The sequence below is a fragment of the Streptomyces tibetensis genome (assembly GCF_040647715.1).
Lineage (GTDB): Bacteria > Actinomycetota > Actinomycetes > Streptomycetales > Streptomycetaceae > Streptomyces > Streptomyces tibetensis_A.
On the sequence record NZ_JBEZCR010000006.1, the window covers coordinates 57,672 to 114,215 of the forward strand.

The window sequence follows — 56,544 nt, forward strand, 5'->3', positions numbered from 1 at the left end:
CGGCGTCCGACACCAGACCGGGGATCATCAGGAGCAGGCCGCCCAGCATCATCAGGCCGTTGCCCTCGCTGTTGGACCGGCCCGCTTCGGGCATCACACCGCTCTGCTGCTGTTGCAGCGCCTCGGAGAGCTTGCGGAAGGCCCGCCGTCCGGCCCGCTTGATGACGACGGAGCCGAGAACGAGACCCGCCAGCAGAACGAGGAAGACCACCAGCCCGCTGGTAGCCCCCGCGACCAGGGTGAGCAGCCAGATCTCCAGCACCAGCCATGCGGCGACGCCCAGCGGCAGGAACGTACGCAGCCGGGAGCGCTTGGGCCGGGCAGGGGGCAGCGGGGTCTGAGCGCCAGTCGTCATGCGTCCAGTGTGCCTGGCCCCGGTTCAGCACGGGATAAGGCTGCCATCAGCTCTTTCTGTGAACCGCCGCCCCTGAGGCGGTCTGCCGCTACGGCTTGGCGGGCTTGCCGCCGCGGCCCATGACCTTGCCGACCCGCTCCCCCACGCCCCACGCCGTGACGCGCCACAGCGCCTCGACGAGGATGTCGCGGCTCATCTTGGAGTCGCCCAGTTCACGCTCGACGAACGTGATGGGTACCTCGATCACGTGGTAGCCGGCCTTGACCGCGCGGCGGGCGAGGTCGACCTGGAAGCAGTACCCCTGGGAGGCGACCTCGTCGAGGCCGAGGCCCTCCAGGGTCTCTCGGCGGAAGGCACGGTAGCCGCCGGTGATGTCGCGCAGCGGCAGATCGAGCGCCAGCCGGGAGTAGAGGCTGCCGCCCCGGGAGATCACCTCGCGGGACTTCGGCCAGTTCACCACCCGGCCGCCCGGCACCCAGCGCGAGCCCAGCACCAGGTCGGCGCTCTTGAGGGCGGTGAGCAGGCGGGGCAGTTCCTCGGGCTGGTGGGAGCCGTCGGCGTCCATCTCGATCAGCACGCCGTAGTCGCGCTCCAGGCCCCAGCGAAAGCCCGCGAGGTAGGCGGCGCCGAGGCCCTCCTTGCCCTTGCGGTGCAGCACGTGGACGTGGTCGTCCTCGACGGTCAGCTCGTCGGCGAGCTTGCCCGTGCCGTCCGGGCTGTTGTCGTCGGCCACGAGTACGTGCGCCTCGGGGACGGCCTCGCGTACCCGGCCGACGATGCTCTTGATGTTCTCCGCCTCGTTGTAGGTCGGGATGATCACCAAGGCCGTGCCGAGCGGGCCGAACTTCCTCTCCCGGGCTTCTGCCGCGAGGGTTCCGTCGCCGTCGTTCACTACTGCCCCTTCATGTTCATACGCAGGGGTCCACCATAGTGGGCCCGGCCTGCGATGACGTGACAGGACGTTCGAATCGTGGTGTCGAATCCGAAAGACGAGGGTAAGTGCGCGCCTCCGGGTGCGCGTGTGCGGCGGATGGGGGCCCGGCGCCCTTCGGGCCGACCTGGGATCCGCTGGCTGCGGATCGACCGAAAGCCGTTGTCTACTGAGCGCGCGGGCCCCACCCGGGTCACACCTCCCCGACCGGCCGGAACGTTCCCTCGGCGCTGCACCGGCCTGAGCCTGGCTCCCAGTGACGGTGCCCCGGTGCGGCACACCGTCCCTGACCCGGCGGCGCCGCGGCGAGTGCTCGGACGTTCCCGGTCGGGCGTCCGGTGGTGGACTCGGCCGAACCTACCGGCCCCCTGCGGCCGCCTGTCAACAGCCGCTTGACCTGCGGATCTCCTGGCAAAGCCCTGGTCAGCGCCGAGGATACGCAGGTCGCGCGCCAGGGGCTCGGCGCACGACTTCCTGCTCGCCACCCCCGTAGATCACTCGCCCGGCCGTACGAAGACCGTGCGCCCGCCCACCACGGTGCGCAGGCAGACGGGCAGGTCGTGGCCCGGAGTGAGGTCGGGAAGACCCGGGGTGCCGGAGCGGGGGTCCGTCGACCAGCGGGCGACGCGGTCGTCCGGGGCCTGGACGACGAGTTCGCCGGTGCGCCAGACGGCGTAGTCGGCGGGGGCACCCGGGACCAGAACGCCCGCGTCGTCCCGTCCCACGGCCCGCCAGCCGCCGCGCGTGTGGGCCGTGAACGCGGCGCGCACCGAGACGCGGTGCTCCGGCGTGCGGTGGAAGGCGGCGGCCCGGACCGTGCCCCACGGGTCGAGCGGGGTCACCGGGCTGTCGGAGCCGAAGGCGAGCGGGACACCGGCGCGCAGCAGGGCCGCGAAGGGGTTCAGGCCTCGGGCCCGCTCCGCGCCCAGCCGCCGCGCGTACATGCCCTCCTCGCCGCCCCACAGGGCGTCGAACGCGGGCTGCACGGATGCCGTGAGGCCCAGCTCGGCGAAGGCGGCGACACTCTCCGGCGTGAGCATCTCGGCGTGCTCGACGCGGTGCCGGGCGGCCCGGATCCGCCCGAGCCCGAGCTTCTCCGCGGCGGCGCGCACCCCGTCCACCACGGCGTCCACGGCCGCGTCGCCGATGGCGTGGAAACCGGCCTGCAGGCCCGCCTCGGTACAGGCCACGACGTGCGCCGCGACCGCGTCGGCGTCCAGGTAGGCGATGCCGGTGTGGGCGGCGTCGGCGTACGGCCGGTGCAGACAGGCCGTGTGCGAGCCGAGGGCGCCGTCGACGAACAGGTCTCCCGCGGCTCCGGCCGCGCCCAGCTCCCGTGCCTTGGCGACGTCCTGCTCGGCCCAGTAGCCGACGACCCGAGGCCCTGGTTCCTCGCCCGCGAGGCGCAGCAGGCCGGTGAGGTCGTCCTCGGAGGAGATCTCCGGCCCGGCGCACTCGTGGAGCGTGCCGATCCCGAGCGAGACGGCGTGCGCGAGCGCGGCGCGCTGGGCGTCGCCGCGCTGCTGCGGCGTGACGGCGGCGAACGCGGCGGCGCGTACGGCGTGATGGGCGTCGGCGGTGAGCGGTCCGTCCACCCGGCCGGCATCGGGGACCAGGTCGAGCAGGGCCGAGGTGACGACCGCCGAGTGGACGTCGATCCGGCTGAGGTAGAGGGGCCGGTGCCCGGTGGCCTCGTCGAGTTCGGCGCGCGTCGGGGGCCTGCCCCCGGGCCAGCGGGCGGCGTCCCAGCCGTGCCCGAGCAGCACCCGGTCGTCCGGACGGGCGGCGGCGAAGTCCCGTACGAGGGCCAGGGCCGCTTCGAGGGAGGGTGCGCCGGACAGATCGAGCCCGGTGAGGGCGAGTCCCGTCGCGGTGGTGTGCACATGCGCATCGGTGAACGCGGGGGTGACCAGTGCCCCGTCGAGGTCGACCACCTCGTCGACCCCGTCGGCGAAGGCGTCGGCGGCCCCCTCGGACCCCACCCAGGCGACCTGCCCGTGCTCCACGACCATCGCGGTGGCGAAGGGGTCGGCGGGGCTGTGGACCTCACCACGACGGAGAAGAACGGTCTTGGGCGGGGCGGTGGACTCACTCATGGAGGACAGTCTCACAGGGGCGGGGGCGACCGCCCGCAGCAGGGGCGCGGGGAACTGCGCGATCAACCCCGCACGGCCCGCACCCGGCGACCGGCGGTCAGATCCGCGGCGGCCGTGCCTCGCACGGCGGTCAGATCCGCGGCGGCCGTGCCTCGCACGGCGTTCAGATCCGCGGCGGCCGTGCCTCGTACGGCGTGGACAGCACGACCGTCGTCCGCGTCGACACCCCCGCCAGCGACCGCACCCGCGCCAGCAGCTCCTCCAGCTCGTGCGGCGTCGCCACCCGCACCTTCAGGATGTAGTTCTCGTCGCCCGCGACACTGTGGCAGGCCTCGATCTCGGGCACGCCTGCCAGCCGGTCCGCGATGTCGTCCGGGGCGCTGGGATCGAACGGTTTCACCGAGATGAACGCCGTCATGGGCAACCCGACGGCCTCCGGGTCGACGACCGCGGCATAACCCCGGATGACGCCCCGCTGCTCCAGCCGCCGCACCCGCTGGTGCACGGCCGACGTGGACAGCCCCGTGGCCTTGCCCAGGTCGGTGTAGCTCATCCGCCCGTCCTTGACGAGCAGCTGCACGATCTGTCGGTCCAGCTCCTCCATGGCGCAAGAACCTACAGGGCGGTTGATCTCCTCCGATACCTGAGCACCCCAGGTCATGCCCGGTTCGTGATGTGTCCGGAAGCCGCGGGTCAGCCGTCCGGGGGACAAACGCACCGCAGTGGACACCCGTGCGGGGTATGTGACGAACGCCACAGGGATCGAACGGCCTCCGTAATGTTCTCGTGATTACCGCCCAGGGGGGACGGGAAGTGCTTGCTGTGGTCGAGGCCGCAGTGCCTGATACGGCCCAGCCCGAGGGGGAGAACCCAATGCAGAGTCTTAAGCGCCCTGGTCGCACCGCACCCAAGCGGCAGCTCGTCGTCGAGCCCGAGCCGGAGGGTGTCGAACGCGACGCCTTCGACGACGAACTCGACGCCTACGACACGTTCGAGATGTTCCGGGTCGTCTGCCCGGACTGCGCGCAGCCCATCGCCCTGCTGGCGGACGAGGAGGTTCTGCCGGAGCACGCGCTGTGCGCCTCGCCGTGGAACCCCTTCGGACTGACGGTCTGCGCCGGAACCGGCCGCAGGGCCACGGACGCCCGCCCCGCGGACGAGTCCGTGGAACCGCAGGAGCAGGACACCGCCCTGCTGTTGACGCTCCCTCAGGGCCTCGACTGGCGGACCCAGCCCTTCTCGCACGTCGGCGGCCCGGGCTCGCGCCCGATCAGGGTCCCGGTCATGCGTCGCGCGGCCTGAGCGCGGGCCTTCCGCCCGCCGCTTCCGTTACGCAACTGCCCCGCGCCACGGCTTCGGCAGAAGGCCGTGGTGCGGGTTCGGTGCGCCCGGACACGCGGCGCGGAGGCCGAGGACGGCGCCGCGCCGGCCGGCTCGAGACGACCGGCGTGCGCGGGACCCGGACGCCACTGAACGCACGCTCGATTCCACACCCCGGTGACCTGGCCCGGCTGTGCCGCGTTGCCCTGGTATGACCCCCATCTCCTCAGCGACCGGGCGTCAGCGCCTCCTGTACGTCCCGCCACCCGCGGAATCGGTTCGGCCGGCTCCGCCCCGCTATCAGGACCCGCCGATCTACCGCGACCTGATGCGGACCTGGGCCGAGGGCGGCCGCACCCTGCCGGGTCGGCACGACCCGGAGTGGATGCGGCTCGCGACCCCCTGGCGGGGCCTCGACCAGTTCAGCGTCCCTCTGGACCCACGAGATGGCGGGCGATGACCATCCGCTGGATCTGGTTGGTGCCCTCCACGATCTGCAGCACCTTGGCCTCGCGCATGTAGCGCTCGGCCGGGAAGTCGGCGGTGTAGCCGTAGCCGCCGAGGATCTGCACGGCGTCGGTGGTGACCCGCATCGCCGTGTCGGTGCAGTGCAGCTTGGCCATGGCGGCCTGCTTCGCGAACGGCCGGCCGGCGTCCTTCAGCCGTGCCGCCGCGAGGTAGAGCGCGCGGCCGGCCTCGATCTGCGTCGCCATGTCGGCGAGCATGAAGCGCAGCCCCTGGAAGTCGGCGATCGACTTGCCGAACTGGCGCCTCTCGGCCGCGTAGGACACCGCCTCGTCCAGCGCGGCCTGCGCCACGCCGATCGCACACGCCGAGATGCCGAGCCGCCCCGAGTCGAGCGAGGACAGGGCGATCGCGAAACCCTGCCCCTCCTCGCCGATGCGGCGGTCGTCCCCGACACGGACACCGTCGAAGTGGACCTGCGCGGTGGGCGAGCCCTTCATGCCCATCTTCTTCTCGGGCACGGCGGCGCTCAGGCCCTTGGCGTCGCCCGGCACCAGGAAGGCCGTGATCCCGCGCGGGCCCTCCTCGCCGGTGCGGGCCATGACGGTGTAGAAGTCGGCGATCCCGCCGTGGGTGATCCAGGCCTTCGTGCCGGTGATCACCCAGTCGTCGCCGTCCCGCACGGCCCTGGTGCGCAGGGCCGCCGCATCCGATCCGGAGTGCGGCTCGGAGAGGCAGTAGGCGCCGAGCAGGCCGCCGCCGAGCATCGCCGGCAAATGCTCGACCTGCTGCTCCTTGGTGCCGTAGGCGGCGAGGGCGTAGGAGGCCAGGGAGTGCACGCTGACGCCGAGACCGACGGTGAGGCGGGCGGCGGCCAGCTCCTCCAGGACCTGGAGGTACACCTCGTAGGGCTGGTCGCCACCGCCGTACTCGGAGTCGTACGGCAGGCCGAGCAGTCCGGAGCGGGAGAGCAGCGTGAACAGCTCGCGCGGGAAGCGGCCGGCGTCCTCCTCCTCGGCCGCCTTCGGGGTGATCTCCTGCTGCGCGATGTCGCGCACGAGCGAGATCAGGTCCCGGGCCTCCTCCGTGGGCAGTTGTCGGTCCACCGGCTGCGGGGCGCGGTCGGGCATGGCGACGCTCTCCTCCCTGTCGGGCACTGGCGGGCGGACCCATGGGTGGGGGCGGCGCCGCCGGGTCGTTCTGGTGCCTTGCCGATGCTTGCAGTCCCGGGTCTCGGAAGCTGCTGACCAGCGGCTGTGCGCTGTGAGTATGCCCGATCGGAGGCATCGAGTCACCAGTTAACGACCGCTTACTGCAAGAAATGGCCGAGCGCGTCGGGGCCGGCGAAATTGGTCCGCACCATTGACCCAACTGGTCTAGTCCTCCTACTGTTTCGCTCCACCGATTCACCGCGTTCATGCCAATCGGCGCGCGTTCCCTCTCCCCACGAGGAGACACCGCATGCACACCCCCCACCCTTCCCGCTTCCGGGCCATCGTGTCCGCGGCCTGTTGTGCCGTCCTCGGCGCCGGTCTGCTCGCCGCGGGCACCTCCGCCACCGCGGCGGCCTCGGCTCAGGAGGCCGCCGCCGGCGCGAAGCCCGCTCCCAGGGCCGGCTCCAAGGTCGTCGGGTACTTCACCGAATGGGGCACCTACGACCGCAAGTACTACGTCAAGAACATCGAGACGTCCGGATCGGGCAGCAGGCTCACCCACATCAACTACGCCTTCGGCAACGTCACCGGTGGCAAGTGCGCCATGGGCGACGGCTACGCCGCCACCGACCGGGCCTACACCGCCGCCGAGTCCGTCGACGGCAAGGCCGACACCTGGGACCAGCCGCTGCGCGGCAACTTCAACCAGCTGCGCAAGCTCAAGCAGAAGCACCCGAACCTCAAGGTCCTGTGGTCCTTCGGCGGCTGGACCTGGTCGGGCGGCTTCGGCGAGGCCGCGAAGAACCCGGCCGCCTTCGCCCAGTCCTGCTACGACCTCGTCGAGAACTCCAAGTGGGCCGACGTCTTCGACGGCATCGACATCGACTGGGAGTACCCGAACACCTGCGGCGCCACCTGCGACACCAGCGGCAAGGCGGCCTTCCGCAACCTGATGCAGGCGCTGCGTGCCAAGTTCGGCTCCAGGAACCTGGTCACCGCGGCGATCACCGCCGACGCCACCCCGGGCGGCAAGATCGACGCGGCCGACTACGCGGGCGCCGCCCAGTACGTCGACTGGTACAACCCGATGACCTACGACTTCTTCGGCGCCTGGGACTCCGCCGGTCCCACGGCCCCGCACTCGCCGCTGACCTCGTACTCCGGCATCCCGAAGGCCGGCTACCACTCCTCGGCGACCATCGCGAAGCTCAAGGGCCTCGGCATCCCCGCCTCGAAGCTGCTGCTCGGCATCGGCTTCTACGGCCGCGGCTGGACCGGTGTCACCCAGGCGGCTCCCGGCGGCAGCGCCACCGGCCCGGCGGCCGGCACCTACGAGCAGGGCATCGAGGACTACAAGGTGCTCAAGGCCACGTGCCCGGCGACGGGGACCGTGGCCGGCACGGCGTACGCCAAGTGCGGCAGCAACTGGTGGAGTTACGACACCCCGGCGACCATCGGCACCAAGATGAACTACAAGGACCAGCAGGGTCTGGGCGGCACGTTCTTCTGGGAGCTGAGCGGCGACACGGCGAACGGGGAGCTGATCAAGGCGATCAGGTAGGGCACGGTCACAGGGGCGGGGGGCCCGCGGCGGCCCTCCGCCCCTCGCTCACACGCCCCGGCGGGCGGGCTGCGGGGGCCGGGTGAGCGGGGTCGAGTTCCTCGATCGCGCGCAGGGCCCCGCCGAGGGTCTTCACCAGCAGCTCGCCCATGGTGCCGCGGGGCAGTTCGGGACGGTCGATCCATTCGAGCGTGGCGCCTTCGACGCTGCACACCCAGGACAGCAGGCCCATCCGCGCCAGCGGGGTGATGTCGGCGCGGCCGTACGCACCCTCGGCGATGGTGCTCACGACGGCCTCGCGCACTCCGTCGCGGATGGCGTGCACCTCCGTGTCGAAGCCGACGCCGCCGCTCACGATCGTGCGGTACGCGGCCTGGTTGTGCTCGGCGTAGCGCAGATAGCTGTCGATGGTGCGCTGGACCCGGTCCACCGGGGGCAGTTCCGGGCCGCTCGCCGCGAGGGTGAGCAGTTCACTCACCGAGTCCTGGACGATGGCCAGGTAGTAGCCGCGCTTGGACTGGAAGTAGTAGTAGATCAGCCCCTTGGCGACGTGCGCCTGCCGGGCGATGTCGTCCATCGACAGGGCGTCGTACGACGTGTCGGCGAACAACCTCCGCCCGATGGCGATGAGTTCGGCACGGCGCGCCATCGAGCGCTCGGTGCCGCGGGCCCTGGGGCGCGCGGCAGGCTGGGGGCTGATATTCAATTTCGACCCTGGTCTCAACGGGCGGGGTGGGACCTCCGCAGTATGGCAGGCCTCACCACCGCGTCGTGGGTCAGGTCACAGCAGCCCGAGCCGGGTCACGAGCATCGCGACGACCACGACGAGGGCCCAGCCCATGAGGTGCTCGACGATCTTCGGTCCGTCGTCCCGGGGGCCGCCGGTGCGGGCGCGGTGGACGGTGGCTGACTGTGCGGTCATGGTTTCTCGCTGGGTCGGTGGTGCGGACGGAATCCCCCCGCCGGTTCCGTCCACCTTGCCACCTGAGGTCGCTTTTGCGGCCGTAAGGTCGGTCACACCCGCACGCCCACGGCTGCCAGCGCCGTGCGCTGGGCCGCGTTCGGGCGGGCCGGGAAGTACAGGTAACAGACGCCACCGGTGCCCGAGACGACCTTGCCCGAGGCGTTGTACCGCTTGGTGCGGAGCCAGATGCTCTCCCACTCGCGCCGCTTGTAGACGCGCCGCACAGCCTCGTTGGTCGCCGAGAAGGGATCGTTGGCGATCACGTCACCGTCGGTGGTGAAGCCGACGACGGTCATCAGGTGCCCCGCGGTGCCGTACCCGGCGCCGGTCAGCTCCTCCTTCAGGAACGACTGGGACGTTATGGCCGGGATGCCCGCGGCGATCAGCGTCTCCAGGTCGGTGAGCGAGCCGAGCCGGGTGACCACGCCCTGGAGGTCCTTGAACGTGGCCGCATAGGCGGCGTTGAACGGCCAGTTGCCGCAGCCCGCGTACTGGTAGTCGTAGGTGGAACGGGCCGCGTGGCACACCTGCGGGTCGTCGTACGCGGGATCGACCCAGGCCAGTTGCGCGGCGGTGAGCCGGCCGCCCCAGTACTCGATGATCATCTGGGACGAGGTCGGGCTGCACCACGCTTCGCCGCCGTTGTCGTACTCCGGATACCGACCCTTGTGGATCTCCTGCGAGTAGCGCGGGACGGTCAGCTCCTTCGCGAGTCCGGGTGCGGATGCCGGGACGGTGAAGCGGTCGGGCACGTCGGAGCCCATGGCCCCGAGCCGCCACACGGTCGGGGTGGCCTTGGTGCCGGGCTTGCGGTGCAGGGTCAGGCGCAGCCGGTAGGAGGCCAGGCGCAGGCCGGTCGACGGGTCGTCGATCGCCAGCGTGTCGGTCCAGACCGTGCTCTTGGTGTCCTTCTGGCCGTCGACCGAGGTGCGGCGGATGTCCCGGTCACCGGCGGCCCAGCGGCCCATCACGTACCAGGGCGTGCTGGAGCCGTCGGTGTAGGCGGCCTTGATCTCGGCCTGGATCCAGGTGCCGGCCGGGGTGTGCGCGTTCCAGGAGACGATCGCCTCGGTCGCGGGGACGGCGAGCCGGTGGACGGGGGACGTCCAGGTGGCGTATTCCCAGGCGGCGGTGGTGCCGGTGTGCGGGTCCTGGTAGTCGACCGCCCCGGTGGGCTTCGCGATGACCACGCCCGGGCGGGCGCCCGCCACGGCCCTGGTGCCCTTCGCCGTGCCACCGGACCAGTCGCCGTACGAGACCCAGAACCTGTTGTCGACGGTACGGGCCGGGACCGCCCGGGCGGGGTCTGCGGTGTGGGACGTCATGAGGGCCTCGGGGTCGGCGGCCGCCGGGCCCGCGCTCGCGGTGACGGCGGCGGCGACCGCGGCGGCCAGGACGGTTCGGCGGGACGGCTGTTCGGCTCTGCGCATGGCGGGGCCCCCGGATGTCGGAGTCGGGCAGGTGCGGAGCAGGTCCGTGCACGGCGGCTCGCATCCGTGCGTGCGCCACATATGAGCACAGGCAGCCGTGTCCTGCCAGCACTTCGACGCGCGCCACGCCCACCAATATTGGCGTCGACCAGTGGCGTCCGCCGCACCCCCCGTCGTTAGAGTGCTGAGCGAGATGAATCCGTCCTTCCGCCCGGCACCGGGCCCCGCCGTCCGCGATCTGGCCGCCCGGATCCGCGGCCTCCCCCCTGCTTGCGGCCCGGTCCGGCTCGTGGGGGTAGACGGGCACGCCGGATCCGGGAAGAGCACGTTCGCCGAGGAGTTGGCCACCGCGCTGGACGGTGCGCCGGTGCTGCGCATCGACGACGTCGCCAGCCACGACGCGCTGTTCGACTGGACCGGCCGCCTGCTGGACCAGGTGATCACACCGCTCAGCCGGGGCAGGACCGCGCACTACGCCCCCTATGACTGGCGAGCCCGCCGCTTCGGCTCCCCGCGCGCCCTGCCGCCCGCGCCGGTGATCCTCCTCGAGGGTGTCGGCGCGGGGCGCCGTGCGCTGCGCCCGCACCTGGCCCTGCTGCTGTGGATGGAGCTGACGCGCGAGGAGTCCTGGGCGCGGGGTCGGTCCCGGGACGGGGAGGAGCAACGGGAGTTCTGGGACGGCTGGGCCCCCGCCGAGCGCCGGCATTTCGCCGCCGACCCCTCGCGGCCGTTCGCCGACCTTCTGGTACGGCAGCGGGAGAAGGGATACGAGGTGCTCACGGGACCTGCCGATGCCGTTGGACCGGACCAGCCCCTCACGCACGGTGACGGACCGCCCGCTGTGTGCTGAACTTGTGAAAGGGCTTGCGGGACAACTTGCCGGAGTGCTCCAACTCGGCTTGACCGCTGGCCCGTACAGGTCTTACGTTCTCAATGTGCGGCATCGGAGCCGCCCACAGACGCGAAGCCCCCGGTTGTTCCCCCGTGATCGGGGGCTTCGTTCTGTCTCCTTCCGGATGCCCGCCCGCCGCGCGACGCCGAGCGGTCACCCTGGGTCACCGCGCACGCGTCCGCCACCTCCGCTCCCACCTCGCCGAACGGGCCGTGCGGCACCCTACGGGCGCGCCGCCCCCGCAGGTACGATGCCCTCGTCGCGACCTACGGACGGTTGCTTCGCGCGCGGTGCAACTCCGGTCCGTGGCACAGCGGTTCGAGAGCAGGGCAGCCGGCTGGGGGACGGCTCGTTGGCCTACCGACGGGGGCACGGTTCGTGGGGGACGTGATGGACTTCGGCACGCAGGGCCCACAGGCCCCGGCCGACCTCGCCTGGCTGCGAGGCGTGGACGCCTACACCATGGGTGCCTATCCGCAGGCGGAGGAGGAGTTCCGGGCCGCCGTGCGGATGGACTCCGGGATGGCCGACGCCTGGCTCGGGCTGCACGCGCTGCGCGTCGACACGACGACCGCGCTGCTGCGGATGTTCCGGCACCGGGACCGTTTCGGCGAGCAGCGCTCCCGCTACCGCCGCACGCTCAACTCCTGGTACTGGCTGGGCTGGTGGGTTCAGCCCGTGCTGGAGAGCCCCCGCGACCTGCTGCTCGCGCACGCCTCCCACTGGCTGGACGGCCGCCACGTCCCCGAGCTGGACCGCGCGCTCGCCGGGCTGCCGCCCGTGGACACCGACCACCAGGTCCGCTTCCTGCACTCCTGCCGCGCCTATCTGGTCAAGGACTGGGAGCAGCTGGTCCGCCACACCGATCCCCTGCTCGACGATGCGATGCTCGGCATCGAGGCGGGCCTGTTCGGCGGTATGGCCCGGGTGCGGCTGGAGATGTACGGCCAGGCCGAACCCCTGCTGTCCACCGCGCTGATGCGCTGCCGCAGCGAGCAGCCCCAGCGCAAGGAGCTGCGCTACTGGCTGGCCCGGGCCCACGAGGGCACCGGACGCAGTGCCGCGGCCCTGCCCCTGTACCGTGCCGTGCACCGCGTCGACCCGGCGTTCATGGACACCTCCGCCCGGCTCGCCGCCATCGCCGAGGGCGACGGGTACGACGAGGCCGCGGACCTCGCGGCGATCACCCTCACCGGTGCGGGCCAGGACGCCGTGGACGGCCCCGACGGGTTCGACCCGCTCTTCGGTCTCGAGGGGCGTGATCTGCGACTGCCCGACCCCGAGCCGCCGATCGCCCCTCTGCCGCCGGTGACCGGCCCGCCGGTCCGCGAACGGATGGGCCCCGCTCCCTCCCTCCCCGCCGGACCCACCGACCCGGCGTTACTGGAGGAGGCGCTCGCCGAGCTCGAACGCATGGTGGGCCTGGAGCCGGTGAAGCGCCAGGTCAAGGCGTTGTCGGCGCAGTTGAACATGGCCCGGCTGCGAGCCGGTCAGGGACTCCCGGTCCAGCCGCCGAAACGCCACTTCGTCTTCTCCGGCCCCTCCGGCACCGGCAAGACCACCGTCGCCCGCATCCTGGGCCGCGTCTTCTACGCCCTCGGGCTGCTCGGCGGCGACCATCTCGTGGAGGCCCAGCGGGCCGACCTGGTCGGCGAGTACCTCGGGCAGACGGCCGTGAAGGCGAACGAACTGATCGACTCGGCCCTCGGGGGCGTCCTCTTCGTCGACGAGGCCTACGCGCTGTCCAACTCGGGCTACGGCAAGGGGGACGCGTACGGCGACGAGGCCCTGCAAGTGCTGCTGAAGCGCGCGGAGGACAACCGGGACCACCTGGTGGTGATCCTGGCCGGCTACCCGGAGGGCATGGACCGCCTGCTCGCCGCGAACCCCGGGCTGTCGTCCCGTTTCACCACCCGCGTCGACTTCCCCTCGTACCGGCCGCTCGAACTCACCGAGATCGGCAAGGTGCTCGCGGCCGAGAACGGTGACCTCTGGGACGAGGAGGCCCTGGACGAGCTGCGGTCCATCGCCGGGCACGTGGTGGACCAGGGGTGGATCGACGAACTGGGCAACGGGCGGTTCCTGCGGACGCTGTACGAGAAGAGCTGCGCGTACCGGGATCTGCGGTTGTCGGTGTATCCCGGGGTGCTGGGCCGGGAGGATCTGGCGACGCTGCGGCTGCCGGATCTGATGCAGGCGTACGGGGAGGTCCTGTCGGGGCGGGGACCGCAGGATCCGTCAGCCATGTGAGTCCCTCGGCCGCGGGCCGGCGGGTGCGGCTCGACCGGCCTTCCCCGCCCCCGCCCAGGGGCGCGGGGAACTGCGCGACCAGCCTCCACGCGCCCGCAGCCGAGGTGCTAGGTCGCCAGCACCTCTTCACCGGACCTCGGCTCGGTCAGCCTCACCTCGCGCACCTCCCGGTGCGCGGGATCCCGCACCTCCCCCACCAGCAGCTCCAGCACGTCCTCCAGGGCCACCAGCCCGAGCACCTTGCCGGACGCGTCGGCGACCTGGGCCAGGTGCGTCGCCGCGCGCCGCATCACCGTGAGGGCGTCGTCGAGCGGCAGCTCGGGCCGCAGGGTCGTCATGTGGCGCCACAGGTGCTGCGGAACGGCCCGGTCCGAGTCCTCCAGGTCGAGGACGTCCTTGACGTGCAGGTAGCCCATGAAGGCACCGGTGTCCGCGGCCACCGGGAACCGGGAGTAGCCGGTGCGCGCGGTGAGTTCGACGATCCGCCCGGGGGTGACCGACGGGCTGACCGTCACCAGCGACTCCCGCTTGAGCAGGACGTCCGTCACCGGGCGGGAGCCCAGCTCCAGTGCGTCCTCCAGGCTCTCGGCCTCCTCGGGGTCGAGCAGGCCCGCCTGGCCGGCGTCCTCCACCAGCCGGTTGAGCTGCTCGCTGGTGAAGACGGCCTCCACCTCGTCCTTGGGTTCGACGTGGAAGAGCCGCAGGATGCCCTGCGCGACCGCGCCGAGGGCGGCGGTGATGGGCTTGCAGAAGCGCGCGAACCAGACCAGACCGGGGCTGAGCCACAGCGCGACCTTCTCGGGGGCCGCCATCGCCAGGTTCTTCGGGACCATCTCGCCGATGACGAGGTGGAAGAAGACCACTGCGGCGAGGGCGATGACGTAGGTCAGCGGATGGATCATGCCGTGCGGCAGGTGGATCCACTCGAAGACCGGCTCGAGCAGGTGCGCGACCGTCGGTTCGGCGACCGCGCCCAGGGTCAGCGAGCAGATGGTGATGCCGAACTGGGCCGCCGCCATCATCTGCGGCAGCCGCTCCAGCCCGTAGAGGACCTGCCGGGAGCGGGCGGTACCGAGCGGTTCGATCTGGCTGCGGCGTACGGAGACGAGCGCGAACTCGGCGCCGACGAAGAAGCCGTTGGCGAGCACGAGCAGCGCGGCGAAGAGAAGCTGGAGCACGCTCATCGGACGGCCTCCGCCATGGAGACCACCGGGGCGGTCCGCACGAGCCGGACCCGCTCGGCACGGTAGTGACCGACCTGGCGCACCGACAGCCGCCAGCCGGGCAGCTCCGCCTTGTCGCCGACGGCCGGGATACGGCCCAGAAGGTCGGCGATCAGGCCCGCGACGGTCTCGTACGGGCCCTCGGGCACGTCGAGGCCTATGCGCTGCAGGATGTCGACCCGGCAGCTGCCGTCGACGTCCCAGGCGGGCCTGCCGTCCTCCGGCGGCACGGCGGCCAGCTCGGGCAGGTCGTGGCCGTCGTGCTCGTCGCGGACCTCGCCGACGATCTCCTCGACGATGTCCTCCAGCGTCACGACACCGGCGGTGCCGCCGTACTCGTCGACGACGACCGCGATGGGCTGCTCGCTGCGCAGGCGGGCGAGGAGCGGCCGCACGGGCAGCGTCTCGGGGACGAGCAGCGCCGGGCGGGCGATGTGTCCGACGGGGGTGCGCAGCCGGTCCTGGACGGGGACGGCCAGGGCGTCCTTGAGGTGGGCCATGCCGACGACCTCGTCGATCTTCTCCCGGTAGACCGGGAAGCGGGACAGGCCCGTGGCCCGGGTCAGGTTGACGACGTCCTCCGCGGTGGCCGAGGACTGCAGGGCGCTGACCTTCACGCGCGGCGTCATGACGTGCTGCGCGGTCAGCTCGCCCAGCGACAGGGTCCGGACGAACAGGTCGGCCGTGTCCTGCTCCAGGGCGCCGGCCAGGGCCGAGTGGCGGGCCAGGGAGACGAGTTCACCGGGGGTGCGGGCGGAGGCCAGCTCCTCGGCGGGCTCGATGCCCAGGGCACGCACGAGCCGGTTCGCGACGGCGTTGAGGCCGGCGATGACCGGGCGGAACAGCCGGGCGAAGACGTGCTGCGGGCCCGCGACGAAGCGGGCGACCTGCAGCGGCCGGGACACCGCCCAGTTCTTGGGCAGCAGCTCGCCGATCACCATCTGCACGGCGGAGGCCAGCAGCATGCCGACCACGACCGTGACACCGGAGACGGCTCCCTCGGGGATGCCGATCGAGGTGAACGGGCCGTGCAGCAGCTGGGCGAGTGCCGGTTCGGCGAGCATGCCGACGACGAGGGAGGTGATGGTGATGCCGAGCTGGGTGCCGGAGAGCTGGAAGGACAGTTCCCTGAGCGATTCGACGACGCGGCGGGCGCGCCGGTCGCCCTCGGCGGCGGCCTTCTCGGCCTCGGGCCGCTCGACCGTCACGAGTCCGAATTCGGCCGCGACGAAGAATCCGTTGGCGAGAATCAGCAGGAACGCGGCTGCCAGGAGCAGCAAAGGGGTGGTCATGATGCCGCCGCCTCCACACGGTCGCGTACCCCGGGAACGGGATACGCGCTATGTCGGCAGGGGGCGGCGCAGGTACTGCAGGACGATCCGTCCATCGCCGGAGAGGGTCACTCCTCGGTTAGCAGGAGCCCCTGGCGCACCGGGCGGGGCGGCAGGGGCGGAAGCGCATCGTTCGCGCCTCCGGAAACAGATTAATCAAGACATGGCCCGATGCGGCAGGGTGACCGCCCTGAGGATCTGTCCGGGTCAGCCCTGACGCCGCTCGGGGCCCGCCGCCGAACGGGCCTCGACGAGCGCCCGCAGGGCCCGGGCGTCGGCGATCGCGCGCTGCTTGGCGAGGCCCGGCTGGATGCCCAGAGCAGGCAGGCTGGTGCCGTCGCTGAGGTTGAGGAAGACCCAGGGGTCGCCCGGCCGGAGGGTCACCTGGAGGATCTCCGCCCACTCCAGACGGCGCTTGTTCGTGAGATTGACGACAGTGACGCCGTCCTCGTCCACGACGACCTTGGGTCGCGCCAGCAGGAGCAGCACGGCGTCCAGCAGGAGCGCCGTGAAGACGAAGCTCACGCGCTCGCCGGGGCTGAGCTGCTTCAGCAGCATCGCGACCGCCGTGATCACCGCGAAGATGGCGACGGCCGCGGTGAGCAGCACCACACGGGTGCTGCCCGGCCGGAACGTGACGGGCAGGGCGGGCAGATCGGACATCTCGCGTACGCCCCTCAGAGACGGCAGGCGTGGATGGCCGTGGTCAGGATGGCGCGGGCGCCGATGTCGTACAGGTCGTCCATGATCCGCTGGGCTTCCTTGGCCGGGACCATCGCGCGGACGGCGACCCAGCCCTCGTTGTGCAGCGGGGAGACGGTCGGGGACTCCAGGCCGGGCGTGAGGGCGACGGCCTTCTCCAGCTGCTCGACGCGGCAGTCGTAGTCCATCATCACGTAGGTCCGGGCGACGAGGACGCCCTGGAGGCGGCGCAGGAACTGCTGCACCTTGGGGTCGTCGGCGTCCGCCCCGGTGCGGCGGATCACGACGGCCTCCGACTGCATGATCGGCTCGCCGGCGACCTCCAGGCCGGCGTTGCGCAGCGAGGTGCCGGTCTCGACGACGTCGGCGATGACCTGGGCGACGCCGAGCTGGATGGCGGTCTCGACGGCTCCGTCGAGGTGGACGACGGAGGCGTCGATGCCGTGCTCGGCGAGGTGGGCGGCGACGATGCCCTCGTAGGAGGTGGCGATCGTCTTGCCCGTCAGGTCCGCCAGGCCGCTGATCGTGCCGGGCTTGGTGGCGTAGCGGAAGGTGGAGCGGGCGAAGCCGAGGGCGAGGATCTCCTCGGCTTCGGCGCCGGAGTCGATGAGCAGGTCGCGGCCGGTGAGGCCGATGTCGAGCTGCCCGGAGGCGACGTAGATCGCGATGTCGCGGGGGCGGAGGTAGAAGAACTCGACCTCGTTCACCGGGTCGACGATCCGCAGTTCCTTGGACTCGCGGCGCTGCTGGTAGCCGGCCTCATGCAGCATCTCCGCCGCAGGGCCGGACAGGGAACCCTTGTTGGGGACGGCGATGCGCAGCATGAGGTCGGCTTCCTTTGCGTGGTGTCTGACGGGAACGGGGGTGCGGCTCAGAGGTGGGCGTAGACGTCGTCGAGGGAGATGCCGCGGGCGACCATCATCACCTGGACGTGGTAGAGCAGCTGCGAGATCTCCTCGGCGGCGGCTTCCTTGCCCTCGTACTCGGCGGCCATCCAGACCTCGGCGGCCTCTTCGACGACCTTCTTGCCGATGGCGTGGACGCCCTTGCCGACCAGTTCTGCGGTGCGGGAAGTGGCGGGGTCGCCCTGGGCGGCCTTGTGCTGGAGCTCGGTGAAGAGCTCCTCGAACGTCTTCTTGGACATGGTGACGCTCAGCCTATGCCACGTGTGCCTTTCGTCAGTGCCAGGGTTCGGATACCGAGCGGAGGGTGGCCGCGGTCGCCACCGCGGCGGTCACCGCCTCGTGCCCCTTGTCCTCGTTGGAGCCCTCGATCCCGGCGCGGTCCAGGGCCTGTTCCTCGGTGTCGCAGGTCAGCACGCCGAAGCCGACGGGGACGCCGGTGTCGACGGAAACCTGGGTGAGGCCCTGGGTCACACCCTGGCACACGTACTCGAAGTGGGGGGTTCCGCCGCGGATGACGACACCGAGGGCGACGATCGCGTCGTAGCCGCGACCCGCGAGGACCTTGGCGACGACCGGGAGTTCCCAGCTGCCGGGGACCCTGAGCAGGGTCGGCTCGTCGATGCCCAGGTCGTGCAGGGCGCGCAGGGCGCCGTCGACCAGGCCGTTCATCACCTTCTCGTGCCACTGTGCCGCGATGACGGCGACCCGGAGGTCACCCACATTGCGTACGGACAGTTCCGGTGCACCCTTGCCGCTCACGTCTCTCCTCAGAGCTTTCTCGCTGTGCCGTCTTGCTGTCTTGCTGTGCTGCTGACTTGTTGTGCTGCTGTCCTGCCTTACTGGTTGCCGCAGGCCGGCACGGTGGTCGTGTCCAGCCAGGGCAGGTCGTGGCCCATCCGGTCCCGCTTGGTGCGCAGGTAGCGGAGGTTGTGCTCGCCGGCGTTCACGGGCATCGGCACACGGGCCCGGACCGCGATGCCGTGCCGGACGAGGGCGTCGGTCTTGTCGGGGTTGTTGGTCAGCAGCCGGACGCCGCGCACGCCGAGGTCGGCGAGGATCTGCGCGCCGGCCGCGTAGTCGCGGGCGTCGGCGGGCAGGCCGAGTTCGAGGTTGGCGTCGAGGGTGTCACGGCCCCGCTCCTGGAGTTCGTAGGCGCGCAGCTTGGACATCAGGCCGATGCCGCGGCCCTCGTGTCCGCGCAGGTAGACCACGACGCCCCGGCCCTCCTCCTGGATGCGGGCGAGGGAGGCGTCGAGCTGGGGGCCGCAGTCGCAGCGGGCCGAGCCGAAGACGTCGCCGGTGAGGCATTCGGAGTGGACGCGCACGAGGACGTCCTGGCCGTCGCCGATCTCGCCGTGCACCAGGGCGACGTGCTCGACGCCGTCGACGGTGGAGCGGTAGCCGTGGGCCGTGAAGGTGCCGTGGGCGGTGGGCAGCCTGGTGGTGGCCTCGCGGCGGACGGTGGGTTCGCTGCCGCGGCGGTAGGCGATCAGGTCCTCGATGGAGATGATCGTCAGGCCGTGCTTGCGGGCGAAGGGGATCAGCTCGGGCAGGCGCAGCATGGTGCCGTCCTCGCCGGCGATCTCGACGATCGCGCCGGCCGGGCGCAGACCCGCGAGGCGGGCGAGGTCGACGGCGGCCTCGGTGTGGCCGTTGCGGGTGAGGACGCCGCCGGGCCGGGCGCGCAGCGGGAAGACGTGGCCGGGGCGGACGAAGTCGTCGGCCCCGGAGACACCGTCGGCGAGCAGCCGGAGGGTGGTGGCGCGGTCGGAGGCGGAGATGCCGGTGCTCACGCCGTGCGCGGCGGAGGCGTCGACGGAGACCGTGAACGCGGTCTTCATCGACTCGGTGTTGTCCTCGACCATCTGCGGGAGCTTCAGCCGGTCCAGCTCGTCGCCCTCCATGGGGGCGCAGATCAGGCCGCGGCACTCGCTCATCATGAAGGCGACGATCTCGGGGGTGGCCTTCTCGGCGGCGATGACGAGGTCGCCCTCGTTCTCCCGGTCCTCGTCGTCGACGACCACGACGGGGCGGCCGGCCGCGATGTCGGCGATGGCCTGCTCCACGGGGTCGAGCGCGAAGCTCTCGACGTCGTCGGTGCTGTACAGGGTGGTTGTGGCGCTCATGCCGGCGCTCCTTCCAGGGTGGGCCGCGCGGTCTGACGCGAGCGCAGCCACCAGTCGCGCATGCCCCACAGGACGAGCGCGCCGTAGATGACGTAGACGAAGCCGGAGAAGGCGTAGCCGTTGGCGAAGTTCAGGGGGACGCCGACGACGTCGACGAGGAGCCAGGCGAACCAGAACTCGACCATGCCGCGGGCCTGGGCGTACATCGCGACGACGGTGCCGACGAAGATGTAGGCGTCGGGCCAGGGGTCCCAGGACAGGGTCGGGTACGCCGTGAACAGCAGCGCCACCGCGACCGTGCCGGCGGCCGCCGCCGCGACCATGACCGCCCGTTCGCGCCAGGTGGCGAACCGTACGGCGATGTGGCCGTCTTCTCCCCGGCCCTTGCCGCGCTGCCACTGCCACCAGCCGTACAGGGCGACGATCATGACGACCGCCTGCTTGCCCGCGCTGCCGGTGAGGTGGCCGTAGAAGGCGCCGAACAGGATGAGGCCGGCCAGGAACTGCACGGGCCAGGTCCAGATGGAGCGCCGCCAGCCGAGGGCGAGGGCGGCCAGGCCGAAGAGGTTGCCGACCATGTCGGACCAGAGGATGTGCTGGCCGAAGACGACGAACGCCTCGGAGTTCAGCGTGTTCACCGGCCGGCCCCCTGCGCACGGTCGCCCAGCATCCGCTCGACGTACTTGGCGATGACGTCCACCTCGAGGTTGACCGGGTCGCCGGGCTGCTTGTGGCCGAGCGTGGTCAGGTCGAGGGTGGTGGGGATGAGGCTGACCGTGAAGTGGTCCGGGCCGGCGTCGACGACGGTGAGGCTGATGCCGTCGACGGTGATGGAACCCTTCTCGACCACGTAGCGGGTGAGGTCCGCGGGGAGGGAGATCTTCACGATCTCCCAGTGCTCGGAGGGCTTGCGCTCCAGGATCTCGCCGGTGCCGTCCACGTGGCCCTGCACGATGTGTCCGCCGAGGCGTCCGCCGACGGCCATGGGGCGTTCGAGGTTGACGCGGGATCCGGCCTTCAGGGCACCGAGGCTGGAGCGGTTCAGGGTCTCGGCCATGACGTCGGCCGTGAACTCGTCGCCCTCGTGGTCGACGACCGTGAGGCACACTCCGTTCACGGCGATCGAGTCGCCGTGCTTGGCGCCTTGGGTGACGACCGGTCCGCGCAGGCGGAAGCGACAGGCGTCGTCGAGGGTCTCGACGGCGGTGACCTCGCCCAGCTCTTCGACGATTCCGGTGAACACTTCCCGGGTCCTCCTGCCTCTTCGGGCACGGACTCCGGGGCTGTCGATGACGACAGAAGGTACGAGCAGGGACACCGGGGACGACGCCGGACGGAGTCCGTCACGAGGACGGACTTCTCGGCGGCGCGCACGGATGCCCGCTCGCCGCGCACTGCCTCCCATCCGGACTTTAACCGTCGGTCCAGGAATTTCACCTGGTCAACCGGCCGCTGGAGGCGACCGGGTCGCGGACTGTAACCGCCGGTTCGGACTTTCACCGACCCCGGAGTGCGCTGCTACTGGTACACGGCCAGTGTGCCACGCCTGATCGACATGCAAAGGGGCGAAGTATGTGGGCTGCCTCACAGAACGTGTCGCAGCCCTTTCCGAGCGCGACCGGCACCCCGACTTCCGCGTCGACGCGACCCGATGTCGCCCTGCATTGGTACACACCTATTGACGCTGTGGTCTAGTCCTTTCTAGGGTCATCGTCAGGGTCGGCTCCCCCTCCCTGACCGGCCCGGCGGCGGTGACGACGGCCCTTGCCCGCCGTCGGGCCTTCTTAGGGGCGACCGCTCCACCGGCCTGAACAGTTCGTCCTGGGCGCGGTCCCGGGCCGTCAGCAACGCGCCGCGCAGCACCGCTTCGCCGCCCAGGGTGGTGGCCCGCACCTCCGTGGGCAGCGGCGTCATCCCGGCTATGCGCTCCTGCACCCGCCCGGCGAGTTCGGCGCCGCCCGCCTGGCCGACCTCCCCGCCGAGGACCACACAACCGGGGTCCAGGATGGCGACGACCGAGGCGACCCCGACGGCGAGCCGGTCGGCGAGGGCCTCCAGGAAACGGCCGGCGGATGCGGGGTCTTCAGGCCAGGGCGCTTCGCCGGCCGTGCCCCCCGAAGGCCCGGGCTCCTCGGGGAGAGCGGCCCCCTCCCGCCGCACCCGGGCCGCCGCCCCCCGCACCACGCCGACGGCCGCCCGCACCACTCCCGCCTCGGACACCGCCGCGGGGGCCCCGAACTCCGCCGCGAGGTGGACGACCGCCGCCGACGAGGCCAGCGAGTGGAAGCCGCCCTCGCAGTCCTTCGACGTCGGCAGCGCGGCCGTGCCCGGGACCGGGAGGAAGCCGATCTCGCCGGTGCCGCCGGAGGCGCCGCGACGGAGGGCGCCGTCGAGGACCACGGCCGCTCCCGGTGCGTGGCCGAGCCACAGCAGGACGAAGGTGTCCCGGTCCCGGGCCGCCCCGTCGCGCTGCTCGGCCAGCGCCGCGAGGTTGGTCTCGTTCTCGACGCGGACGCGGGCCTCGGGCAGGCGCTCCTGAAGGGTGGCGACGAGACGGCGGTGCCATTCCGGCAGTCCGGTGGATTCACGGAGTTCGCCGCTGGAGGGGTCGATCAGGCCGGGCGTACCGATCCCCACGGTGTGCAAGCGGTCGGCACCGGCCTCCTTCGCCACCTGCTCGACCAGTGTGACCGCCTGCTCCACGGCGGGGCCCGTGCCGGTGTCGTCCCCGATGGGCACCGACGCCCTGGCCAGCACCCGCCCCACCAGGTCCGCGACGGCCACGGCGACGCTCTCGGTGCGCACGTCGAGGGCGGCCAGGTGCGCCCGGTCGGCGACGATGCCATAGACCTTCGCGTTGGGGCCGCGCCGCTGCTCCCCCGCCTCGCCGACCACCGCGATCAGCCCGGCGGCGGTGAGGCGTTCGACGAGGTCGGCGACGGTCGGCCGGGACAGACCGGTCAGCTGCTTCAACTGCCCTGCCGTCAACGGGCCTTCCTGCTGGAGCAGGCGCAGGGCGAGCCGGTCGTTGATGGCCCGGGCGGTGCTCGGGGATGCGGGCATGCGCGGATCCTCCCAGATCGACGGGGCCGTCGACGGTGGCCAGCGGGAAACCCACTTATTATCAGGCAGGGTTCCTGATAGTTTACGCCCGCACCGGTCACGGGACACGGCAGAGACCTGGAGGGGGACCGCAGAATGGGCAACGTGGTCGACGAACAGCGCGAGGTGAAGCGGTCCCGGTACGCCGTGGCCGCCGTCTTCGCCGTGCACGGTGCCGTGACCGGCTCGTTCGCGACCCGCGTGCCGTGGATCCAGGACCACGCGGGCGTGAGCGCCGGGCAGTTGGGGATCGCACTCGCCTTCCCCGCGCTCGGCGCCTCGGTCGCGATGCCGCTCGCCGGCAGCATCAGCCACCGCTTCGGTGCCCGCAACGCGCTGCGCGGTCTGATCGCTCTGTGGACGATGGCGCTGGTCCTGCCGTCCCTCGCGCCGAACCTGCTGACGCTGTGTCTGGCCCTGTTCGTGTACGGCGCGACGGCGGGCATGGCCGACGTGGCGATGAACGCGCTGGGCGTCGAGGTCGAGAACCGTCTCGGCCGATCCATCATGTCCGGGCTGCACGGTATGTGGAGCGCGGGCGCCCTGGTGGGCTCGGCGGCCGGCACGCTCGCCGCGCACCTGGGTTCGGACGCCCGGCTGCACCACCTCCTGGCCGCCGCGGTCCTCACGGCCGTCGGTGTACTGAGCTGCCGGTGGGTGCTCGACCTGCAGCCCGCGGAGGACGAGGAGCCGCCGCCGAGGTTCGCCCTGCCGCCCCGCTCCGCCCTGCTGATCGGCGCGATCGGCTTCTGCGCGGTGTTCGCGGAGGGCGCGAGCCTGGACTGGTCGGCGGTGTACCTGCGGGAGCAGCTGGAGACCTCGGCCGGTCTGGCCGCCGCGTGCACGACGGGCTTCACGCTCACCATGGCGGTGGCCCGTATCGCGGGCGACAGGATCGTGGACCGCTTCGGGGCCGTGCGGACCGTACGGGCGAGCGGGGTGTTCGCCGTGCTGGGCGGGCTGCTGATCGTGGTCGCGGACCATCCGGCGGTGGCGATGAGCGGGTTCGCCCTGATGGGGCTGGGCATCGCCGTCGTCGTCCCGCTGTGCTTCGCGGCGGCGGGCCGCAGCGGCTCCAACCCGAGCCTGGCCATCGCGGGCGTCGCGACCATCACGTACACCTCCGGGCTGGTCGCGCCGAGCGCGATCGGCATGCTGGCCCAGGCGACGAGCCTGATGGTGTCGTTCTGCCTGGTGACGGCGCTGTCGTGCGGGCTGGTGGCGTTCGCGGGTGTGCTGCGGCCGGGCGAGCGGACGAAGGTCGGCCGGACGGACGCGGCGGTTCCCGACCTACGGCCCTGAACGGGCACGCCACGACGGCGGTTCCCGACCTACGGCCTGAACTGGCACGCCACGACCGCGGTTCCCGGCCCACGGCCCTGGACTGGCACGCCACGACCGCGGCCCGGCCCACGGCCCTGAGCGGGCACGCGACGAGCGTCCAGATCAGCCCCCGTCACCACCTCCCGCGGCGCACCCCGACAATGGTCCGGACACTCGCACGCACGACGAAAGCGAAACCGCACCATGGATCTCGGCGTCCGCTGGAAACTGCACGGCGACGGAAAGATCCCGGCGCCCGGCGCCGTGGTCCGCCCCGACGAGCGGCTCTCCTGGCCCCGCACGGCCGGACTGGGCGCCCAGCACGTCGTGGCGATGTTCGGTGCGTCCTTCGTGGCACCGGTCCTGATGGGCCTGGACCCGAACCTGGCCATCATGATGTCGGGCGTCGCGACCGTCGTGTTCCTGCTGGCCACCCGCGGCAGCGTGCCCAGCTACCTGGGCTGCTCCCTCTCCTTCGTCGGCGTGGCGGCGGTGATCCGGGCGCAGGGAGGAAGCAGCGCGACCGTCACGGGAGCGGTGTTCGTCGTCGGGGGCGCGCTGTTCCTGGTGGGGCTCGCCGTGCGGCGGTTCGGGGCCCGTATCATCCACGCCGCGATGCCGCCCATCGTGACCGGCGCGGTGGTGATGCTGATCGGCTTCAACCTGGCGCCGGTGACGGCCTCGACGTACTGGCCGCAGGACCAGTGGACGGCCCTGCTGGTGATGCTGTTCACCGGTCTGGCGGTGGTCTGTCTGCGCGGCTTCTGGTCCCGGATCGCGATCTTCCTGGGGCTGGTCTTCGGGTACGGCATCTCCTGGGTGTTCGACCTGCTCTTCGGCAAGATCCACTCGGTGGACGCGAGCGGCAGGCTCACCGACCACTGGCGGCTGGACCTCTCCGGCGTGGACAAGGCCGACTGGATCGGACTGCCCACCCTGCACGCCCCGTCGTTCGAGTGGTCGGCGATCCTGGTCGCCCTGCCGGTCGTCATCGCGCTGGTCGCGGAGAACGCCGGGCACGTGAAGGCGGTCGGCGAGATGACCGGCGACGACCTGGACGACAAGCTGGGCACGGCCATCTCCGCCGACGGCGTCGGCTCGATGCTGTCCACCGCGGTCGGCGGCCCGCCCAACACCACGTACTCCGAGAACATCGGCGTGATGGCCGCGACCCGCGTCTACTCGACGGCCGCGTACTGGGCCGCCGCCGGATTCGCCCTGCTGTTCGGTATCTGCCCGAAGTTCGGCGCGGTCGTGGCGGCGATCCCGGGCGGGGTGCTCGGCGGCATCACCGTCATCCTGTACGGCATGATCGGCCTGTTGGGCGCGCAGATCTGGATCAACGCCAAGGTGGATCTGCGCAATCCGCTGAACCTGGTCCCGGCCGCGGCGGGCATCATCATCGGTGTCGGCAACGTCTCCCTGAAGTTCTCCGACACGTTCTCGCTGAGCGGCATCGCCCTCGGCACGGTGGTCGTCATCACCGGCTACCACGCCCTGCGGGCCTTCGCCCCCGCCCACTTGAAGACGCAGGCGCCGCTGCTGGACGAGGGCACCTCCTCCTACGACGACGAGTCGGACGACGCCACGTCGTAGGCGAGGGAGGCCGTGAACGTCCCCGGCCTGCCCTTGCAGTCGGTCGACTCCCCCGGCAGCTTCACCCACAGGGGGGAAGCGCCGGGCCCGCCGGTACTCCCGCCCGCCTGGAGCTGCGACTCTGCCCGCATGTCGCGATGCGAACAACTCACCCCAGCCGTGGACACTCCGGTCGACGCCGTCATCTCCCGTATGCGCGCCCTCGACGCGGCCCTGCACCCGCGGGACGGGGTCGCGGTCTTCAACCGTGTCTACCTCGCCGTGACGGAGGCGGTGGACCGGTGCGTCGACGCCGGCCGGTTCCCGGACGCCCAGGCCGCGATCACGCTGGACGTACGGTTCGCGCAGCGGTACCTCGCGGCCGTCGAGTCGGCGGCGGACGAGCGGCGGCCGCCCGCCTGCTGGCGGCCGCTGTTCCAGTTCCGCCGCCACCCCGGGGTACGGCCGTTGCAGTTCGCCCTGGCGGGCATCAACGCGCACATCGGGCACGATCTGGCCCTGGCCGTCGTGGACACCTGCCGTGACCTCGGCTGCGCACCCGTCGATCTGGAGGACGAGTTCGACCTGGTGGGCGATCTCCTCGTCTCGCTGGAGGAGCGCATCCGCGACGATCTGATGCCGGGGCCCGATCTGTTGCGGATCGCCGACCCGCTGACCCACCTGCTCGGCTCCTGGAGCCTGGACCGCGCCCGGGACGCCGCCTGGACGGCGGCCCGGGCCCTGTGGGTCCTTCGTGAACTCCCCGATGTCGCCGACGAGTTCACCGAGCACCTGGACACCGCGGTGGGCTTCGCGGGGCGCATGCTGCTCACGCCCCTGACCGAGCCCGGGGTCCGCTAGCCCCTAGTCCTCAGGCAGTTCGACGGGCGCGATCTCGTCGTAGACGTCACCCGGGCCCGGGTTGGTCGGGTCGGTCGTGCCGCCCAGGTGGTGCATGACGCCCCAGACCGCGTTGAGGGCGGTCTGGATCGCGCCCTCGGCCCAGCCGGCCGTCCAGGAGATGTCGTCGCCGGCGAGGAAGATGCCGCGCTTGTCCTCGGGCAGCCGGTCCTGCATGAAGTGCGTGAACAGGCGCCGCTGATAGCGGTAGTGACCGGGCAGGTTGGCCTTGAACGCGCCCATGAAATAGGGCTCGTTCTCCCAGGAGACCGTCACCGGGTTGCCGATGATGTGCTTACGGATGTCGACCTTGGGATAGATCTCTCCGAGCGACTTCAGCATGACCTCCATCCGCTCGTTCGCGGACAGCGGCAGCCACTTCAGGCTGTCGTCGCACCAGGTGTACGACAGGCAGATGACGGCGGGCTTGTCCGGGCCGTCGTCGAGCAGGTAAGTGCCGCGCGTCATACGGTCGGTGAGCGTCATCGACATGACGTCCCGGCCGGTCTCCTCGTCCTTGTCCAGCCAGAACGGGCGGTCCACCGGCACGAACAGCTTGGAGCTCTCCATGTAGTGGGTGCGCTCGATCGCCGTCCAGTGGTCGATCGGGAAGAGCGAGTCGTCGCAGGCGATCTTCGACAGCAGCATCCAGGACTGGGCCGTGAAGATCGCCGCCTGGAAGGTGCGGATGTCGCCGTTCGCGTCGGTCACCGTGATGCGGTTGCCGGCGGTGCGGTGCAGCCGGGTCACGGCCGGGCGGGGCTCGCCGGCCTCGTGCAGGGTCGCGAGCGAGGTCCCCAGCGGCCAGTGGACGATCTTCTGCGGCTCGCGCTCCCACAGGCGCAGCGGCAACTGCTGTGAGCCGCCGACGATGCCGCGGTGGTGGTCGTCGGCCTCGGTGTAGACGACGCGCAGGATCTCCAGGATGGAGTTGGGGAAGTCGGTGTCCCAGCCGCCCGTGCCGAAGCCGACCTGGCCGAAGATCTCGCGGTGCCGGAACGACTTGAACGCCTCGGAGTCGCAGAGGAAGCCGTAGAAGGTCTGGTTGTCGAGCTTCTCGACGAGCCTGGACCAGATCTCGCGGATGCGCGGCACGTCCCGCTCGCGCAGGGCGCGGTTCATGTCGGAGAAGTCGGCGCCCTCCTCCAGGCACCGGCCCCAGGCCTCGGCGACGTCCCGGTAGACCTGCGGCAGATCGCCGATCGTCTCGGCGTAGTGCGACTCGCCCTTGAGGTCGACGACGGTGGACGGGGTCGCCTCGGACAGCGGGTTGGGGAAGGGCCGCGTCTGGAGGCCGACCAGGTCGATGTAGTGCTGCAGGGCCGTGGAGGACGGCGGGAAGCGCATCGCGCCCATCTCGGCGGTGAGGGACTCGTCGCAGCCGTCGAAGCCCACCGTGCGCAGCCGGCCGCCGATCTGGTCGGCCTCGTACACGACCGGCTTGAGACCCATCTTCATCAGCTCGTACGCGGCGACGATGCCGGACAGGCCGCCGCCGATGACCGCGACCTCCGTGCCGTGCTCGGTAGCGGGTATCTGCCCGAGGCCCGCCGGGTGGGCGAGGAAGTCGTCGTAGGCGTACGGGAAGTCCGGGCCGAACATGGTGATCGGCGGCTGCTGCGCGTCAGCGTGCTCGACGGCGTTGGGCACGGTGGACGTCATGGGGTACGGACTCCTTGCACAGATACGAAGGGTGGTTCAGGGGGGATTTCAGACGAGCGAGCCGTACAGACCGGGCCGCCGGTCCCGCAGATACGGGTTGTTCTCGCGCGACGCGGCGAGGAAGGCCGGGTCGACGTCGGCGAGCACGAGTTCCTCATCCCGTCCGGCCCGGCTCCGGGCGACACCGTCGGGGCCGGCGAGCGTGGACAGGCCCACGAACTCGAACTCGCCCTCCCGGCCCACGCGGTTGACGTACGCGACGTACATCTGGTTCTCGAAGGCGCGCACCGGGATCATCGACTCGGCGACCAACTGGAACGGGTGCATCTGGGCGGTCGGGACGACCAGCAGGTCGGTGCCGGCCAGGGCGTGGGCGCGGACGTTCTCCGGGAACTCCACGTCGTAGCAGATGAGGATGCCGACACGGAGACCGTCGATCTCGGCCTGGACGACCGGCAGGTCGCCAGGGGTGAAGTGGTCTCGCTCGAAACAGCCGAAGAGGTGCGTCTTGCGGTGGTTGGCGAGCCGGGTACCGTCGGCGGAGATCAGCTGGGCGGAGTTGAACACCGTGTCGCCGGCCCGCTCGGGGTAGCCGTAGGCGATCGCCAGGCCGTGGCCGGTCGCGATGTCGGCGATGGCGTCCGCGCAGTCGCCGTCGGCGGGCTCGGCGAGCCGGCCGATCTCGTCGCCGATGGCGTACCCCGTGAGGAACAGCTCGGACGTGACCAGCAGCCCGGCGCCCGCGGCGGCGGCCCGGCCCGCGGCCTCGTCGAGGACCTTGAGGTTCTCGACGGTGGAGCCGGGTCGGCCGGAGCTCTGGAGCAGGGCGGTGCGCATGCGTGATCCTCACCGGGCGGGGGGGTGGTCGGGGGAACTTTGGGGGCCACATAGACGGTACGGGCGGCTGACCAGGGCGGACAAGCAGGAGCCGTTGCGCGCCGGTGAACGGTTCGTTGCGTGACTGGAGGGCCCTGCGGCGATTCGTTGCGCCCCTCGGGTCTCACTCCCGCTCCTCCTCGGAGAGCAGCTCCGCGCGACCTCCTCCGCCGTACGGCGGAGGCGGGGTCCCGCCCCGAGCGCGATGTCCGGCCCCCGCCGGGCCGGAAGAGTGAGGGCCGTCCACACGACCTGCGGAAGGAACGCAATGAAGCGCCGTACGAAGATCGTCGTGCTCGGCTCCGCTCTGCTCCTCACGGCCGGGGCGGCCTCGGCCGCGACCGCGTCGGACGCGCCCCGGGAACGTGCGACCGTGTCGGAACCCCGTCAGCGGGAGGCCGCGGCCCTCACCGGCACCGCCAAGCTGTACCGCTCGGACGGGGACGACATCACGTTCTCGTTCGACGCACACCTGGCGGCCGAGGACACCGCCGATCCGATGCAGGCGACCGGCACCCTGGAGTTCAGCCACTACCTGAACGGCAAGGGTGCCTGGGCGAAGGCGAGGGTCGACTGCCTGGTGACCGGCGGCAAGGTCGCCGTCGTCTCCGGCGTCGTCACCGAGTCCGACCTCCCGGGCGCCGAGGGCAGGCGGGTCGGCGTCACCGTCCACGACCTCGGACGCCACGACCGGCTCGGCTACAGCTGGCTGGCGTCGGGCAGTCCTGCCGAAGGCAACGAGCCGCCGAAGTGCGCGAGCGCCGCCCCCTTCGAGAAGGTGAAGAAGGGGCCGGGCGACTTCACGGTCGTGCCGTGGCAACCCGAGCTCTAGCCAGGGCCAGGGCCGTCACCAGGTAGGGGATCGCCAGCACCGCGAAGACGGTGCTGTGCGCCATGCCGGTCCCGAGCAGCGCGTACCCGCCGAACGTGGCGACCGTGGCCAGCTCGGTTCCGAGGCTCGCCACGGAGGTGAGCGTGGCCCGGCGGGAGTCGTCGATGCGGTGCTGGAGCCGGACGTCGGCCAGTACCTCTGCCAGCTGGAACCCTGCGAAGGCGAGGCCCAGGAGGAGGACTCCGGTCAGCGAGCGGGCCAGGGCTCCCGCCGCGAGGGCGAGGGCGGCGCCCGCGAGCAGCACCGCGAGCCCCGTCGTGCCGAGGCGCTCGGCCGGGCCTGTGAGGAGGCTGCCGACGGTGACGCCCGCCCAGACCAGCATGACCAGGTAGGGCACCGTCGCCTCGGCGAAGCCGATCTCCCGGATCAGCAGTGGGGTGTACTCGTCGAGTGCGCCCCACACGGCGGCCACGGCCGGGATCAGCAGCACGGCGCCGCGTACCGCACGGTCCCCGCGGACCTCGGCGAACCCGGCCCGCACCCCCGTCGTCCAGCCGTCGCCGGAGGTCGCGGGGCGCACCCGGTGCTCCGGGAACCGGGTCGCGGTGACGGCGGCCAGTACACAGGCCAGGACACTCAGGGCACCGACGGCCGGGTAGCCGCCCCGGGCGAGGACCGGCCCGGCCAGGCCGGTGGAGGCCACCGTGCCCATCAGCCGCGCGGCCCGGGCCCGGCCCATGACGCGCGCGTACCGGTCGGCGGCGCCGAGCCGGTCCAGCTCGTCGTAGACCAGCGCTTCCAGCGCTCCGGAGCCGAGGGCGCCGCCCGCGCCCCACAGGACGAAGCCGGCCGCGAAGGCCGCGTACGACGGGACGGCCACCCACAGCGCGAAGCCGGCGGCGGTCAGCAGCGGGCCGACCCACAGCAGCCTGCGCCGCGACATGGCGTCGGCCCAGGCTCCGGAGGGCACCTCGAGCACCACACCGGTGACGGACCACAGGGCGAACAGGGAGGAGATCTGCCAGAGCGACATGCCGGTGTCGGCGAAGAGCAGCGCGTACACCGGGTAGAGCAGGACGAAGTCGTCGAGGAACGCGTAGCCGTACAGCGTGCGCGTCAGACGGCGGACGCCGGTGGTGGGCACCCGCGGGGGTGTGGGTGTCATGAGGCCTTCCCGGAAGGACGGATCGGACGCCGCAGGTACGGCGGCCGAGGCGGTCCTCGGGAGGCACGGCTGGTGGATCAATGTCGCCAGGTCATGACACCCAGGTTAGAGGTGTCGCGTGTGCCGGGCGACGCAGTTACGTGGGCGAACCCGACGAGAAGCGCCGCAGCAGCGGCGAGAGCACGAGCACGGACTTGGTCCGCTCGACGAACGGCTCCCCGGCGATCCGTTCCAGGACCCGTTCGAAGTGCCGCATGTCGGAGGCGAAGACCTGGGCGATCGCGTCCGCGTCCCCGGTGACGGTGGACGCGGCCACGACCTCCTGGTAGCGCTCCAGGCCCCGCTGGATGGTCTCCGGGGAGGTGTTCCCGCGGCAGTAGATCTCGACGAACCCCTCGGTCTCCCAGCCGAGGGCGCCCGGGTCCACGCGTACGGTGAAGCCGGTGATGGCTCCGGTGGCCCGCAGCCGGTCCACGCGCCGTTTCACGGCGGGCGCGGACAGGCCGACGAGCGAGCCGATGTCGGCGTAGGAGCGGCGGGCGTCCTCGGCGAGGGCGTGCACGATGCGTTCGTCGAGATCGTTCAGCACAGTGGGTCGTTCACTTCTCGGATGGCGCGAGTCGGGATCGGCGGTAGCCGTACAGGAAGTAGAACACAAGCCCGGCAGCCATCCAGACACCGAAGACCACCCAGGTCACGGTGGACAGGCTGCCCATCATCCAGAGGCAGAAGGCGAAGCCCAGCGCGGGCAGGACCGGGGAGAGCGGCACCCGGAAGGTGCGCGGCATGTCCGGCTTGGTCCGGCGCAGCACGACGACGGCCACGTTGACCAGCGCGAAGGCGAACAGGGTGCCGATGCTGGTGGCGTCGGCGAGCTGCCCCAGCGGGATCGCGGCGGCCAGGACCCCGCAGAACAGCGACACGATCAGGGTGTTGGCGCGGGGGGCGCCGGTCTTGGGGTGGACCCTGGCGAACACCTTGGGCACCAGACCGTCGCGGGACATGGCGAACAGGATGCGGGTCTGGCCGTACAGCACGGTCAGCACGACGCTCGCGATGGCGATGACGGCGCAGAACGCCAGCAGGGTGCCCCAGAACGTCTGCCCGGTGACCTCGCGCATGATCTGGGCGAGGGCGGCCTCGGAGTCGGTGAAGCCCTTCCAGGGCTTGGCCCCCACGGCGACGGCGGCGACGAGGACGTACAGCGCGGTGACGATGACCAGCGACAGCATGATCGCGCGGGGCAGGTCGCGCTGGGCGTTCTTGGCCTCCTCACCGGCGGTGGAGGCGGCGTCGAAGCCGATGTAGGAGAAGAACAGCGTGGCACCGGCGGCGCTGACGCCCGCCATGCCGAGCGGCATGAAGTTCTCGTAGTTGCCGGAGCGGAAGCCCTGGACGCCGATGGCGCAGAACATCACCAGGGCGGCGATCTTCACGACGACCATGACGGTGTTGGCGCGGGCGGACTCGCGGGCGCCGCCCAGCAGGAACGCCATCGCGAGCAGGACGACGATCAGCGCCGGCAGGTTGAACACGCCGCCGTCGCCGGGCGGGGCGGACAGGGCGGCCGGGATGGTGACGCCGATGGTCCCGTCGAGCAGTTCGTTGAGGTACTCGCCCCAGCCGACGGCGACGGCGGCCACCGACACGCCGTACTCCAGGACCAGGCACCAGCCGCATATCCAGGCGATCAGCTCGCCCATCGTTGCGTACGCATACGAGTACGAGGAGCCCGAGACCGGGATGGTGCCGGCCAGCTCGGCGTAGGACAGGGCCGAGAACAGGGCGGTGAGACCGGCGATCACGAAGGAGAGGGTGACGGCCGGGCCCGCCTTGGGGACAGCCTCGCCGAGGACGACGAAGATGCCGGTGCCGAGCGTGGCACCGATGCTGATCATGGTCAGCTGCCACAGCCCGAGGGTGCGGCGCAGTGACCCGCCCTCGCCCTGGCCACCCTCCGCCACCAGGCGTTCCACCGGCTTGCGGCGCATGAGGCGCGCGCCGACGCCGGGGGGTGCGGAGGCCGCCGTGGGGCCTGGGTTCTGCGGGGGTGCGCCTTGGTCGAGCACGCGCTGGCTCCTTCTCGCTGCCGGTGAGGGCGGCGGGGACCACGGGCACCCGGGAAACAGGGACCCACCGAGCGGAGTCCCCGCCACGCCACGTACGAGGCGACAGCCTACGAGCATCGGCGTTGCTGGTGAAATGCAGCAACCTTGCGCATACGTGCAAGATCATTGCGTTACCGGAGGATGGGCGGGTGTTCGTTGCGGGGCGGCTGTCGAGTGTTGCATCAGGAGTCGTCAGAGGGCCTTCACGAGGAACACGCGGGACGGACCGCCTCGGTCCTGCACTCGGCGATCTCCATGCGCCGGCGGTGGGGTCCGCGTACGCGAAACGGCCCCCGTTCTTCCCGCGGGGCGGGTCGACGGGGGCCGTTGAAAGGGACGTCCAGGCGTCAGCTCCAGCTGGCGTGCAGAGGCTTGCCCTCCGCGTAGCCGGCGGCGCTCTGGATGCCGACGACGGCCTTCTCGGCGAACTCCTCCAGGGAGCCGGCGCCGGCGTAGGTGCAGGAGGAGCGGACGCCCGCGATGATCGAGTCGATCAGGTCCTCGACGCCCGGGCGGGCCGGGTCGAGGAACATCCGGGAGGTGGAGATGCCCTCCTCGAACAGCGCCTTGCGGGCGCGGTCGTACGCCGACTCCTCCGAGGTACGGTTGCGCACGGCCCGGGCGGAGGCCATGCCGAAGGACTCCTTGTAGGCGCGGCCCTGGGCGTCGTGCTGCAGGTCGCCCGGGGACTCGTAGGTGCCGGCGAACCAGGAGCCGACCATCACGTTGGACGCGCCGGCCGCGAGGGCCATGGCCACGTCACGGGGGTGGCGGACACCACCGTCGGCCCACACGTGCTTGCCGTACTTCTTCGCCTCGGCGGCGCACTCCAGAACGGCGGAGAACTGCGGCCTGCCGACGCCGGTCATCATGCGCGTGGTGCACATGGCGCCGGGGCCCACACCGACCTTGACGATGTCCGCGCCGGCCTCGATCAGGTCGCGCACGCCCGCGGCGGCGACCACGTTGCCCGCGACGATCGGGACCTGCGGGTCGAGGTCGCGCACCAGCTTCAGGGCGCTGATCATCGACTCCTGGTGGCCGTGCGCGGTGTCGATGACGAGCGCGTCGACGCCGGCGTCCAGCAGCTGCTTGGCCTTGCCGGCGACGTCGCCGTTGATGCCGACGGCGGCGGCGATGCGCAGCCGGCCCTGCGCGTCGGTGGCCGGCTGGTAGAGCGTGGCGCGCAGGGCGCCCTTGCGGGTCAGGATGCCGGCGAGCGTGCCGTCCCCGTTGACCGCGGGGGCGTAGCGGCGGTTGGCGTGGTCGAGGGTGTTGAAGGCCTCGCCCGGGTCCATGTCCGCGTCGATGAGCAGCAGGTCCCGGGACATGACCTCGGCGAGCTGCGTGAAGCGGTCCACGCCGGACAGGTCGGCGTCGGTGACCACGCCGACCGGCTTGTGCTCGCCGTCGACGACCACACCGGCGTTGTGCGCCCGCTTGGGCAGCAGGGCCAGCGCGTCGGCGACCGTCTGGTGCGGCGACAGGATGATCGGGGTGTCCAGCACCAGGTGCCGGCTCTTCACCCAGGAGACGACGTCGATGACCACGTCGTTGGGGATGTCCTGGGGTATCACCACGAGGCCGCCGCGGCGGGCCACGGTCTCGGCCATGCGGCGGCCGGCGATGGCGGTCATGTTGGCGACGACGAGCGGGATGGTGGTGCCCGTGCCGTCCGGGGAGCTGAGGTCGACGGCCTGCCGCGAGCTCACCGAGGAGCGGCTCGGCACCATGAAGACGTCGTCGTACGTCAGGTCGTACCCAGGCTGGATGTCATTGAGGAAACGCACGTGCTGCACATCCCAGTCGATCAGAGGTGACCCCCGGACCGGCCGGCCAGGGGGAAAGAGCACGTACTTCATTCTCCCATGCCACCCGCCCGAACGACCCCCAGCGGATCATCCAGGCTGGTCAGGGGGCGTCTCGGAGGATTCTCCAAGGCCCAGGGTCACGAACAGCCCCGGGCCCCGGTCCGTCGCCTCGGCGAAGATCTCCTCGGCGACCTGCCACTCCTCGGGCCGCGTCTCGGCGTATGTCCGCCAGCCCCGCACGACGACCAGGAGCCCCCGCTCCCCGGCCCCCTCTGGGTAGAGGGCGGGGTCGGAGAGGCAGTCGGCGAGCGCGTCCCAGTTGCGGCCGAACCAGTCGGGCAGGGCCAGGTCACGGGCGCAGCGCTCCATGAGGCCCGCCTTGTCCGTGACCCCGCCCAGATCCAGGACGAGCACGATCCGCCCGGCCGGGTCGTGCACGTCGTGCGCCTGGCCGGTCACCCGTCAGACCCCGTCCGGGTCGGACCTGTTGAGCGCGGACTTCGGCGCCGGTCCGGCCGTCATCAGGTAGTCGGCGGCCGACGTGTCCGTCACCAGGCTGGTGACGAGCCCGGACCGCAGCACCGCGTCGATCGCGGGCCCCTTGCGCTGCCCGCCCGCGATCGCGACGACCTCGGGGATCCGGCGGAGCTGGTCGGCCTTGACGGTGATGCACCGCTCGCCCAGGTCGCGGCCGACCCGGCGGCCCTCGGCGTCGAAGAGGTGCGCGGACATCTCGGCGGCGACACCGAGGGAGGCGTAGTGCGCGCGCTCCTCGTCGCTGAGCATGTCGTGCACCGTGGAGATGCCCGGCTCCCAGGAGCCGATGGAGACACAGGCGACGGTGACCTTGTCGAAGTGCTCGAAGGCCCGGGCGATTCCCGTCTGGTTGCGCAGGGCCGTGGCCGTGGCCGCGTCGGGCAGCAGCATCGGGGCGTAGATGGGGTGGGCGTCGCCGCCGGACACCTGGGCGGCGCGGCGTACGGCCTCCACCGAGCCGCGCTCGGCGGTCCCGGCGTCGTAGACACCGGTCAGCTGCACCACCGTGCAGGGCGGCAGCCGGTCCAGCGCCGCCGCCATGTGGATGGTGGAGCGGCCCCAGGCCAGGCCCAGCACATCCCCCTCGTCGACCAGTTCGCCGAGCAGGTCGGCGGCCACTTCTCCCAGGTTCTCGGGGTCGGGCGTCTCCTCGGCCTCGGCCGGGGACTCGACCACGACGGCGTGCCTGAGGCCGTAGCGGGCGCGGAGCGCGTCCGAGCGCTCGGCGTCCAGCTCGGCCGGCACACGGATCTCGATGCGTACGAGATCCCGTTCGAGAGCGGTTTCCAGGACCCGGGCCACCTTGAAGCGGCTGACGCCGAACTCCTCCGCGATCTGGATCTTGGACTTGCCCTCGAGGTAGAAGCGGCGGGCCATGGCCGCCGCCTGCACCAGCTCAGCGGGTCCCATCCGCATGGCTGACCGGCCCGCCGACATACCCGACACGGCGTTCTCCTCACTGCTGTTCACACTCTGGATTCGCCGTTCATCCTTGCAGATGTGGCGCGGTTGATCAGCCCTGATGAGAGCCGTTCACTTTGCTGTGGCTCAGTGGTTGCAGGCCCAGGTGGCCTTCGCCGTCGCCGCCTCGGCCTGGGTGCGTAGTGCACGTACCGCTTCTGCCGGGTCGTTTGCCCCGTAGACCGCCGATCCGGCCACGAACACGTCGGCCCCGGCGTCGGCGCAGCGCTCGATGGTGGAAGCGGAAACCCCGCCGTCGACCTGGAGCCAGAGCTCCAGTCCGTGCTTGCTGATCAACTCGCGGGTGCGGCGAATCTTCGGAAGCATGATGTCCAGGAAGGCCTGTCCCCCGAAGCCCGGTTCGACCGTCATGACCAGCAGCATGTCGAGCTCGGGGAGCAGGTCCTCGTACGGCTCGATGGGGGTCGCGGGCTTCAGCGCCATGGAGGCGCGGGCGCCCTTGGCGCGGATCTCCCGGGCGAGCCGGACCGGAGCCGCGGCGGCCTCGACGTGGAAGGTGACCGAACCGGCCCCCGCTTCCACGTACTGGGGCGCCCACCGATCGGGGGCCTCGATCATCAGATGGCAGTCCAGCGGGGTGTCCGTCGCGCGGGCCAGCGACTCTACGACCGGTACGCCGAGCGTGAGGTTCGGGACGAAATGGTTGTCCATGACGTCGACGTGGAGCCAGTCGGCTCCTTCCACGGCCTTCGCCTCGTCCGCGAGGCGGGCGAAGTCTGCGGACAGGATGCTGGGGTTGATCTGCGCGGCCATGTCCTAAGACTGCCATGCCCTTCGGGGGTTGCGGGCATCGGTCCCCCGTGCAACCGGTGGTACGTCGACCGCGGGCCGTCGTGGGTCGCTCGCGCAGTTCCCCGCGCCCCTCACGGGGCGCTTTCGCCGAGGGGGATGACATGAAGCAGGGCGTCGCACATCTCGTCTGCGGGCGGCGGGCCAAGTGGCTCGTGCTGGTGTTCTGGGTGGCCGTGGTGGTCGTCGCCGCGCCGCTCGCCATGAAGCTCACCGACGCTCAGGACAACGACGCGGCGTCCTGGCTGCCCGGGTCCGCCGAGTCGACACAAGTGCTGCAGATCTCCGAGGACTTCCGGCCGGAGCAGATCCCGGCCGTGGTGATCTACGCACGCGAGAGCGGCCTGACGGCGCAGGACCGGGCGCAGATCGCCGAGGACGTCCGGCAGCTGAAGCAGCTGAGCGACCACGGCATCATCGGGGACCAGACGCGGGGGCCGGTGTTCGACCGGCAGGCCGATCCGCGCGCAGCCCAGGTGTTCGTGCCGATCAAGATGGACGAGGAGGGCTGGGAGCGGATCTCACCCGCCGTGGACTCGATCCGCGACGACGTCGGCACGGGCAGCGACGGCATGAGCGTGCACATCACGGGCCCCGGCGGCACGTCCGCGGACTTCGCGGAGGCCTTCGAGGGCATCGACTCGACTCTGCTGCTCTCGGCGATGGCGGTCGTCATCGTCATGCTCCTCATCACCTACCGCAGCCTGACCCTGCTGCTGGTCCCCCTGGTGGCGGTGGTCTGCGCCCTGTTCACCGCCCAGGCGCTGATCTACCTGCTGGCCGAGCACGGCGGCCTGACGGTCAACGGCCAGAGCGCCGGCATCCTCACCGTGCTGGTCTTCGGCGCGGGCACGGACTACGCCCTGCTGCTGGTGGCCCGCTACCGGGAGGAACTGCGCCGGCACGAGGACCGGCACGAGGCGATGGCCCTGGCCCTGCACCGCGCCGGCCCGGCCGTGCTCGCCTCCGGCGCGACCGTCGTGCTGAGCATGCTGGTCCTGCTGGCCGCCGAGATGAACTCCACGAGCGGCCTGGGCCCTGTGGCCGCGATCGGTGTCGCCGTCGCCCTGGTGGCGATGATGAGCCTGTTCCCGGCGCTGCTGGTGATCTTCGGCCGGTGGATCTTCTGGCCGGTGGTGCCGCGCTACGGGACGCCCGACCCGACCGAGCGCGGCGTCTGGGCCCGCACGGGACGCCGTATCGCCCGCCGCCCGAGGATGATCTGGGCCGTGACGGCCCTCGCGCTGGCGGTCTGCTCGCTGGGACTGATCCAGCTGCGCGCGGAGGGCATCGGCAACGCGGACGCGTTCACCGGCAAACCGGACTCGATCACCGGGCAGGAGGTGTCGGCGCGCTACTTCCCGGCGGGCAGCGGCGACCCCCTGGTCATCGTCAGCAACCAGGCGCAGGCCGTGCAGGTGGGCCGCGCGGTCGCCGGGACGCCGGGCGTGGTCCCCCAGTCCCTCGGTCTGCCGCCCGGCACCAGACCGGCCTTCGAGGGCAGGGTCCTGTTCGAGGCAACCATGACCGCCCCGTCGGACAGCGAGGCAGCCAAACAGACGGTCGAGCGGGTGCGGGACGCCGTGCACGCGGTGCCGGACGCCGACGCCAGGGTGGGCGGCGGTACGGCGGCCCTGCTGGACATGGACGAGGCGACCACCCACGACAACGTGCTGATCATCCCGCTGGTGCTGGTGGTCGTCCTGCTGATCCTGTGCGGGCTGCTGCGCGCCCTGATCGCCCCGCTGCTGCTGATCGGGACGGTGATCCTGTCCTTCGCGGCGGCGCTCGGCATCAGCGCGCTCGCGTTCCGGTACGTCTTCGACTACGCGGGCGAGGCGACCGACTTCCCGCTGTTCGTCTTCGTGTTCCTGGTCGCCCTGGGCATCGACTACAACATCTTCCTGACCACGCGCATCCGCGAGGAGGCGGCCCGGCAGGGCACCAGACCGGGCGTGGTGACGGGCCTCGCCGCCACGGGCGCGGTCATCACCTCCGCCGGGCTGGTCCTGGCCGGTACCTTCGCCGCCCTCGGCACCCTCCCGATGGTCGCCTTCGCCGAGATCGGCTTCACGGTCGCCCTCGGCGTCCTCATCGACACCTTCATCGTCCGCTCGGTCCTGGTGACCTCGCTGTTCCTGGACGTCGGACCGAAGGTGTGGTGGCCGCACCGGCTGGCGCGCCAGGACGGCGGCGCACCGGACCGGGCGGCCGTGACAGCGGGGGTCAGCCGGTCCGGCGAATGAGCGCCAGGTACATCGCGTCGGTCCCGTGCAGATGCGGCCACAGCTGGACGTCGGGCCCCTCGCCCAGGTCCGGTACGCCGGGCAGCAGCGGCCGGGCGTCGACGAGGTCGGTGTCCGGGTGCTGCTTGAGCACGTCGGCGACGACGGCCCGGGTCTCGGCGAGGTGCGGCGAGCAGGTCGCGTAGCCCACGACACCGCCGACCCGCACCGACTCCAGGGCGGTGCGCAGCAGCCCCCGCTGCAGCGGCGCGAAGCCCTCCAGGTCCTCCGGGCGGCGCCGCCAGCGTGCCTCGGGGCGGCGGCGCAGGGCGCCGAGGCCCGTGCACGGCACGTCGACCAGTACCCGGTCGAAGCTGCCGGGCCGCCACGCCGGGCGCGTCCCGTCGGCGGCGATCACCTGGTACGGCCCGGGGTTGCCGTCCAGCGCCCTCGCGACGAGGCCGGCGCGATGCGTCTGCTTCTCGGAGGCGACGAGCAGGGCCCCCCGCTCGGCCGCCAGCGCGCCGAGCAGCGCCGCCTTGCCGCCGGGCCCGGCGCACCCGTCCAGCCAGCGCCGGTCGGGCCCGTCCAGGGGCGCGCCCGCGAGCGCGATCGCCACGAGCTGGCTGCCCTCGTCCTGCACACCCGCGCGTCCGTCCCGCACGGCCGCGATGGCGCCCGGCTCCCCGCCCTCGGTCAGCCGCACGGCATAGGGCGACCAACGGCCCGGCACGGCGGCGTCCTCGTCGAGCAGCTCCTGCGCGGTGGCCCGCCCGGGCCGCGCCACGAGCGTGACCTCGGGCCGCTCGTTGTCGGCGCGCAGCAGCTCCTCGACGCCGTCGCGCCCACCACCGAGGGAGTCCCACAGCGCGGACACGACCCACCGCGGGTGGGAGTGGACGACGGAGAGATGGTCCTCGGGATCCTCGTCGTAGGGGGGCGCGACCCGCTCCAGCCAGCCGTCCAGGTCGTGCTGCGCGACCTTGCGCAGCACGGCGTTGACGAACTTGGCCCGTCCGTCGCCGAGCACGACACGCGCGAGCTCGACGGTGGCGGACACCGCCGCGTGCGTCGGGATGCGCGTGCCGAGCAGCTGGTGCGCGCCGAGGCTCAGCACGTCCAGTACCGGAGGGTCGACCTCCCCGAGCGGCCGGTCCACGCAGGACGCCAGGACCGCGTCGTACGTCCCCTGCCGACGCAGCGTGCCGTACACCAGCTCGGTGGCGAGCGCGGCGTCCCGGGCGTCGAAGTCGTCGTTCTCCCGCGCCTTGCGCAGCAGCGGGGGCAGTACGAGGTTGGCGTAGGCGTCCCGCTCGTCCACGGCCCTGAGTGCCTCGTAGGCCAGGATGCGGACGGGGTCCTTCTTGGGCCGACGGTAGGGCTTGCCTGACGTGCGGGCCCGACGGGGCTGTTCGCTCACGAAAAGGTGCTCCGGTGGTGAGAAGAAGTGCGCCGTCCAGCCTACGCCGCCGGGTGCGGACAGGAACCGGCAGCGGGTGCCGGACGCGTGAGGGCCCGGCAGCAGGGTGTCGGACCGCATGAAGAGCCCGGCAGCGGAGTGCCGGACCGCGTGCGGGGCCCTGCACCGGCCCATCCCTCGGCCTGCTCGCCTCGCCGGGCCGCGTGAGGGCCCGGCCCCGGTTCACGCTCCGAGCTGCTCGCCCTCGCCGATCCGCACCCCGCGCGCCCAGTCCGCCGCCCGCATCGGCTTCTTGCCCTGGGCCTGCACCCACAGCAGCTCGACGCCGTACGAGCCGGTGCCCGCGTACACGTTGTTCTTCCCTGCGGCGATCTGCCCCGGGGCGAGGTCGGTGCGCTCGGGTACGGGAGTGACCTGGATGAGCTTGAGCCGCTCACCACGGAACGTGGTCCAGGCGCCGGGGGCCGGGGTGCAGCCCCGCACCATCCGGTCGACGCGCAGCGCGGGCGCGCTCCAGTCCAGGTGCGCGTCCTCGACGTTGACCTTCGGAGCGAGGCTGATCCCGTCGGCCGGCTGCGGTACGGCCTTCAGCGTGCCGTCCTCGATGCCGTCCATGGTGGCCGCGAGCAGCCCGGCACCGGCGAAGGCGAGCCGCGTCAGCAGGTCCCCACTGGTGTCGGTGGCCCGGATCTCCTCCGTCACCGTCCCGTACACCGGGCCGGAGTCGAGCCCCTCCTCGATCAGGAAGGTCGACGCCCCGGTGATCTCGTCGCCGGCCATGATGGCGTGCTGCACGGGTGCGGCACCGCGCCAGGCCGGCAGCAGGGAGAAGTGCAGGTTGACCCAGCCGTGCGCCGGGATGTCGAGGGCCACCCGGGGCAGCAGCGCCCCGTAGGCGACGACGGGGCAGCAGTCCGGCCCGATCTCCCGCAGCCGCTCCAGGAACTCGGGGTCCTTCGGCTTCGCGGGCTTCAGCACCTCGATCCCGGCCTCCTCCGCCCGCTCGGCGACGGGTGACGCGACGAGCCTGCGTCCGCGCCCGGCCGGCGCGTCGGGCCGCGTGACGACGGCGGCCACCTCGTGCCGCCCGGAGGCGAGCAGAGCGTCCAGAGCGGGAACGGCGACCTCGGGTGTACCGGCGAAGACGAGCTTCATGGGGTGGTGGGGGCCTCTCGGACGGGGACGACGACGGGCAACGCCCAAGTCTATGAGCCGGAACCGGAGCCAGAAACGAAACGCTGCCGACGGCGGCCCGCCCCCACGGGAGGTCCCGGCCTCTCGGCCGACGGCTACGGGCGGTGCGCGGGTGGGAGACACAGGCCGATGGCCGAAGGCCGAGGCGCACGCCCCGCCCGGACAGGCGCACGCATGTACTCCCACGCCCCCACACCGTGACCCGCGGAGCGAATCCGCGTTGGTCAAGACAGAGTTGACCACAACGGGCCGCGATCGCGGCCCATTCCCTTTCAACGCCGGTTCGAGAGGCTTGTTCATGGCCGACCACGCAACCCACGACGCCCAGGCTCGGGCCAGCCTGCACTTGCTGGTGCGGGACATCGAGCGGGTCCGCCGGCAGGTGGACGCACTGCGCACCCTGACCGCCCAGTTGGGCAACGTCTACCGCCCGCGACGCTCCGGCCCTTCCACGGGCTTCGTCGTCTACGGACGCGCCCCCGCCCCGACCGTACGTCTCGCCCAGGAGCTGCGGGACAGTGTCGAGACCCTGGTCACGGCGGCCGTGGACTTCGACCGCTCACTCGGCTTCTCGTGGGACGCGGTGGGCTCCGCGCTCGGAGTCACCAAGCAGGCGGTCCACCGCCGTTACGGTGCCCGCCGCGCCACGACCCAGTCGACCGTGCCCGAGCCCGAGCGCACACCGGAGCCGACGGGCGGCCGCACCGTCGGTGTGACGACCGGCCTGCCCCCGGTTCCGACCGTCCCCGCGGCCCGTTCCATGCCCACGCAGCCCACGGCGGGCAGCCCCGCTCTCCGCGACGAGGTCAGGCCGACGGCCTTCCCGGGCCCGCGCAACGGCTGACGCACGCGCCCCGCCCTGCCCTCTCGGACCGCTTCCGGGAGGGCGGCCGCGCATCCGGCGGGAACCCGCCGAACGACTCCCGCAGTCACCCGCAGGGCCCGCCCCTCGGATGGACGTGGGCGCCCTGGTAACCCGGCGGCAGGGGTTGTCCGCGAGGTCGATCGCGCTCACCGGGCACGGCATGGCCGCCGCAGCCAAAGTACGTCCGGCGCTCGACGCCCGGCCCCGGCAGCGCCGACCACCCCGGATGTCGGCCGGAGCGCCCGGCCCCGGCAGCGCCGACAACCCCGCTCCCCGCAGCACCTCCTCGCGCCGGTCCAAGGCGTGCCCCTCACCCGATGTCGGCCGGATCGATCCGCACCCAGACCCCCGCCCCGGCTCCCGCCCCACTGCCGCTTCCCCGGGCCATCCGTGCGGCCTGTGCGGCTTTGAGTGCGGCGGCCAGCGCGGCGCCCCTGCCCGGCGGCACCCGCAGCAGCGCCCGTTCCCACTGCTCCCCGGGCGGCGGCGCCCCTGCCCGGCGAGGCCGCCCGGGCGTGGGGACGGGCAACGGCACCGGCCCCAGCACCTCGGCTTCAGGCGGCAGTTCGGCCGCACGGAGGAATTCGGTCACCGCATCCGGCGGGCCCGACACGGCCGCCATCCGCGACACCGGCGGAAACCCCAGCTCGGCCCGCTCGGCGAGTTCCCGCACCGCGTGACCCACGGGATCCCAGCGGACGAGCGCCTGCACCGGCCGCAGTGTCGGCTCGGCCACGACCACCACCGTGCCCCCGGCCGACTGCGGCCGGACGAGGGACGCGGCCGCGATCCACCGCCGCAACGCGTCCTCCCCGGCCCGCAGATCGGGCCGCCCGAGCATGGCCCATCCGTCGAGCAGCAGCGCCGCCGCATACCCGCCCTCGGCGACGGGCTCGGCCCCGGGCGTGCTCACGACCAGCGCGGGCGCCCCCGGCACCGTGTCGAGCACGTGTTCCCGCCCTGAGGTGCGTACCGGTACGGCGGGGAAGGCCCGGCCCAGTTCCTCGGCGGTCCGCCGGGCCCCGACGACCGAGGCGCGCAGGCGGAAGGAACCGCAGTCGGGGCAGTGCCAGCCGCTCTCCTCACGCCCGCACCACCCGCAGTTCAGGGCGCCCCCGTCCGGCGCCTCCAGCGGCCCGAAGCAGTGCCGGCAGCGCGCGGGCGCCCGGCACTGGGCGCACGCCATGCGCGGCACGTACCCCCTGCGGGGCACCTGCACCAGCACCGGGCCGTGCCGCAGGCCCTCCCTGACGGCCTGCCAGGCGAGGGTCGGCAGCCGGGCCGCCCGAGCGGCCTCGTCCCGGGCGAGATCATGGTCCCCGACGGTCCGAACGAGCGGGGCGGCCCCCCGCACCTGGTCCCGGCCGGCGACGAGCGGCCGCGCCCAGCCGCTCTCGACGAGCTGGGCGGCCTCCACCGTGCAGCCCCAGCTCCCCAGCAGGAAGCCGCACTTGTCCTGGGCGGCCCTCAGCAGGAGCACCTCGCGGGCGTGGGGCTGCGGGGCGTGCTGCTCGCTGTGGCTGTCGTCGCCGTCGTCCCAGAGGGCCACCAGGCCGAGGTCCTGAACGGGCGCGAACATGGCGGCCCGGGTCCCGATCACGGCTCGCACGGAGCCGCGCCGCACCGCGAGCCACTGCGCGTAGCGCTTCTCGGGGCCGGCGTCGGCGGTGAGCACCGCGTGCCGCCCCTTCCCCAGCAGGGAGGTCAGGGCGGCGTCGACCCGTGCGACCGCCCGGCCGTCGGGCAGGACGGCGAGCGCCCCTCGCCCGGAGGCCAGCGTCGCGGCGACGGCCCGGGCCAGCTCCTCGCTCCACTGCGGCCCGGGCAGCGCGTTCCACACGGCCCGGGGCGCTCCGCCGGCCACCAGGGACTCCAGGAAGGCCGGCCCCCGCTCATAACGCTGCCAGCTTCCCGCCTCGGGCGCCGGGGGCGGTGGCTGCGGGTCGGGTGAGGGCCGCTGCTCGGCCCGTGCGTTGCGCGGCGGGACGGCGAGCTGCAGGACGTCGGCGAGGCTGCCCGCGTACCGGTCGGCGACCGCCCGGGCCAGCCCCAGCAGTTCCTCGCTCAGCACCCGCTCGGGCGACACGACCTGGGCGAGGGCGGCCAGCGGCCCGGAGTAGTCGGACTCGGTCAGCCGCTCGACGAGGAACCCGTCGATCAGTCCGCCGCCCTCGCGACGCCCATCGCGCACGCGATGCCGCCCGGCCCCGAACCGGACCCGCACGCGCACGCCCGGCTGGGCGTCCGCGTCCAGCTCCTCGGGCACGGCGTAGTCGAAGTACCGGTCGAGATGGAGCACGCCCTTGTCGACGAGGACACGCGCGACGGGCAGCTCCCTGGCGAGCGCGGCCCCCCGCCAGGTCCGCGGCTTGGCCCGGGGCGTCTTCGCCTTGCGCACACTGTCCCGGATGAGCGCGAGCTGCTCGGGCGGCGCACCCTCCGCGCCCCCGCCCGACTGTTCGTTCTCGCTGCTCACGCCTGCATTCTTACAAACCCCACTGACAACCGGGGGTTCCCGGGAGGGCATGCCCAGGACACGGCAAAGCCCGGCCCCGAGGGGCCGGGCCTCACATCCCGGGACTTACAGGCCCGCAGCCTTGCGCAGGGCGTCCACGCGGTCCGTGCGCTCCCAGGTGAAGTCGGGAAGCTCGCGGCCGAAGTGGCCGTACGCCGCGGTCTGGGAGTAGATCGGGCGGAGCAGGTCGAGGTCGCGGATGATCGCGGCCGGGCGGAGGTCGAAGACCTCGTCGATCGCCTTCTCGATCTTCTCCGTGTCGATCTTGGCGGTGCCGAAGGTCTCGACGAACAGACCCACCGGCTCGGCCTTGCCGATCGCGTACGCGACCTGGACCTCGCAGCGGGTGGCCAGACCCGCGGCGACCACGTTCTTCGCGACCCAGCGCATCGCGTACGCGGCGGAGCGGTCGACCTTGGACGGGTCCTTGCCGGAGAACGCGCCACCGCCGTGCCGGGCCATGCCGCCGTAGGTGTCGATGATGATCTTGCGGCCGGTCAGGCCGGCGTCGCCCATCGGGCCGCCGATCTCGAAGCGGCCGGTGGGGTTGACCAGGAGACGGTAGTTCTCCGTGTCGATCTTGATGCCCTCGTCCAGCAGCGCCTTCAGCTCCGGCTCGACGACGAACTCCTTGATGTCCGGAGCCAGCAGCGAGTCCAGGTCGATGTCGGAGGCGTGCTGCGAGGAGACGACGACGGTGTCCAGACGGACCGCCTTGTCGCCGTCGTACTCGATGGTGACCTGCGTCTTGCCGTCCGGGCGCAGGTAGGGGATGGTGCCGTTCTTGCGCACGTCGGACAGGCGCTTCGACAGGCGGTGGGCCAGGAAGATCGGCAGCGGCATCAGCGTCGGCGTCTCGTCCGTCGCGTAGCCGAACATCAGGCCCTGGTCGCCGGCGCCCTGCTTGTCGAGCTCGTCCTCGTCGCCCTCGACGCGCTTCTCGTAGGCCGTGTCCACACCCTGGGCGATGTCCGGGGACTGTGCGCCGATCGACACCGACACGCCGCAGGAGGCGCCGTCGAAGCCCTTCTTGCTGGAGTCGTAGCCGATCTCGAGGATCTTGTTCCGGACCAGCGTCGCGATGTCCGCGTACGTCTTGGTCGTGACCTCGCCGGCCACGTGCACCAGGCCGGTCGTGATCAGGGTCTCGACGGCGACCCGGGAGGACGGGTCCTCGCGCAGAAGCGCGTCGAGAATGGTGTCGCTGATCTGGTCAGCGATCTTGTCGGGGTGACCCTCGGTCACGGACTCCGAGGTGAAAAGGCGACGGGACACAACGCTCCCTGAGGTTGCAGCGGCTGCTGGCTGATCATTGGCGGACGGCGGGGGCTGCACCCGGCGCCGTCCGTGGAACAGTTTACGGGTCACGCTTCGGCCACGGGCCCCCTGTCTCGCCACTCGGGAGTGCTGTGACCTGCGGCACGGGCATTCTGCCCAATGCCGAGCCGCGTTGGCCAGAGGCGCCACGCCCGGGTCGACTCGTTTTCGAGCGGGCCCGGGGTGGTCGGACATCAGCGCAGACGCTCGGCCACCAGGTCCCAGACGGTCTCCGCCAAGGCTTCCTTGGGCCCGTGCGCCACGGCGGTCTCACTGCCGTCGGCGCCGAGCACGACCGCCTCGTTCTCCTCGGAACCGAAGGTCTTGCGCTCCCCCACCTCGTTCACGACCAGCAGGTCGCAGCCCTTGCGCTTGAGCTTGGCGCGGCCGTTGGCGAGGACGTCGTCCGTCTCCGCGGCGAAGCCGACGATCACCTGTCCGGCGCGGGCCCGGTCCCCGGAGATCTCCGCGAGGATGTCCGGATTCCGCACCAGGGTGACCGGCTCCGGCTCCTGGCCGTCCTTCTTCTTGATCTTCCCCGCCGCGTACACCGCCGGACGGAAGTCCGCCACCGCGGCCGCCATCACCACGGCGTCGGCGTCGGGGGCGGCGCGCAGCACCGCCTCGCGCAGCTGCACGGCGGTGCCGACCGGGACGACGTCGACGCCGGCCGGGGCGGGCAGCGTGCTGTTGGCCGCGATCAGGGTGACGCGGGCACCGCGGGCGGCGGCGGTGCGGGCGAGGGCGTAGCCCTGCTTGCCGGAGGAGCGGTTGCCGAGGAAGCGGACGGGGTCCAGGGGCTCGCGGGTACCGCCGGCGCTGACCACGACGTGCCGGCCCGTGAGGTCGGGCTCGGTGACGCCCCGGGCCAGGACGCGGCGGCAGACCTCGAAGATCTCGCCCGGGTCGGGCAGCCGGCCCTTGCCGGTGTCGACGCCGGTGAGGCGACCCACGGCCGGTTCGATGACGAGCGCGCCGCGGCGGCGCAGCGTCGCCACGTTCTCCTGGGTGGCCGGGTGCTCCCACATCTCCGTGTGCATGGCGGGCGCGAAGACCACCGGGCAGCGGGCGGTGAGCAGCGTGTTGGTGAGGAGGTCGTCGGCGAGGCCGTGGGCCGCCTTGGCGAGCATGTCGGCGGTGGCGGGGGCGACGACGACCAGGTCGGCGTGCTGCCCGATGCGGACGTGCGGGACCTCGTGCACGTCGTCCCACACCTCGGTGGAGACGGGGTTGCCGGACAGCGCGGACCAGGTGGCGGCGCCGACGAAGTGCAGCGCGGAGGCGGTGGGCACCACGCGCACGTCGTGGCCCGACTCCGTCAGCCGCCGCAGCAGCTCACAGGCCTTGTACGCGGCGATGCCCCCGCTGACCCCCAGAACGACCTTCGGCTTGTCCACGTCTCTCCCCGGACCTCGGCAACCGGCACACCGTACGACTCCATGACACACCACAGGCCCGGCAGTCGGCCTGCCGGGCCTGTGGTGCAAGTCAGCGTCAAGCTGTAAATCCTACTTACTGCGCCGGGCCTTCGACGGCCTCGGACGTCAGGAGCCCCGCGTTGATCTCGCGGAGGGCGATCGAGAGCGGCTTCTCGTGGACGTGGGTGTCGACGAGAGGACCGACGTACTCGAGGAGACCCTCGCCGAGCTGCGAGTAGTACGCGTTGATCTGGCGGGCACGCTTGGCCGCGTAGATCACCAGGCTGTACTTCGAGTCGGTGGCCTCGAGGAGCTCGTCGATCGGCGGGTTGATGATGCCCTCGGGCGCGGAGATGGAAGAGGACACGCTCTACCTTCCGATGGATGGGAAAGATTCTGTCGGGGTGATCGGCCGGCCGGAACGGTCGACGATGGTCACACGACGTCCATCAAGGCTAGCAGCTCACGCGCCACGTCCTCGACGGAGGTGTTGACCAGGGTGGTGTCGAACTCCGGCTCGGCCGCGAGTTCGATCTTCGCCGCATCGAGCCGGCGCTCGATCACCTCGGGCGGTTCGGTGCCCCGCCCGGTGAGTCTGCGGACGAGCTCCTCCCAGGAGGGGGGAGCCAGGAACACCAGCTGGGCCTCGGGCATAGACTCCCGGACCAGGCGGGCGCCCTGCAGGTCGATCTCCAGGAGCACGGGCTCGCCGTTCTCCAGGCGCTCCTGCACGGCCGCACGCGGCGTGCCGTAGCGGTTGCCGGCGAACTCGGCCCACTCCAGCAGTTCCCCGTTGGCGATGAGCTTGTCCATCTCGTCGTCGGAGACGAAGAAGTAGTGGACTCCGTGCTGCTCGCCGGGGCGGGGCTTGCGGGTCGTGGCCGACACGGAGAGCCAGACCTCGGGGTGTTCCTTGCGCATATGAGCGACGACCGTGCTCTTGCCGACCCCGGAAGGGCCGGAGAGCACGGTCAGCCGCGGACGTACGTCCGGGGGTACGGGGGACGTCCCCCGGGGTGTTGCAGCCATGCAGCGATTATCCAGCAATCGCGGAGTGCCCGGGACGCGCTTGCCCGGACTGCCCGGTTCAGGAGCCGGTGCTGCCGAACTCGCGCTCCAGGGAGGCGATCTGGTTGGAACCGAGGCCACGTACCCGGCGGCTCTCGGAGATACCGAGTCGCTCCATGATCTGCTTGGCGCGGACCTTGCCCACGCCGGGCAGCGACTCGAGGAGGGCGGAGACCTTCATCTTGCCGATGACGTCGTTCTCCTGGCCCTGCTTGATGACCTCGTGAAGGGAGGCGCCGGAGTGCTTGAGTCGATTCTTGACCTCGGCCCGCTCCCGGCGAGCCGCGGCGGCCTTTTCGAGCGCGGCTGCGCGCTGTTCAGGGGTAAGGGGCGGAAGAGCCACGCCTACGTCACCTCGGATGTCGAACTGTCGGATACGGACCGGTGAGGAACCTAGTCGCCCCACACCTGGGGAGCCACGAGCAACACACGCTTGCCCGTTCTCTCGTCGGAGACTAGCGGGCAAGTCCGCCGGAGTCATTGAGAACAGCGGAAAAGTCCTGGTCAGCCTTCATCTGAACGGACATTTAGGACATACTGCCCCGGATTTGAGGATGTATTCAGGCTCAAGGCCACCCCGGACCACTCATCGGAGGTCTCACCGGAAGGTCCGGACCGCCTCACGAGGACGTGACGACCTGACGGATCTCCTCCGCGAAGCGCTGGGCGGCGTCACGCAGAGCGACCACGTCGGGACCGTGGCGTAGCACTCCGCGGCTGACGTTCGGCACGACGTTGCGCACCGCCGCACCGAAGGCCCCCGGAAGATCGGCCGGCGTGGCGCCCTGGGCGCCGATGCCGGGCGCGAGGAGCGGGCCGTTGATGTCCAGGTCGTAGGTCGACAGATCACCGAGGGTGGCGCCGACGACCGCGCCGAAGGACCCCAGGGGCTCCTCCCCCGTGTTCTCGGCGGCCAGGTGCGCGAGCATCGTCGCTCCGACGTTCCGGCCGTCGGAGCGCACGGCGTGCTGGACCTCGCCGCCCTCCGGGTTGGAGGTCAGCGCCAGCACGAACAGTCCCGCGCCGCTCTCCCGGGCCAGCGCGACGGCCGGGCTGAGCGATCCGTAGCCGAGGTACGGCGAGACCGTCAGGGCGTCGGAGAACAGCGGTGCGTCCTTGTGCAGGAAGGACTCGGCGTAGGCGGCCATGGTGGAGCCGATGTCGCCGCGCTTGGCGTCCATCACGACCAGCGCACCCGCCGCCCGCGCCTCGGCGACGGAGCGCTCCAGCACCGCGACGCCGCGCGAGCCGAACCGCTCGAAGAACGCGCTCTGCGGCTTGAGCACGGCGACCCGGTCGGCCACCGCCTCGACGACCGTGCGGCTGAACCGCTCCAGGCCCGCCACGTCGTCGTTCAGGCCCCACTCGGCGAGCAGGGAGGCGTGCGGGTCGATGCCGACGCACAGCGGGCCGCGCTCGTCCATGGCACGGCGCAGGCGCGCGCCGAAGGGTTCGAGACCACTCATGCCGTCTTCCTCACGTCGGCGCCCACCGCGTCGGCGAGCGTGGCGTAGGGGCTGGTGGCCAGGCGTGCGGCGAGCCCCTTGTGGATCGCGCGGCCCCAGAAGGGCCCCTCGTAGATGAAGGCGCTGTAGCCCTGGACCAGCGTGGCACCGGCCAGGATGCGCTGCCAGGCGTCCTCGGCGTTCTCGATGCCGCCGACGCCCACCAGGGTGATCCGGTCGCCCACGCGCGCGTAGAGGCGGCGCAGGACCTCCGTGGAGCGTTCCTTCAGCGGCGCCCCGGACAGGCCGCCGGTCTCCTTGACCAGGGAGGCGTCGGACTTCAGGCCGAGTCCCTCGCGCGCGATGGTGGTGTTGGTGGCGATGATGCCGTCCAGGCCGAGTTCCACGGCGAGGTCGGCGACTGCGTCGACGTCCTCGTCGGCCAGGTCCGGCGCGATCTTGACCAGGAGCGGCACGCGGCGGGCGGAGACCGTGCGGTCGGCGGCCTCGCGGACGGCGCTCAGCAGGGGACGCAGTGCCTCGGTCGCCTGGAGGTTGCGCAGACCCGGCGTGTTCGGCGAGGAGACGTTGACGACGAGGTAGTCGGCGTACGGCGCGAGTCGCTCGGCGGACTTCACGTAGTCCGCGACGGCCTCCTCCTCCGGCACGACCTTGGTCTTGCCGATGTTGACGCCGACGACCGGCTTGAAGACGGGCGTCCGGGAGGCCAGGCGGGCGGCGACGCGGAGCGAGCCGTCGTTGTTGAAGCCCATGCGGTTGATCAGCGCCCGGTCCTCGACCAGGCGGAACAGCCGCTGCTTGGGGTTGCCGGGCTGCGGCTCGCCGGTCACCGTGCCGATCTCGACGTGGTCGAAGCCGAGCATCGCCATGCCGTCGATGCCGACGGCGTTCTTGTCGAAGCCGGCCGCGAGCCCGAAGGGGCCGTGCATCCGCAGCCCGAGGGCCTCGGTACGCAGCTCCTTGTAGCGGGGCGCGAGGGCGGCCGCGAGGAAGGTGCGCAGCACGGGCACGCGGGCGGCCAGGCGGATCCAGCGGAAGGCCATGTGGTGGGCCTGCTCCGGGTCCAGCCTCTTGAAGAAGAGACGGAAGAAAGTCTTGTACATGGTGTCCTCACGAGGACTCGGCGTCCTCACGAAGAGGGGGACACCGTTTCCGGTGTCCCCCTCGGGGCTGCTAGTCGCGGGCCGCGGTCAGGTGTTCCGCGTGTTCCTGGAGCGATCGGACGCTCACGTCGCCGCGGTTGAGGGCGTCGATGCCCTGGACCGCCGCCGCGAGGGCCTGGACCGTCGTCAGGCAGGGCACGGAGCGGGCCACGGCCGCCGTACGGATGTCGTAGCCGTCGAGGCGGCCGCCCGTGCCGTACGGGGTGTTGACGATCAGGTCGACCTCGCCGTCGTGGATGAGCTGGACGATGGTCTTCTCGCCGTTCGGGCCGGTGCCCTCGGACTGCTTGCGCACGATGGTGGCGTTGATCCCGTTGCGCTTGAGGACCTCCGCGGTGCCGGACGTGGCGAGCAGCTCGAAGCCGTGGGCGACCAGCTCGCGGGCCGGGAAGATCATCGAACGCTTGTCGCGGTTGGCGACCGAGATGAACGCGCGGCCCTTGGTCGGCAGCGGGCCGTAGGCACCGGCCTGCGACTTGGCGTAGGCCGTACCGAAGACCGAGTCGATGCCCATGACCTCGCCGGTGGAGCGCATCTCCGGGCCGAGGACCGTGTCGACGCCGCGGCCGTGGATGTCGCGGAAGCGGGACCACGGCATGACGGCCTCCTTGACGGAGATCGGCGCGTCGAACGGCAGCTCCCCGCCGTCGCCGTCGGCCGGGAGCAGGCCCTCGGCGCGCAGCTCGGCGATGGTCGCGCCGAGCGAGATCCGGGCGGCGGCCTTGGCCAGCGGCACCGCCGTCGCCTTCGAGGTGAAGGGGACCGTGCGGGAGGCGCGCGGGTTGGCCTCCAGGACGTAGAGGATGTCGCCCGCCAGCGCGAACTGGATGTTGATCAGCCCGCGGACCCCGACGCCCTTGGCGATGCCCTCCGTGGAGGCGCGCAGGCGCTTGATGTCGAAGCCGCCGAGGGTGATCGGGGGCAGGGCGCACGCCGAGTCGCCGGAGTGGATGCCGGCCTCCTCGATGTGCTCCATGACACCGCCGAGGTAGAGCTCCTCACCGTCGTAGAGCGCGTCGACGTCGATCTCGATCGCGTCGTCGAGGAACCGGTCGACGAGGACCGGCCGCGAGGGGCTGATCTCGGTCGACTCGGCGATGTACGCCTCCAGGCGCGTCTCGTCGTAGACGATCTCCATGCCGCGGCCGCCGAGCACGTACGAGGGGCGGACCAGGACCGGGTAGCCGATCTCGTCGGCGATGGTCTTGGCCTCGGTGAAGGTGGTGGCGGTGCCGTGCTTGGGGGCCGGGAGGCCGGCCTCCGCCAGGACCCGGCCGAAGGCGCCCCGGTCCTCGGCGGCGTGGATGGCCTCCGGCGAGGTGCCGACGATCGGCACGCCGTTGTCCTTCAGCGCCTGCGACAGGCCCAGCGGGGTCTGGCCGCCGAGCTGGACGACGACGCCCGCGACCGGTCCGGCCTGCTGCTCGGCGTGCACGATCTCCAGCACGTCCTCCAGCGTCAGCGGCTCGAAGTACAGGCGGTCGGAGGTGTCGTAGTCCGTGGAGACGGTCTCCGGGTTGCAGTTGACCATCACGGTCTCGTAGCCCGCGTCGCTCAGCGCGAAGGAGGCGTGGACGCAGGAGTAGTCGAACTCGATGCCCTGGCCGATGCGGTTCGGGCCGGAACCCAGGATGATGACGGCCGGCTTCTCGCGGGAGGCGACCTCCGTCTCCTCGTCGTAGGAGGAGTAGAAGTACGGCGTCTTCGCGGCGAACTCGGCGGCGCAGGTGTCGACCGTCTTGTAGACCGGGCGGATGCCGAGGGCGTGCCGGACCTCGCGGACGACGTCCTCGCGCAGCCCGCGGATCTCGCCGATCTGCGCGTCGGAGAAGCCGTGCCGCTTGGCCTCGGCGAGCAGGTCGGTGGTCAGCTCGGGCGCCTCGGCCAGCTCGTCGGCGATCTCCTTGATCAGGAAGAGCTGGTCGACGAACCAGGGGTCGATCTTCGTGTAGTCGAAGATCTCCTCGGGCGTGGCTCCGGCGCGGATGGCCTGCATGACGGTGTTGATGCGGCCGTCGGTGGGGCGCACCGCCTGCTCCAGGAGCTGGAGCTTGTCACCGGGCTCGCCGACGAAGGTGAACTGGCTGCCCTCCTTCTCCAGGGAGCGCAGCGCCTTCTGGAAGGCCTCGGTGAAGTTGCGGCCGATGGCCATGGCCTCGCCGACCGACTTCATGGTGGTGGTCAGCGTGCTGTCGGCGCTCGGGAACTTCTCGAAGGCGAACCGCGGGGCCTTCACGACCACGTAGTCGAGCGTGGGCTCGAAGGAGGCCGGGGTCTCCTGCGTGATGTCGTTCGGGATCTCGTCGAGGGTGTAGCCGACGGCGAGCTTGGCGGCGATCTTGGCGATCGGGAAGCCGGTCGCCTTGGAGGCGAGCGCCGAGGAGCGGGACACGCGCGGGTTCATCTCGATGACGATGACGCGGCCGTCGGCCGGGTTCACCGCGAACTGGATGTTGCAGCCGCCGGTGTCGACGCCGACCTCGCGGATGATCGCGATGCCGACGTCGCGCAGGATCTGGTACTCGCGGTCGGTGAGCGTCATCGCGGGCGCCACGGTGATCGAGTCGCCGGTGTGCACGCCCATGGGGTCGAAGTTCTCGATGGAGCAGACGACCACGACGTTGTCGTTCTTGTCGCGCATCAGCTCCAGCTCGTACTCCTTCCAGCCGAGGATGGACTCCTCCAGGAGCACCTCGGTGGTCGGGGAGAGCGTGAGGCCCTGGCCGGCGATGCGGCGCAGCTCCTCCTCGTCGTGGGCGAAGCCGGAGCCGGCGCCGCCCATGGTGAAGGAGGGGCGGACGACGACGGGGTAGCCGCCGAGCGTGTCGACGCCGGCGAGGACGTCGTCCATGGAGTGGCAGATCACGGACCGGGCGGACTCGCCGTGGCCGATCTTCTTGCGGACCTCCTCGACCACGTCCTTGAACAGGTCGCGGTCCTCGCCCTTGTTGATGGCCTCGACGTTGGCGCCGATCAGCTCGACGCCGTACTTCTCCAGCACACCCTGCTCGTGCATGGAGATCGCCGTGTTGAGGGCCGTCTGGCCGCCCAGCGTGGGCAGCAGCGCGTCGGGGCGCTCCTTGGCGATGATCTTCTCGACGAACTCGGGGGTGATCGGCTCGACGTAGGTGGCGTCGGCGATCTCCGGGTCGGTCATGATCGTCGCCGGATTGGAGTTCACCAGGACGACCCGCAGGCCCTCGGCCTTGAGGACGCGGCACGCCTGGGTGCCGGAGTAGTCGAACTCGGCGGCCTGGCCGATGACGATCGGGCCGGAGCCGATGACCAGGACGGACTGGATATCGGTGCGCTTAGGCACGCTGGCCCTCCATCAGGGATACGAAGCGGTCGAACAGGTAGGCGGCGTCGTGCGGGCCGGCTGCCGCTTCGGGGTGGTACTGGACGCTGAAAGCGGGGCGGTCGAGGAGCTGGAGCCCTTCCACCACGTTGTCGTTCAGACAGACGTGGGACACCTCGGCGCGGCCGAACGGGGTCTCGGAGACCTTGTCGAGCGGGGCGTCGACGGCGAAGCCGTGGTTGTGCGCGGTGACCTCGACCTTGCCGGTCGTGCGGTCCTGCACCGGCTGGTTGATGCCGCGGTGGCCGTACTTCAGCTTGAAGGTGCCGAAGCCGAGCGCGCGGCCCAGGATCTGGTTGCCGAAGCAGATGCCGAACAGCGGGGTGCCGCGCTCCAGGACGCCCCGCATCACGGAGACGGGGTGGTCGGCGGTTGCCGGGTCGCCCGGGCCGTTGGAGAAGAACACGCCGTCCGGGTTCACCGCGTAGACGTCCTCGACGGTGGCGGTCGCCGGGAGCACGTGCACCTCGATGCCGCGCTCGGCCATGCGGTGCGGGGTCATGCCCTTGATGCCGAGGTCGACGGCGGCGACGGTGTACTTCTTCTCGCCGATGGCCGGGACGACGTACGGCTCGGTGGTGGCGACCTCGGCGGAGAGGTTCGCGCCCTTCATCTGCGGGGCCTCCTGGACGCGGGCCAGCAGCGCGGCGTCGTCCCGGACGGCCTCGCCGCTGAAGATGCCGACGCGCATGGCGCCGCGCTCACGCAGGTGGCGGGTGAGGGCGCGGGTGTCGATGCCGCTGATGCCGACGACGCCCTGGGCGTCCAGCTCCTCGTCCAGCGTGCGCCGGGAGCGCCAGTTGGACGGCACGCGCGCGGGGTCACGCACGACGTAGCCGGAGACCCAGATCTTCCGGGACTCCATGTCCTCGTCGTTGACACCCGTGTTGCCGACGTGCGGGGCGGTCATGACGACCACCTGGCGGTGGTAGGAGGGGTCGGTGAGGGTCTCCTGGTAGCCGGTCATGCCGGTGGAGAACACCGCTTCGCCGAAGGTCTCCCCCACGGCCCCGTAGGCGCGGCCGCGGAAGACCCGGCCGTCCTCCAGGACGAGTACGGCGGGAGTTTTGGTGGCTCCCCTGGTGGAGGTGGTCATCGTTCGGCGCCTTCCCTGGTGTTCGTTTCGATCATGGAGTTGAGGGTCTCGACCCACTCGTGGTGCTCGGCCG

Annotated in this window: 52 protein-coding genes and 1 riboswitch (2 of these 53 running past the window's edge); of the genes, 11 read left to right on the forward strand and 41 right to left on the reverse strand. The window is 71.7% G+C overall.

Annotated elements, in window-relative coordinates:
* The 4 genes from fxsA to AB0B29_RS17355 form a co-directional block, all read right to left on the reverse strand.
* Window positions 1-355 carry the 5' portion of an FxsA family membrane protein gene (fxsA, locus tag AB0B29_RS17340; protein WP_362240107.1) on the reverse strand. Its footprint begins 221 nt before the window's first position, so the window shows 355 of its 576 coding nt (coding positions 1-355); the start codon lies at window positions 353-355; its stop codon lies beyond the left edge, outside the window.
* Window positions 356-443: 88 nt separating this feature from the next.
* Window positions 444-1,247: a polyprenol monophosphomannose synthase gene (locus AB0B29_RS17345; protein ID WP_362240110.1), complete on the reverse strand. Its 804-nt coding sequence runs from the start codon at window positions 1,245-1,247 to the stop codon at window positions 444-446.
* Window positions 1,248-1,780: 533 nt separating this feature from the next.
* Window positions 1,781-3,382, reverse strand: coding sequence for an amidohydrolase (locus AB0B29_RS17350; RefSeq protein ID WP_362240112.1), 1,602 nt, complete (start codon window positions 3,380-3,382; stop codon window positions 1,781-1,783).
* A 163-nt stretch (window positions 3,383-3,545) separates the two neighbouring features.
* A complete protein-coding gene (locus tag AB0B29_RS17355) occupies window positions 3,546-3,986 on the reverse strand; it encodes an Lrp/AsnC family transcriptional regulator (protein ID WP_006136660.1) in 441 nt (146 codons plus the stop codon).
* 269 nt (window positions 3,987-4,255) lie between these two features.
* Here AB0B29_RS17355 and AB0B29_RS17360 point away from each other — a divergent pair, with 269 nt between their 5' ends.
* Both AB0B29_RS17360 and AB0B29_RS37780 read left to right on the forward strand, forming a co-directional pair.
* Window positions 4,256-4,684, forward strand: a complete 429-nt coding sequence (locus AB0B29_RS17360) for a hypothetical protein (RefSeq protein ID WP_362240115.1) — start codon at window positions 4,256-4,258, stop codon at window positions 4,682-4,684.
* Window positions 4,685-4,913: 229 nt separating this feature from the next.
* Window positions 4,914-5,162, forward strand: coding sequence for a hypothetical protein (locus AB0B29_RS37780; protein ID WP_436845853.1), 249 nt, complete (start codon window positions 4,914-4,916; stop codon window positions 5,160-5,162).
* Here AB0B29_RS37780 and AB0B29_RS17365 read toward each other — a convergent pair.
* The gene (locus tag AB0B29_RS17365; protein ID WP_362240117.1) at window positions 5,125-6,297 is read right to left on the reverse strand and encodes an acyl-CoA dehydrogenase family protein; all 1,173 of its coding nucleotides are present in this window, start codon (window positions 6,295-6,297) and stop codon (window positions 5,125-5,127) included. The genes AB0B29_RS37780 and AB0B29_RS17365 overlap by 38 nt on opposite strands.
* Window positions 6,298-6,628: 331 nt before the next feature.
* Between AB0B29_RS17365 and AB0B29_RS17370 the strand changes: the two genes are divergently transcribed.
* A complete protein-coding gene (locus tag AB0B29_RS17370; RefSeq protein WP_362240120.1) occupies window positions 6,629-7,882 on the forward strand; it encodes a glycoside hydrolase family 18 protein in 1,254 nt (417 codons plus the stop codon).
* A gap of 7 nt (window positions 7,883-7,889) precedes the next feature.
* Here the strand turns inward: AB0B29_RS17370 and AB0B29_RS17375 are convergent, their stop codons facing one another.
* The 3 genes from AB0B29_RS17375 to AB0B29_RS17385 all read right to left on the reverse strand — a co-directional run bounded on the left by AB0B29_RS17375 (window position 7,890) and on the right by AB0B29_RS17385 (window position 10,276).
* Complete coding sequence (locus tag AB0B29_RS17375) at window positions 7,890-8,588, reverse strand: TetR/AcrR family transcriptional regulator (protein WP_362240123.1); 699 nt, start codon at window positions 8,586-8,588, stop codon at window positions 7,890-7,892.
* A gap of 75 nt (window positions 8,589-8,663) precedes the next feature.
* The gene (locus AB0B29_RS17380) at window positions 8,664-8,804 is read right to left on the reverse strand and encodes an SCO1431 family membrane protein (RefSeq protein WP_104778833.1); all 141 of its coding nucleotides are present in this window, start codon (window positions 8,802-8,804) and stop codon (window positions 8,664-8,666) included.
* A gap of 92 nt (window positions 8,805-8,896) precedes the next feature.
* Complete coding sequence (locus tag AB0B29_RS17385) at window positions 8,897-10,276, reverse strand: peptidase C39 family protein (RefSeq protein WP_362240125.1); 1,380 nt, start codon at window positions 10,274-10,276, stop codon at window positions 8,897-8,899.
* Window positions 10,277-10,469: 193 nt separating this feature from the next.
* On the opposite strand from AB0B29_RS17385, the gene AB0B29_RS17390 reads away from it, so the two are divergent.
* Complete coding sequence (locus AB0B29_RS17390) at window positions 10,470-11,126, forward strand: uridine kinase family protein (protein ID WP_362240127.1); 657 nt, start codon at window positions 10,470-10,472, stop codon at window positions 11,124-11,126.
* 432 nt (window positions 11,127-11,558) lie between these two features.
* Entirely contained in the window at window positions 11,559-13,418 is a 1,860-nt protein-coding gene (locus AB0B29_RS17395; protein ID WP_362240997.1) for an AAA family ATPase, read from the forward strand.
* Between the two features lie 107 nt (window positions 13,419-13,525).
* On the opposite strand, the gene AB0B29_RS17400 is transcribed toward AB0B29_RS17395, so the two are convergent.
* The 10 genes from AB0B29_RS17400 to AB0B29_RS17445 form a co-directional block, all read right to left on the reverse strand.
* Window positions 13,526-14,602 (reverse strand): hemolysin family protein, encoded by a 1,077-nt coding sequence (locus AB0B29_RS17400; RefSeq protein ID WP_362240130.1) that lies wholly within the window; start codon window positions 14,600-14,602, stop codon window positions 13,526-13,528.
* Entirely contained in the window at window positions 14,599-15,933 is a 1,335-nt protein-coding gene (locus AB0B29_RS17405; RefSeq protein ID WP_362240133.1) for a hemolysin family protein, read from the reverse strand. Before AB0B29_RS17405 ends, AB0B29_RS17400 begins: the two co-directional genes overlap by 4 nt.
* 246 nt (window positions 15,934-16,179) lie before the next feature.
* Window positions 16,180-16,635, reverse strand: a complete 456-nt coding sequence (locus tag AB0B29_RS17410) for a PH domain-containing protein (RefSeq protein WP_362240136.1) — start codon at window positions 16,633-16,635, stop codon at window positions 16,180-16,182.
* Window positions 16,636-16,649: 14 nt separating this feature from the next.
* Window positions 16,650-17,498 carry an ATP phosphoribosyltransferase gene (hisG, locus tag AB0B29_RS17415; protein WP_031108172.1) on the reverse strand — a complete coding sequence of 283 codons (849 nt, stop codon included), beginning with the start codon at window positions 17,496-17,498 and terminating at the stop codon, window positions 16,650-16,652.
* A 47-nt stretch (window positions 17,499-17,545) separates the two neighbouring features.
* Entirely contained in the window at window positions 17,546-17,818 is a 273-nt protein-coding gene (locus AB0B29_RS17420) for a phosphoribosyl-ATP diphosphatase (protein WP_019983911.1), read from the reverse strand.
* Between the two features lie 34 nt (window positions 17,819-17,852).
* Window positions 17,853-18,338 carry a 6,7-dimethyl-8-ribityllumazine synthase gene (ribH, locus tag AB0B29_RS17425; RefSeq protein ID WP_030843258.1) on the reverse strand — a complete coding sequence of 162 codons (486 nt, stop codon included), beginning with the start codon at window positions 18,336-18,338 and terminating at the stop codon, window positions 17,853-17,855.
* Between the two features lie 77 nt (window positions 18,339-18,415).
* Complete coding sequence (locus tag AB0B29_RS17430) at window positions 18,416-19,705, reverse strand: bifunctional 3,4-dihydroxy-2-butanone-4-phosphate synthase/GTP cyclohydrolase II (RefSeq protein ID WP_362240140.1); 1,290 nt, start codon at window positions 19,703-19,705, stop codon at window positions 18,416-18,418.
* Complete coding sequence (locus tag AB0B29_RS17435) at window positions 19,702-20,343, reverse strand: nicotinamide mononucleotide transporter family protein (RefSeq protein WP_362240143.1); 642 nt, start codon at window positions 20,341-20,343, stop codon at window positions 19,702-19,704. Before AB0B29_RS17435 ends, AB0B29_RS17430 begins: the two co-directional genes overlap by 4 nt.
* A complete protein-coding gene (locus tag AB0B29_RS17440) occupies window positions 20,340-20,948 on the reverse strand; it encodes a riboflavin synthase (protein WP_362240145.1) in 609 nt (202 codons plus the stop codon). The genes AB0B29_RS17435 and AB0B29_RS17440 overlap by 4 nt, the downstream gene beginning before the upstream one ends.
* A gap of 144 nt (window positions 20,949-21,092) precedes the next feature.
* Window positions 21,093-21,223: riboswitch (FMN riboswitch) on the reverse strand.
* 195 nt (window positions 21,224-21,418) lie between these two features.
* Window positions 21,419-22,768, reverse strand: a complete 1,350-nt coding sequence (locus AB0B29_RS17445; protein ID WP_362240147.1) for an ROK family transcriptional regulator — start codon at window positions 22,766-22,768, stop codon at window positions 21,419-21,421.
* Between the two features lie 135 nt (window positions 22,769-22,903).
* Here AB0B29_RS17445 and AB0B29_RS17450 point away from each other — a divergent pair, with 135 nt between their 5' ends.
* Together AB0B29_RS17450 and AB0B29_RS17455 are read left to right on the forward strand one after the other, a co-directional pair.
* Entirely contained in the window at window positions 22,904-24,109 is a 1,206-nt protein-coding gene (locus tag AB0B29_RS17450; RefSeq protein WP_362240150.1) for an MFS transporter, read from the forward strand.
* 225 nt (window positions 24,110-24,334) lie between these two features.
* On the forward strand, window positions 24,335-25,726 hold the full coding sequence (locus AB0B29_RS17455) for a uracil-xanthine permease family protein (RefSeq protein ID WP_362240153.1): 1,392 nt from the start codon (window positions 24,335-24,337) through the stop codon (window positions 25,724-25,726).
* On the opposite strand, the gene AB0B29_RS17460 is transcribed toward AB0B29_RS17455, so the two are convergent.
* Window positions 25,693-25,857: a hypothetical protein gene (locus AB0B29_RS17460; RefSeq protein WP_362241051.1), complete on the reverse strand. Its 165-nt coding sequence runs from the start codon at window positions 25,855-25,857 to the stop codon at window positions 25,693-25,695. The genes AB0B29_RS17455 and AB0B29_RS17460 overlap by 34 nt on opposite strands.
* Here AB0B29_RS17460 and AB0B29_RS17465 point away from each other — a divergent pair.
* Window positions 25,856-26,566, forward strand: a complete 711-nt coding sequence (locus AB0B29_RS17465) for a DUF5995 family protein (protein WP_362240156.1) — start codon at window positions 25,856-25,858, stop codon at window positions 26,564-26,566. The genes AB0B29_RS17460 and AB0B29_RS17465 overlap by 2 nt on opposite strands.
* A 3-nt stretch (window positions 26,567-26,569) precedes the next feature.
* Here the strand turns inward: AB0B29_RS17465 and AB0B29_RS17470 are convergent, their stop codons facing one another.
* On the reverse strand, window positions 26,570-28,267 hold the full coding sequence (locus AB0B29_RS17470; RefSeq protein WP_362240159.1) for a flavin monoamine oxidase family protein: 1,698 nt from the start codon (window positions 28,265-28,267) through the stop codon (window positions 26,570-26,572).
* 48 nt (window positions 28,268-28,315) lie between these two features.
* Window positions 28,316-29,104, reverse strand: a complete 789-nt coding sequence (locus AB0B29_RS17475) for a carbon-nitrogen hydrolase family protein (protein WP_362240162.1) — start codon at window positions 29,102-29,104, stop codon at window positions 28,316-28,318.
* A 307-nt stretch (window positions 29,105-29,411) separates the two neighbouring features.
* Here AB0B29_RS17475 and AB0B29_RS17480 point away from each other — a divergent pair, with 307 nt between their 5' ends.
* The gene (locus tag AB0B29_RS17480) at window positions 29,412-29,975 is read left to right on the forward strand and encodes a Repetin (RefSeq protein ID WP_362240165.1); all 564 of its coding nucleotides are present in this window, start codon (window positions 29,412-29,414) and stop codon (window positions 29,973-29,975) included.
* Here AB0B29_RS17480 and AB0B29_RS17485 read toward each other — a convergent pair.
* The 7 genes from AB0B29_RS17485 to rpe all read right to left on the reverse strand — a co-directional run bounded on the left by AB0B29_RS17485 (window position 29,944) and on the right by rpe (window position 37,330).
* Window positions 29,944-31,140 (reverse strand): MFS transporter, encoded by a 1,197-nt coding sequence (locus tag AB0B29_RS17485; protein WP_362240167.1) that lies wholly within the window; start codon window positions 31,138-31,140, stop codon window positions 29,944-29,946. The genes AB0B29_RS17480 and AB0B29_RS17485 overlap by 32 nt on opposite strands.
* Window positions 31,141-31,276: 136 nt before the next feature.
* Entirely contained in the window at window positions 31,277-31,729 is a 453-nt protein-coding gene (locus AB0B29_RS17490) for an Lrp/AsnC family transcriptional regulator (protein WP_104778814.1), read from the reverse strand.
* 10 nt (window positions 31,730-31,739) lie between these two features.
* Window positions 31,740-33,209, reverse strand: coding sequence for an amino acid permease (locus AB0B29_RS17495; protein ID WP_362240170.1), 1,470 nt, complete (start codon window positions 33,207-33,209; stop codon window positions 31,740-31,742).
* A 386-nt stretch (window positions 33,210-33,595) separates the two neighbouring features.
* A complete protein-coding gene (locus AB0B29_RS17500; RefSeq protein ID WP_362240172.1) occupies window positions 33,596-35,038 on the reverse strand; it encodes a GuaB1 family IMP dehydrogenase-related protein in 1,443 nt (480 codons plus the stop codon).
* Between the two features lie 108 nt (window positions 35,039-35,146).
* Window positions 35,147-35,518 carry a barstar family protein gene (locus tag AB0B29_RS17505; RefSeq protein ID WP_362240175.1) on the reverse strand — a complete coding sequence of 124 codons (372 nt, stop codon included), beginning with the start codon at window positions 35,516-35,518 and terminating at the stop codon, window positions 35,147-35,149.
* Window positions 35,519-35,521: 3 nt separating this feature from the next.
* On the reverse strand, window positions 35,522-36,565 hold the full coding sequence (locus AB0B29_RS17510; RefSeq protein WP_362240178.1) for a sugar-binding transcriptional regulator: 1,044 nt from the start codon (window positions 36,563-36,565) through the stop codon (window positions 35,522-35,524).
* A 78-nt stretch (window positions 36,566-36,643) separates the two neighbouring features.
* Complete coding sequence (gene rpe / locus AB0B29_RS17515; protein WP_362240181.1) at window positions 36,644-37,330, reverse strand: ribulose-phosphate 3-epimerase; 687 nt, start codon at window positions 37,328-37,330, stop codon at window positions 36,644-36,646.
* Between the two features lie 140 nt (window positions 37,331-37,470).
* Here rpe and AB0B29_RS17520 point away from each other — a divergent pair, with 140 nt between their 5' ends.
* On the forward strand, window positions 37,471-39,612 hold the full coding sequence (locus AB0B29_RS17520; protein WP_362240183.1) for an MMPL family transporter: 2,142 nt from the start codon (window positions 37,471-37,473) through the stop codon (window positions 39,610-39,612).
* On the opposite strand, the gene AB0B29_RS17525 is transcribed toward AB0B29_RS17520, so the two are convergent.
* Window positions 39,593-41,011 carry an RsmB/NOP family class I SAM-dependent RNA methyltransferase gene (locus AB0B29_RS17525; protein WP_362240186.1) on the reverse strand — a complete coding sequence of 473 codons (1,419 nt, stop codon included), beginning with the start codon at window positions 41,009-41,011 and terminating at the stop codon, window positions 39,593-39,595. The two genes, AB0B29_RS17520 and AB0B29_RS17525, sit on opposite strands and share 20 nt — an antisense overlap.
* Before the next feature lie 222 nt (window positions 41,012-41,233).
* The gene (fmt, locus tag AB0B29_RS17530) at window positions 41,234-42,166 is read right to left on the reverse strand and encodes a methionyl-tRNA formyltransferase (RefSeq protein ID WP_362240188.1); all 933 of its coding nucleotides are present in this window, start codon (window positions 42,164-42,166) and stop codon (window positions 41,234-41,236) included.
* A gap of 337 nt (window positions 42,167-42,503) precedes the next feature.
* Here fmt and AB0B29_RS17535 point away from each other — a divergent pair, with 337 nt between their 5' ends.
* A complete protein-coding gene (locus AB0B29_RS17535; RefSeq protein WP_362240190.1) occupies window positions 42,504-43,049 on the forward strand; it encodes a hypothetical protein in 546 nt (181 codons plus the stop codon).
* Window positions 43,050-43,380: 331 nt separating this feature from the next.
* Here AB0B29_RS17535 and AB0B29_RS17540 read toward each other — a convergent pair whose 3' ends face one another.
* The 11 genes from AB0B29_RS17540 to AB0B29_RS17590 form a co-directional block, all read right to left on the reverse strand.
* Entirely contained in the window at window positions 43,381-45,546 is a 2,166-nt protein-coding gene (locus AB0B29_RS17540) for a primosomal protein N' (RefSeq protein ID WP_362240192.1), read from the reverse strand.
* A 105-nt stretch (window positions 45,547-45,651) separates the two neighbouring features.
* Window positions 45,652-46,860 carry a methionine adenosyltransferase gene (gene metK, locus AB0B29_RS17545; protein ID WP_362240195.1) on the reverse strand — a complete coding sequence of 403 codons (1,209 nt, stop codon included), beginning with the start codon at window positions 46,858-46,860 and terminating at the stop codon, window positions 45,652-45,654.
* A 236-nt stretch (window positions 46,861-47,096) separates the two neighbouring features.
* The gene (gene coaBC / locus AB0B29_RS17550; RefSeq protein WP_362240198.1) at window positions 47,097-48,299 is read right to left on the reverse strand and encodes a bifunctional phosphopantothenoylcysteine decarboxylase/phosphopantothenate--cysteine ligase CoaBC; all 1,203 of its coding nucleotides are present in this window, start codon (window positions 48,297-48,299) and stop codon (window positions 47,097-47,099) included.
* A 115-nt stretch (window positions 48,300-48,414) separates the two neighbouring features.
* A complete protein-coding gene (rpoZ, locus tag AB0B29_RS17555; RefSeq protein ID WP_003988945.1) occupies window positions 48,415-48,687 on the reverse strand; it encodes a DNA-directed RNA polymerase subunit omega in 273 nt (90 codons plus the stop codon).
* Window positions 48,688-48,755: 68 nt separating this feature from the next.
* Window positions 48,756-49,349: a guanylate kinase gene (gene gmk / locus AB0B29_RS17560; RefSeq protein WP_051814725.1), complete on the reverse strand. Its 594-nt coding sequence runs from the start codon at window positions 49,347-49,349 to the stop codon at window positions 48,756-48,758.
* A gap of 58 nt (window positions 49,350-49,407) precedes the next feature.
* Window positions 49,408-49,731, reverse strand: a complete 324-nt coding sequence (locus tag AB0B29_RS17565; protein WP_003977346.1) for an integration host factor — start codon at window positions 49,729-49,731, stop codon at window positions 49,408-49,410.
* A 277-nt stretch (window positions 49,732-50,008) separates the two neighbouring features.
* The gene (gene pyrF, locus AB0B29_RS17570; protein ID WP_362240201.1) at window positions 50,009-50,854 is read right to left on the reverse strand and encodes an orotidine-5'-phosphate decarboxylase; all 846 of its coding nucleotides are present in this window, start codon (window positions 50,852-50,854) and stop codon (window positions 50,009-50,011) included.
* A complete protein-coding gene (locus tag AB0B29_RS17575; protein WP_362240204.1) occupies window positions 50,851-51,957 on the reverse strand; it encodes a quinone-dependent dihydroorotate dehydrogenase in 1,107 nt (368 codons plus the stop codon). Before AB0B29_RS17575 ends, pyrF begins: the two co-directional genes overlap by 4 nt.
* Before the next feature lie 70 nt (window positions 51,958-52,027).
* On the reverse strand, window positions 52,028-55,336 hold the full coding sequence (gene carB / locus AB0B29_RS17580; protein WP_362240207.1) for a carbamoyl-phosphate synthase large subunit: 3,309 nt from the start codon (window positions 55,334-55,336) through the stop codon (window positions 52,028-52,030).
* Window positions 55,329-56,471: a glutamine-hydrolyzing carbamoyl-phosphate synthase small subunit gene (gene carA / locus AB0B29_RS17585; protein WP_362240209.1), complete on the reverse strand. Its 1,143-nt coding sequence runs from the start codon at window positions 56,469-56,471 to the stop codon at window positions 55,329-55,331. The genes carB and carA overlap by 8 nt, the downstream gene beginning before the upstream one ends.
* On the reverse strand, window positions 56,468-56,544 hold the 3' portion of the coding sequence (locus AB0B29_RS17590) for a PH-like domain-containing protein (protein ID WP_362240212.1). 493 nt of this gene lie beyond the right edge of the window; 77 of the gene's 570 nt are visible here — the last part of the coding sequence; the start codon falls outside the window, past its right edge — the gene reads right to left on this strand; the stop codon is at window positions 56,468-56,470. The genes carA and AB0B29_RS17590 overlap by 4 nt, the downstream gene beginning before the upstream one ends.

Excerpts from the sequence above, each read along its gene's own strand:
- AB0B29_RS17350 (WP_362240112.1), bottom strand. The coding sequence starts at position 3,382 with ATGAGTGAGTCCACCGCCCCGCCCAAGACCGTTCTTCTCCGTCGTGGT.
- AB0B29_RS17355 (WP_006136660.1), bottom strand. The coding sequence starts at position 3,986 with ATGGAGGAGCTGGACCGACAGATCGTGCAGCTGCTCGTCAAGGACGGG.
- AB0B29_RS17360 (WP_362240115.1), top strand. The coding sequence starts at position 4,256 with ATGCAGAGTCTTAAGCGCCCTGGTCGCACCGCACCCAAGCGGCAGCTC.
- AB0B29_RS37780 (WP_436845853.1), top strand. The coding sequence starts at position 4,914 with ATGACCCCCATCTCCTCAGCGACCGGGCGTCAGCGCCTCCTGTACGTC.
- AB0B29_RS17365 (WP_362240117.1), bottom strand. The coding sequence starts at position 6,297 with ATGCCCGACCGCGCCCCGCAGCCGGTGGACCGACAACTGCCCACGGAG.
- AB0B29_RS17370 (WP_362240120.1), top strand. The coding sequence starts at position 6,629 with ATGCACACCCCCCACCCTTCCCGCTTCCGGGCCATCGTGTCCGCGGCC.
- AB0B29_RS17380 (WP_104778833.1), bottom strand. The coding sequence starts at position 8,804 with ATGACCGCACAGTCAGCCACCGTCCACCGCGCCCGCACCGGCGGCCCC.
- AB0B29_RS17385 (WP_362240125.1), bottom strand. The coding sequence starts at position 10,276 with ATGCGCAGAGCCGAACAGCCGTCCCGCCGAACCGTCCTGGCCGCCGCG.
- AB0B29_RS17390 (WP_362240127.1), top strand. The coding sequence starts at position 10,470 with ATGAATCCGTCCTTCCGCCCGGCACCGGGCCCCGCCGTCCGCGATCTG.
- AB0B29_RS17395 (WP_362240997.1), top strand. The coding sequence starts at position 11,559 with ATGGACTTCGGCACGCAGGGCCCACAGGCCCCGGCCGACCTCGCCTGG.
- AB0B29_RS17400 (WP_362240130.1), bottom strand. The coding sequence starts at position 14,602 with ATGAGCGTGCTCCAGCTTCTCTTCGCCGCGCTGCTCGTGCTCGCCAAC.
- AB0B29_RS17405 (WP_362240133.1), bottom strand. The coding sequence starts at position 15,933 with ATGACCACCCCTTTGCTGCTCCTGGCAGCCGCGTTCCTGCTGATTCTC.
- AB0B29_RS17410 (WP_362240136.1), bottom strand. The coding sequence starts at position 16,635 with ATGTCCGATCTGCCCGCCCTGCCCGTCACGTTCCGGCCGGGCAGCACC.
- hisG (WP_031108172.1), bottom strand. The coding sequence starts at position 17,498 with ATGCTGCGCATCGCCGTCCCCAACAAGGGTTCCCTGTCCGGCCCTGCG.
- AB0B29_RS17420 (WP_019983911.1), bottom strand. The coding sequence starts at position 17,818 with ATGTCCAAGAAGACGTTCGAGGAGCTCTTCACCGAGCTCCAGCACAAG.
- AB0B29_RS17430 (WP_362240140.1), bottom strand. The coding sequence starts at position 19,705 with ATGAGCGCCACAACCACCCTGTACAGCACCGACGACGTCGAGAGCTTC.
- AB0B29_RS17445 (WP_362240147.1), bottom strand. The coding sequence starts at position 22,768 with ATGCCCGCATCCCCGAGCACCGCCCGGGCCATCAACGACCGGCTCGCC.
- AB0B29_RS17450 (WP_362240150.1), top strand. The coding sequence starts at position 22,904 with ATGGGCAACGTGGTCGACGAACAGCGCGAGGTGAAGCGGTCCCGGTAC.
- AB0B29_RS17455 (WP_362240153.1), top strand. The coding sequence starts at position 24,335 with ATGGATCTCGGCGTCCGCTGGAAACTGCACGGCGACGGAAAGATCCCG.
- AB0B29_RS17465 (WP_362240156.1), top strand. The coding sequence starts at position 25,856 with ATGTCGCGATGCGAACAACTCACCCCAGCCGTGGACACTCCGGTCGAC.
- AB0B29_RS17460 (WP_362241051.1), bottom strand. The coding sequence starts at position 25,857 with ATGCGGGCAGAGTCGCAGCTCCAGGCGGGCGGGAGTACCGGCGGGCCC.
- AB0B29_RS17470 (WP_362240159.1), bottom strand. The coding sequence starts at position 28,267 with ATGACGTCCACCGTGCCCAACGCCGTCGAGCACGCTGACGCGCAGCAG.
- AB0B29_RS17475 (WP_362240162.1), bottom strand. The coding sequence starts at position 29,104 with ATGCGCACCGCCCTGCTCCAGAGCTCCGGCCGACCCGGCTCCACCGTC.
- AB0B29_RS17480 (WP_362240165.1), top strand. The coding sequence starts at position 29,412 with ATGAAGCGCCGTACGAAGATCGTCGTGCTCGGCTCCGCTCTGCTCCTC.
- AB0B29_RS17485 (WP_362240167.1), bottom strand. The coding sequence starts at position 31,140 with ATGACACCCACACCCCCGCGGGTGCCCACCACCGGCGTCCGCCGTCTG.
- rpe (WP_362240181.1), bottom strand. The coding sequence starts at position 37,330 with ATGGCCGCGCAGATCAACCCCAGCATCCTGTCCGCAGACTTCGCCCGC.
- AB0B29_RS17520 (WP_362240183.1), top strand. The coding sequence starts at position 37,471 with ATGAAGCAGGGCGTCGCACATCTCGTCTGCGGGCGGCGGGCCAAGTGG.
- fmt (WP_362240188.1), bottom strand. The coding sequence starts at position 42,166 with ATGAAGCTCGTCTTCGCCGGTACACCCGAGGTCGCCGTTCCCGCTCTG.
- AB0B29_RS17535 (WP_362240190.1), top strand. The coding sequence starts at position 42,504 with ATGGCCGACCACGCAACCCACGACGCCCAGGCTCGGGCCAGCCTGCAC.
- gmk (WP_051814725.1), bottom strand. The coding sequence starts at position 49,349 with ATGGCTGCAACACCCCGGGGGACGTCCCCCGTACCCCCGGACGTACGT.
- pyrF (WP_362240201.1), bottom strand. The coding sequence starts at position 50,854 with ATGAGTGGTCTCGAACCCTTCGGCGCGCGCCTGCGCCGTGCCATGGAC.
- AB0B29_RS17575 (WP_362240204.1), bottom strand. The coding sequence starts at position 51,957 with ATGTACAAGACTTTCTTCCGTCTCTTCTTCAAGAGGCTGGACCCGGAG.
- carA (WP_362240209.1), bottom strand. The coding sequence starts at position 56,471 with ATGACCACCTCCACCAGGGGAGCCACCAAAACTCCCGCCGTACTCGTC.